Origin of the sequence: Roseomonas chloroacetimidivorans (assembly GCF_049629625.1) — a bacterium.
GTDB lineage: Bacteria > Pseudomonadota > Alphaproteobacteria > Acetobacterales > Acetobacteraceae > Roseomonas > Roseomonas chloroacetimidivorans.
Genome location: NZ_JBNBZS010000012.1, coordinates 55,459 through 112,285, shown reverse-complemented (window position 1 = coordinate 112,285; position 56,827 = coordinate 55,459). Strand labels below are relative to the sequence as shown.

General features: G+C 68.6%; 48 protein-coding genes (1 of these 48 cut by a window edge). 22 read left to right on the top strand and 26 right to left on the bottom strand.

Going from position 1 to position 56,827, the window contains the following annotated elements:
* Positions 1-9: 9 nt before the first annotated feature.
* The 3 genes from ACO1BU_RS11425 to ACO1BU_RS11415 all read right to left on the bottom strand — a co-directional run bounded on the left by ACO1BU_RS11425 (position 10) and on the right by ACO1BU_RS11415 (position 4,409).
* A complete protein-coding gene (locus ACO1BU_RS11425; protein ID WP_424136069.1) occupies positions 10-318 on the bottom strand; it encodes an EAL domain-containing protein in 309 nt (102 codons plus the stop codon).
* A protein-coding gene (locus ACO1BU_RS11420) for an IS630 family transposase (RefSeq protein ID WP_424136068.1) occupies positions 231-1,291 on the bottom strand; the annotation gives its coding sequence in 2 pieces (ribosomal slippage) (positions 231-805 and positions 805-1,291; 1,062 coding nt in all). The genes ACO1BU_RS11425 and ACO1BU_RS11420 overlap by 88 nt, the downstream gene beginning before the upstream one ends.
* Positions 1,292-1,349: 58 nt before the next feature.
* Complete coding sequence (locus ACO1BU_RS11415) at positions 1,350-4,409, bottom strand: PAS domain S-box protein (protein ID WP_424136067.1); 3,060 nt, start codon at positions 4,407-4,409, stop codon at positions 1,350-1,352.
* A gap of 895 nt (positions 4,410-5,304) precedes the next feature.
* Here ACO1BU_RS11415 and ACO1BU_RS11410 point away from each other — a divergent pair.
* Complete coding sequence (locus ACO1BU_RS11410; protein WP_424136066.1) at positions 5,305-5,562, top strand: hypothetical protein; 258 nt, start codon at positions 5,305-5,307, stop codon at positions 5,560-5,562.
* A gap of 77 nt (positions 5,563-5,639) precedes the next feature.
* Here ACO1BU_RS11410 and ACO1BU_RS11405 read toward each other — a convergent pair whose 3' ends face one another.
* A complete protein-coding gene (locus tag ACO1BU_RS11405; RefSeq protein ID WP_424136065.1) occupies positions 5,640-6,443 on the bottom strand; it encodes an EcsC family protein in 804 nt (267 codons plus the stop codon).
* Positions 6,444-6,571: 128 nt separating this feature from the next.
* On the opposite strand from ACO1BU_RS11405, the gene ACO1BU_RS11400 reads away from it, so the two are divergent.
* Together ACO1BU_RS11400 and ACO1BU_RS11395 are read left to right on the top strand one after the other, a co-directional pair.
* The gene (locus ACO1BU_RS11400; RefSeq protein WP_424136064.1) at positions 6,572-6,976 is read left to right on the top strand and encodes a hypothetical protein; all 405 of its coding nucleotides are present in this window, start codon (positions 6,572-6,574) and stop codon (positions 6,974-6,976) included.
* Positions 6,977-7,286: 310 nt separating this feature from the next.
* Positions 7,287-9,887, top strand: a complete 2,601-nt coding sequence (locus tag ACO1BU_RS11395) for a PepSY domain-containing protein (RefSeq protein WP_424136063.1) — start codon at positions 7,287-7,289, stop codon at positions 9,885-9,887.
* Between the two features lie 91 nt (positions 9,888-9,978).
* Here ACO1BU_RS11395 and hemH read toward each other — a convergent pair whose 3' ends face one another.
* Together hemH and hemC are read right to left on the bottom strand one after the other, a co-directional pair.
* Entirely contained in the window at positions 9,979-11,019 is a 1,041-nt protein-coding gene (hemH, locus tag ACO1BU_RS11390; RefSeq protein ID WP_424136062.1) for a ferrochelatase, read from the bottom strand.
* The gene (gene hemC / locus ACO1BU_RS11385) at positions 11,016-11,978 is read right to left on the bottom strand and encodes a hydroxymethylbilane synthase (protein ID WP_424136061.1); all 963 of its coding nucleotides are present in this window, start codon (positions 11,976-11,978) and stop codon (positions 11,016-11,018) included. Before hemC ends, hemH begins: the two co-directional genes overlap by 4 nt.
* A 263-nt stretch (positions 11,979-12,241) precedes the next feature.
* Between hemC and ACO1BU_RS11380 the strand changes: the two genes are divergently transcribed.
* The 6 genes from ACO1BU_RS11380 to ACO1BU_RS11355 all read left to right on the top strand — a co-directional run bounded on the left by ACO1BU_RS11380 (position 12,242) and on the right by ACO1BU_RS11355 (position 20,791).
* Positions 12,242-13,183: a LysR substrate-binding domain-containing protein gene (locus tag ACO1BU_RS11380; RefSeq protein ID WP_424136060.1), complete on the top strand. Its 942-nt coding sequence runs from the start codon at positions 12,242-12,244 to the stop codon at positions 13,181-13,183.
* A gap of 166 nt (positions 13,184-13,349) precedes the next feature.
* A complete protein-coding gene (locus ACO1BU_RS11375; RefSeq protein ID WP_424136059.1) occupies positions 13,350-15,002 on the top strand; it encodes a Na/Pi cotransporter family protein in 1,653 nt (550 codons plus the stop codon).
* A 103-nt stretch (positions 15,003-15,105) separates the two neighbouring features.
* Complete coding sequence (locus ACO1BU_RS11370; protein WP_424136058.1) at positions 15,106-16,305, top strand: hypothetical protein; 1,200 nt, start codon at positions 15,106-15,108, stop codon at positions 16,303-16,305.
* Positions 16,295-17,272, top strand: coding sequence for a DUF6384 family protein (locus ACO1BU_RS11365; RefSeq protein ID WP_424136057.1), 978 nt, complete (start codon positions 16,295-16,297; stop codon positions 17,270-17,272). The genes ACO1BU_RS11370 and ACO1BU_RS11365 overlap by 11 nt, the downstream gene beginning before the upstream one ends.
* Before the next feature lie 13 nt (positions 17,273-17,285).
* Entirely contained in the window at positions 17,286-18,731 is a 1,446-nt protein-coding gene (locus ACO1BU_RS11360; RefSeq protein ID WP_424136056.1) for a hypothetical protein, read from the top strand.
* A 395-nt stretch (positions 18,732-19,126) separates the two neighbouring features.
* A complete protein-coding gene (locus ACO1BU_RS11355) occupies positions 19,127-20,791 on the top strand; it encodes a pectate lyase family protein (protein WP_424136055.1) in 1,665 nt (554 codons plus the stop codon).
* Positions 20,792-20,861: 70 nt separating this feature from the next.
* On the opposite strand, the gene ACO1BU_RS11350 is transcribed toward ACO1BU_RS11355, so the two are convergent.
* Genes ACO1BU_RS11350 through ACO1BU_RS11330 form a run of 5 tightly spaced genes read right to left on the bottom strand, consistent with a single transcriptional unit; the run spans position 20,862 to position 24,757 of the window.
* The gene (locus tag ACO1BU_RS11350; RefSeq protein WP_424136054.1) at positions 20,862-21,581 is read right to left on the bottom strand and encodes a hypothetical protein; all 720 of its coding nucleotides are present in this window, start codon (positions 21,579-21,581) and stop codon (positions 20,862-20,864) included.
* Positions 21,565-21,936, bottom strand: a complete 372-nt coding sequence (locus ACO1BU_RS11345; protein ID WP_424136053.1) for a helix-turn-helix domain-containing protein — start codon at positions 21,934-21,936, stop codon at positions 21,565-21,567. The genes ACO1BU_RS11350 and ACO1BU_RS11345 overlap by 17 nt, the downstream gene beginning before the upstream one ends.
* 52 nt (positions 21,937-21,988) lie before the next feature.
* Positions 21,989-22,528 (bottom strand): Smr/MutS family protein, encoded by a 540-nt coding sequence (locus ACO1BU_RS11340; protein ID WP_424136052.1) that lies wholly within the window; start codon positions 22,526-22,528, stop codon positions 21,989-21,991.
* Position 22,529: 1 nt separating this feature from the next.
* Positions 22,530-23,333 (bottom strand): LutC/YkgG family protein, encoded by an 804-nt coding sequence (locus tag ACO1BU_RS11335; protein ID WP_424136051.1) that lies wholly within the window; start codon positions 23,331-23,333, stop codon positions 22,530-22,532.
* The gene (locus ACO1BU_RS11330; protein ID WP_424136050.1) at positions 23,330-24,757 is read right to left on the bottom strand and encodes a LutB/LldF family L-lactate oxidation iron-sulfur protein; all 1,428 of its coding nucleotides are present in this window, start codon (positions 24,755-24,757) and stop codon (positions 23,330-23,332) included. The genes ACO1BU_RS11335 and ACO1BU_RS11330 overlap by 4 nt, the downstream gene beginning before the upstream one ends.
* 99 nt (positions 24,758-24,856) lie before the next feature.
* Here ACO1BU_RS11330 and ACO1BU_RS11325 point away from each other — a divergent pair, with 99 nt between their 5' ends.
* Both ACO1BU_RS11325 and add read left to right on the top strand, forming a co-directional pair.
* A complete protein-coding gene (locus ACO1BU_RS11325) occupies positions 24,857-26,434 on the top strand; it encodes an ABC transporter substrate-binding protein (protein ID WP_424136049.1) in 1,578 nt (525 codons plus the stop codon).
* Complete coding sequence (gene add, locus ACO1BU_RS11320) at positions 26,434-27,525, top strand: adenosine deaminase (RefSeq protein ID WP_424136048.1); 1,092 nt, start codon at positions 26,434-26,436, stop codon at positions 27,523-27,525. The genes ACO1BU_RS11325 and add overlap by 1 nt, the downstream gene beginning before the upstream one ends.
* A 75-nt stretch (positions 27,526-27,600) precedes the next feature.
* On the opposite strand, the gene ACO1BU_RS11315 is transcribed toward add, so the two are convergent.
* The 3 genes from ACO1BU_RS11315 to sppA all read right to left on the bottom strand — a co-directional run bounded on the left by ACO1BU_RS11315 (position 27,601) and on the right by sppA (position 29,615).
* The gene (locus ACO1BU_RS11315; protein ID WP_424136047.1) at positions 27,601-27,966 is read right to left on the bottom strand and encodes a LapA family protein; all 366 of its coding nucleotides are present in this window, start codon (positions 27,964-27,966) and stop codon (positions 27,601-27,603) included.
* A 120-nt stretch (positions 27,967-28,086) separates the two neighbouring features.
* Positions 28,087-28,410, bottom strand: coding sequence for an integration host factor subunit beta (gene ihfB, locus ACO1BU_RS11310; protein WP_424136046.1), 324 nt, complete (start codon positions 28,408-28,410; stop codon positions 28,087-28,089).
* A 35-nt stretch (positions 28,411-28,445) separates the two neighbouring features.
* Positions 28,446-29,615: a signal peptide peptidase SppA gene (gene sppA, locus ACO1BU_RS11305; protein WP_424136045.1), complete on the bottom strand. Its 1,170-nt coding sequence runs from the start codon at positions 29,613-29,615 to the stop codon at positions 28,446-28,448.
* A gap of 72 nt (positions 29,616-29,687) precedes the next feature.
* On the opposite strand from sppA, the gene ACO1BU_RS11300 reads away from it, so the two are divergent.
* Positions 29,688-30,104, top strand: coding sequence for a hypothetical protein (locus ACO1BU_RS11300; RefSeq protein ID WP_424136044.1), 417 nt, complete (start codon positions 29,688-29,690; stop codon positions 30,102-30,104).
* A gap of 52 nt (positions 30,105-30,156) precedes the next feature.
* Here the strand turns inward: ACO1BU_RS11300 and ACO1BU_RS11295 are convergent, their stop codons facing one another.
* The 3 genes from ACO1BU_RS11295 to ACO1BU_RS11285 form a co-directional block, all read right to left on the bottom strand.
* Complete coding sequence (locus tag ACO1BU_RS11295) at positions 30,157-31,356, bottom strand: M20/M25/M40 family metallo-hydrolase (RefSeq protein ID WP_424136043.1); 1,200 nt, start codon at positions 31,354-31,356, stop codon at positions 30,157-30,159.
* A 165-nt stretch (positions 31,357-31,521) separates the two neighbouring features.
* A complete protein-coding gene (hslU, locus tag ACO1BU_RS11290; protein WP_424136042.1) occupies positions 31,522-32,844 on the bottom strand; it encodes an ATP-dependent protease ATPase subunit HslU in 1,323 nt (440 codons plus the stop codon).
* A gap of 48 nt (positions 32,845-32,892) precedes the next feature.
* Positions 32,893-33,234 carry an ArsR/SmtB family transcription factor gene (locus ACO1BU_RS11285; protein WP_424136041.1) on the bottom strand — a complete coding sequence of 114 codons (342 nt, stop codon included), beginning with the start codon at positions 33,232-33,234 and terminating at the stop codon, positions 32,893-32,895.
* A gap of 130 nt (positions 33,235-33,364) precedes the next feature.
* On the opposite strand from ACO1BU_RS11285, the gene ACO1BU_RS11280 reads away from it, so the two are divergent.
* On the top strand, positions 33,365-34,522 hold the full coding sequence (locus ACO1BU_RS11280) for an MFS transporter (RefSeq protein ID WP_424136040.1): 1,158 nt from the start codon (positions 33,365-33,367) through the stop codon (positions 34,520-34,522).
* A gap of 210 nt (positions 34,523-34,732) precedes the next feature.
* Positions 34,733-36,265: a calcium-binding protein gene (locus ACO1BU_RS11275; RefSeq protein WP_424136039.1), complete on the top strand. Its 1,533-nt coding sequence runs from the start codon at positions 34,733-34,735 to the stop codon at positions 36,263-36,265.
* 118 nt (positions 36,266-36,383) lie between these two features.
* On the opposite strand, the gene mltA is transcribed toward ACO1BU_RS11275, so the two are convergent.
* A complete protein-coding gene (mltA, locus tag ACO1BU_RS11270; protein WP_424136038.1) occupies positions 36,384-37,811 on the bottom strand; it encodes a murein transglycosylase A in 1,428 nt (475 codons plus the stop codon).
* Between the two features lie 65 nt (positions 37,812-37,876).
* Between mltA and ACO1BU_RS11265 the strand changes: the two genes are divergently transcribed.
* Entirely contained in the window at positions 37,877-38,125 is a 249-nt protein-coding gene (locus ACO1BU_RS11265) for a response regulator (RefSeq protein WP_424136037.1), read from the top strand.
* A 302-nt stretch (positions 38,126-38,427) separates the two neighbouring features.
* Entirely contained in the window at positions 38,428-44,448 is a 6,021-nt protein-coding gene (locus ACO1BU_RS11260) for a beta strand repeat-containing protein (RefSeq protein ID WP_424136036.1), read from the top strand.
* A 138-nt stretch (positions 44,449-44,586) separates the two neighbouring features.
* Here the strand turns inward: ACO1BU_RS11260 and hslV are convergent, their stop codons facing one another.
* A complete protein-coding gene (hslV, locus tag ACO1BU_RS11255; RefSeq protein WP_424136035.1) occupies positions 44,587-45,141 on the bottom strand; it encodes an ATP-dependent protease subunit HslV in 555 nt (184 codons plus the stop codon).
* Between the two features lie 399 nt (positions 45,142-45,540).
* Between hslV and ACO1BU_RS11250 the strand changes: the two genes are divergently transcribed.
* Positions 45,541-46,578 carry an energy transducer TonB gene (locus tag ACO1BU_RS11250; protein ID WP_424136034.1) on the top strand — a complete coding sequence of 346 codons (1,038 nt, stop codon included), beginning with the start codon at positions 45,541-45,543 and terminating at the stop codon, positions 46,576-46,578.
* A gap of 228 nt (positions 46,579-46,806) precedes the next feature.
* The gene (locus ACO1BU_RS11245) at positions 46,807-47,919 is read left to right on the top strand and encodes an alkene reductase (protein ID WP_424136033.1); all 1,113 of its coding nucleotides are present in this window, start codon (positions 46,807-46,809) and stop codon (positions 47,917-47,919) included.
* A 93-nt stretch (positions 47,920-48,012) separates the two neighbouring features.
* Here the strand turns inward: ACO1BU_RS11245 and ACO1BU_RS11240 are convergent, their stop codons facing one another.
* From ACO1BU_RS11240 to ACO1BU_RS11230, 3 genes are read right to left on the bottom strand one after another with little or no spacing between them, the layout of a single operon-like run.
* Positions 48,013-48,603 carry a class I SAM-dependent methyltransferase gene (locus tag ACO1BU_RS11240; RefSeq protein WP_424136032.1) on the bottom strand — a complete coding sequence of 197 codons (591 nt, stop codon included), beginning with the start codon at positions 48,601-48,603 and terminating at the stop codon, positions 48,013-48,015.
* Between the two features lie 8 nt (positions 48,604-48,611).
* A complete protein-coding gene (locus tag ACO1BU_RS11235; RefSeq protein WP_424136130.1) occupies positions 48,612-49,664 on the bottom strand; it encodes a glycosyltransferase family 4 protein in 1,053 nt (350 codons plus the stop codon).
* Positions 49,665-49,666: 2 nt separating this feature from the next.
* Entirely contained in the window at positions 49,667-50,536 is an 870-nt protein-coding gene (locus ACO1BU_RS11230; protein WP_424136129.1) for a UDP-2,3-diacylglucosamine diphosphatase, read from the bottom strand.
* Between the two features lie 171 nt (positions 50,537-50,707).
* On the opposite strand from ACO1BU_RS11230, the gene ACO1BU_RS11225 reads away from it, so the two are divergent.
* From ACO1BU_RS11225 to ACO1BU_RS11215, 3 genes are all read left to right on the top strand, one after another.
* A complete protein-coding gene (locus ACO1BU_RS11225; RefSeq protein ID WP_424136031.1) occupies positions 50,708-51,112 on the top strand; it encodes a PRC-barrel domain-containing protein in 405 nt (134 codons plus the stop codon).
* Positions 51,113-51,202: 90 nt separating this feature from the next.
* On the top strand, positions 51,203-51,955 hold the full coding sequence (gene dapB / locus ACO1BU_RS11220; protein WP_424136030.1) for a 4-hydroxy-tetrahydrodipicolinate reductase: 753 nt from the start codon (positions 51,203-51,205) through the stop codon (positions 51,953-51,955).
* A 198-nt stretch (positions 51,956-52,153) separates the two neighbouring features.
* Positions 52,154-52,726: a lipid-binding SYLF domain-containing protein gene (locus ACO1BU_RS11215; protein ID WP_424136029.1), complete on the top strand. Its 573-nt coding sequence runs from the start codon at positions 52,154-52,156 to the stop codon at positions 52,724-52,726.
* Positions 52,727-52,790: 64 nt separating this feature from the next.
* Here the strand turns inward: ACO1BU_RS11215 and ACO1BU_RS11210 are convergent, their stop codons facing one another.
* The gene (locus ACO1BU_RS11210; RefSeq protein ID WP_424136028.1) at positions 52,791-53,630 is read right to left on the bottom strand and encodes a MipA/OmpV family protein; all 840 of its coding nucleotides are present in this window, start codon (positions 53,628-53,630) and stop codon (positions 52,791-52,793) included.
* Positions 53,627-54,307, bottom strand: coding sequence for a methyltransferase domain-containing protein (locus ACO1BU_RS11205; RefSeq protein ID WP_424136027.1), 681 nt, complete (start codon positions 54,305-54,307; stop codon positions 53,627-53,629). Before ACO1BU_RS11205 ends, ACO1BU_RS11210 begins: the two co-directional genes overlap by 4 nt.
* Before the next feature lie 113 nt (positions 54,308-54,420).
* On the opposite strand from ACO1BU_RS11205, the gene ACO1BU_RS11200 reads away from it, so the two are divergent.
* Positions 54,421-55,209 carry an enoyl-CoA hydratase gene (locus tag ACO1BU_RS11200; RefSeq protein ID WP_424136026.1) on the top strand — a complete coding sequence of 263 codons (789 nt, stop codon included), beginning with the start codon at positions 54,421-54,423 and terminating at the stop codon, positions 55,207-55,209.
* Positions 55,210-55,303: 94 nt separating this feature from the next.
* Here ACO1BU_RS11200 and ACO1BU_RS11195 read toward each other — a convergent pair whose 3' ends face one another.
* A complete protein-coding gene (locus ACO1BU_RS11195) occupies positions 55,304-55,966 on the bottom strand; it encodes a tetratricopeptide repeat protein (RefSeq protein ID WP_424136025.1) in 663 nt (220 codons plus the stop codon).
* Between the two features lie 116 nt (positions 55,967-56,082).
* Positions 56,083-56,827, bottom strand: the 3' portion of a protein-coding gene (locus tag ACO1BU_RS11190) for a type II secretion system F family protein (protein WP_424136024.1). Its footprint extends 209 nt past the window's final position; the window shows 745 of its 954 coding nt (coding positions 210-954); its start codon lies beyond the right edge, outside the window; the stop codon is at positions 56,083-56,085.

The window sequence follows — 56,827 nt, the reverse complement described above, 5'->3', positions numbered from 1 at the left end:
CGGGACGGATCAGGTGACGAGGCCGTTCTGGTCTAACCGGCCGACGAGCGCCACGACCTCCGAGGCTGGCACGGGACGGCTGAACAGGTAGCCCTGGGCATCGCTGCAGCCCAGGCGGCGCAAGACATCGCGTTGTTCGGCTGTCTCGACACCCTCGGCGGTGATCGAAATGCCGAGGCTTCGGCTCATGCTGACAACGGCACGGATGACGGCCTTTGATACCAACCGCCTCAGACTTTGACCTGTGCCCAGGAGCGGCTCGTGATGGAGGTGATTTGCTCGGGCGTGCTCATCAACGTGGACCAGGCATGGCAACACGCGTCGACGATGGCGTCGTAGCTGTTCCACACGCGATGGCTGAGCAGGTTCTGGCGCAGGAACTCCCAGATGTTCTCCACCGGGTTCAGTTCTGGCGCGTAGCGGGGCAGCGGCAGCAAGCTGATGTTCTCGGGCAGGCGCAGCCTGGGCGAGGTGTGCCAGCCTGCGCCGTCGAGCACGAGGACGGCGTGCGCCCCCTGGGTCACGCAGCGGCTGATTTCGGCAAGGTGGATGCTCATGGCGTCCACGTTGACCTCGGGCAGCACGACAGCGGCTCCGACGGCACGCTCAGGGCAGACCGCACCGAAGATCCAGGCCCAGTTGTAGCGGTGATCGCGCACGGCACGCGGGCGCGTGCCTCGCTTGGCCCAGATCCGTGTCAGCGTGCCCTGCTGACCCACGCGGGCCTCATCCATGAACCAGATTTCCAGGGGTGTGCCGGGCGCGATCTCGCTGACGGCCTCCTTCACCCGATCAGCGAAGCCCCCCTAAAAGCCGCCTGCGCGGCGGGGTCACTTTGCGGGTGCTGTGGCCGGACCGACAAGCGCCGGAAGCGCAGCCTGGTCAGGAGTTTGCCCACCGTGCGCTCGTGCAGGCTCACCCCGAACCGATGCCGGATCCGCTCCTGCAGGTCGCGGCAGCGCCAGCGCACGACGCCGTCCCGCCCCAGATCCGGTCCCTCCTCCACCCAGCAGGCCACCATGGATTCCTGCTCACTCGAGAGCCGCGGCGCCGGGCCCGGTGCTCGGCGGTTCACCAGTCCGGCCGTCCCTTCTGCATTGTAGCGGTGCACCCAGTCGCGCAGCGTCTGCCGGTCCATGCCACAGGCTTCGGCCGCCTCCTCGCGCGAGTGCCCCTCCAGCACCAGCGCGATCGCCAGCATCCGGCGCGCTGCATTCGCATCACGGCTCCGCGCCGCTGACCTCCGGAGTTCGGCCGCCGAAAGATCCTGCCGCGTGATCGCCAACGCCATCCCAACCTCCCGAACCAACCGTCGGGATGAGCGAATCACACCTGTGGCGCTGGCGGGATCACATCCGAGTCAGCGACCAAGGCGGCTGGTATGACTCCTTCGCGGGCAGGCCCGCGACGAAGGAACGGTCAATCTTGATCTTGTCGAACGGGAAGCGGAGCAGATAGGCGAGGGACGAGAAGCCCGTGCCGAAATCATCCAGGGCGATACGCAGGCCGAGCCGGCCCAGCTCACGCAGGATCGCGAGATTTGTCTGGTCTTCCTGTAGCAGGACGGATTCTGTGATCTCCAGCACCAGGCGCTCGGCTGGCAGCCCGGACTCCGCCAGGGCGCCTGCCACTGCTTGCGGCAGGCCGGGGTTGCGGAACTGAGCCGGGGAAAGGTTAACAGCGACGCTGATGGGAAGAGGCCACCGGGCCGCCTCGTTGCAGGCCGTGCGAAGAGCCCATTCCCCCAGCCGCGTGATCATCCCTGTTTCCTCGGCCACCGGAATGAAATCGGCGGGGGAGATCATGCCCCGGTCCGGATGGTGCCAGCGGAGCAGCGCTTCGAAGCACGTCACCTTCCCCGTCCGGAGCGCGACCAGCGGTTGGAAGTGCAGCTCGAACTCGCCGCGCTCCAGCGCCCGGCGGAGCCCGGCCCTCAGTTCCTGCCTGCGGCGAACTTCCTCGTCCATCGCGCCTTCGAAGAAGCAGAAGGTGCCGCGCCCATCGGCCTTGGCGCGGTAGAGCGCGATATCGGCGTTCCTGACCACCTCCTCCAGAGCGGCAGCCTTGTCGGAGATCAGGGCGATGCCGATGCTCGCTCCCACCACGGCCGGTTGATCGTCGATCCAGTAGTCCTCATCCAGAACCTCGATGATGCGCCGGGCAAGGGCCGCCGCATTCTCCGGCCCGCGCAGGCCGGTCTGGATGATCGCGAACTCGTCGCCTCCTAGCCGGGCCACCATGCTGCCATCGGCAACACAGCTGCGGAGCCGGTCGGCCGCCTGACGCAGCAGAGCGTCGCCAGCGGCATGCCCGAGCGTGTCGTTGACGCCCTTGAAGTGGTCGAGGTCGACGCATTGGAGGGCCAGATACTCACCCGGCCGGAGCTGCGCGAGCGCCTGCTGCAGGTGTTGGTAGAACAGCCGGCGATTGGCCAGATCCGTGAGCGGATCATGATAGGCCATATACGCGATCTGCTGCTCGGCTCTCTGCCGTTCCGTGACATCACGCGAAACTGCAAGCAGCCGCATCACCTCTCCGCCGGCGCCGAGAATGGGGGAAATGGTGACGTCCCACCACTTCGGTACGTCCTTGGCTGTCGGGCAGAAACCGGTGAGACGGCTCGTATGCCCGGCCTTCGCCATGGCGATGGCATGACGTGCCTGGGCGGCCATCTCCTCGGGCATGAGCCAGGGCCAGAGCCGTCCGCGAACGAGGGCGAAGTCCTCGATCTCCATCAGCGCCAACCCGGGCCCATTCATGAAAATCAGATGGCCGTCCGGATCCAGCACCTGCACGCAGTCGACACTGCTTTCCACGACGCTCCGCGCGAACTGCTCGCTTTCGCGGAGAGCCTCGACGGCGAGTTTGTGCTCGTGGATGTCCTCGGCCGTGCCATACCAGCGGCTGATTTGGCCAGCCTCGTCCCGACGGGCTGCCGCGCGGGAACGGAACCAGCGGTAGCTTCCATCTGCATGGCGCAGGCGATAATCCACGTCGAGCGGTTCGCCCGACCTGATCGATTGCGTCCATCTGGCCTTCTTGCGAGGCAAGTCCTCCGGATGGATAGCGGCTGACCACCCGATCCCCAGCGTCGCCTCATGCGTCTGGCCCACAAGTTCCCCCCAGCGCGGGCTGATCTCCGTGATCTGGCCGGCAGCATTGGCGATCCAGGGAATCTGTGGACTCAGCTCGATGGTGTATCGGTAGTTCTCCTCGCTCTCGCGCAGCGCCTCCTCGGTCCGCACCCGGTTGGTGACATCCCAGGCGGTGACCAGCACGGCCGGCCGCCCAGCAAACTCCATCACGTAGGAAATCGCATCGACGAGGCGTTCGCGTCCGGCGGCATCAAGGTGCCGCCACGGCCCGGATACCTTCCGCGTCGCGCGCGGCGCGGCGGCGGAACGACGCACCATCTCGTGGTCCTCGGCCGGGCGGATATCGAGGATCGTCATGCCCAGGAAGGCTTGGCGGGACCAGCCATAGACCTGAACGGCGGCGGCATTCACTTCGAGGAAGCGCAGGGTTTCCAGGTCATAAACCCACATCGGCGCGGGGTTGCTCTGGAAAAGCAGCCGGAAGGCCGCCTCCCTTTCGGCCAGCGCCGCCTCGGCAAGCTTATGATCGTGCACGTCCTCCAGGGTTCCGTACCAGCGCATGATGCTGCCGCCAGCGTCGTAGCGTGGCGTGGCACGCGAGCGAACCCAGCGGTAACTGCCGTCCACCTGGCGGAAACGGAACTCCGCATCATACGGTGCGCCGCTGCGGAGAGCCTCCGACCAGATCCTGGCGACGCCGGGCCAGTCGTCAGGATGGACGATGCTCGACCAGCCTTCGCCGACCACATCCTCCAGGGACACTCCAAACGCGGAACAGGCCCGTGGGCTAACCTCAACGATCTGGCCGTTCGGATCAGCGATCCAGGGAATATGGGGGCTGAGTTCCACCGCCTGCCGGTAGTGGTCCTCGCTCTCGCGAAGCGCCGCTTCGGCCCGTTTGTGCCCGGTGATGTCGAGGGCGGAGCACAGAACGCCGCCGGTCTCTCCATTGTCCTGGTGCAGTGGCTCCAGGGAGACCAAGTAGACACGGTCCCCAGCGGCGGAGCTGATTTCGGTTCCCCGGAATTCGAGATCAGCCACCTCTTCTCCGCACAGTGCGCGCTGCAGATGCGGTTCCAGACGGGCCGCGGCGCCCGGCATGACCTCGGCCAGGCTGCGGCCGATGCTTGCCTCTGCGGAATTTCCGATCATCTCGGCCATTCGACGGTTGATGCTGACGAGGCGCAATTCATGGCTGACCAGGCACAGGCCCAGCGGCACCGCGTCATACACACGGGTCAGGCTCGCCCACGGCCCAAGGAGCGCTCCGGTGGTGCCGTGGTGTGCACCGCCATTCTCGATCCTGCGGCTCATCGCCCGCACGCCAGAAGCATTTCTCTCCGCTGTCTCTTATCTGTTCAGTGTCGGGTATCTGTTCAGTATCGGGCCGTGTTCGCTTTGCAATGTGCCACACAACCGATGATTGTGTCACTGTGGGACCGATGCTCCCTGCGGATGCCAGCAGATGGCATCGGCGTCCTGCTCGCCACCGGCACTGGCGCCGCATTTCCTGAAGCGGATTTCGGCACGCTTCCCGTGACGCCTCACGCGATGCCGAATATCGCCATCGGCCCGCCGGCCGCGCTTCCCGTTCGTCCTCGATACCGATGAACGGGGCGTGGCATCAGGCGCGATGGGAAACCGGCGGCTCAGGATGCAAGGCCGGGAATGCAGCCCTTTCCGAACAGCATCGCGACCGCGGCGCCGCATCTACCGCCCACAACGCCGCCAGCGCCGGGGCGAGACCCGGAAGCAGGCGGCGCCCGCATAGCAGAAAGACGTCCAGGGCCATCGCGGCACCGGTCAGAGGGGCGATGATGGGCCAGGGGTCCGGCGAGATCAGGGCCAGCACGACCCAGGCAGAGAAGGCTGCCTCTCTGACGGCGGAGGCCCAAACGATGAAGGGATGCGCAGGCGGCAGGCGCCAGGCCAGAACCAAGCCGACGCCGCACAGCAGCTGCATGGCAAGGACGGCGGCGAGCGGAGCAGGAAGGCGGCGCTGCCGCCGATCAGCGCGGCGCCGGGGATAGGCGACAGCCTGCCATGCGCGGCCAGGGCCGGAGAATGGGCGAAAGCGAAGCGGTTACATTCACCGGACGAATAGGAGCTATCCATGTCCTCAAGTGGAGTGGAGCCGGTGGGGGGCCTATATCGGGGTCAACAAGACGACGGCGCCTGCCGCCGCCATTCACGAAAAGGATACCACACCATGTCTTCCCTGAACCTTGCCAAGACCCTCCGGACCCTCGGCCTGGCTGCCGCGCTGATGAGCCCCCTGGCTGCGGGCCATGCCTTCGCGGATGGCGAGTACATCTCGGGCCCGACCGCCTATCCCGCCTGGTCGCAGACGCAGCTTGAGAGCCGCACGCCGCTGGCCAGCAACAACGCCAACCAGTCCCAGGGTGATGCCGCGGTGCAGTCCCTGGAGCAGAGCGGTGCCACGGGTGGTGGCGGCCAGCACGCCTGATCGCCCCCCAGGGTTGAAACAGAAAGGGCCACCGGCACTGCCGGTGGCCCTTTCTGCTTGTGCGGCTGCCAGTACGGCTATCCGGTGCTGCCGTCGCGCAGCGCGTCATAGGCGTTGCGGACGCGGTCGGCGCCATAAAGGCGCTCGAACTTCCGGACAGTGAAATGGGCATTCGCCACGCTGCGGAAATGCTCGAGGAAGGCCAGGTTGATCGCGGCGCCGGCGGCGGCGCCGACGATCGGCACGGCCTGGGCCGAAAGCTTCAGCCCGACCGTGCCGGTGAAGCGCGCGGCGATGGCGCCAAGGAAGCCGGGCAGCAGGCCGGAGACGAGATGGCTGGTCGCATTGGGCAGCATCTGGGCCAGGGCGATGCGGGCAGCGAAGTAGCCGGTTTCCGTGACGTCGTCCTCGGCCATGCTGGGGCTGCCAATGGCGAAGACAGAAAGGCATTCGGCCGCCGTCATCGGCACCTTCGGGTCCTCGCCGGCTTCAGCAGCCTCGGCGGCGATCTGGCGGAGGAGGACGGTGGTGGAGAAGGGCAGCTCCGCCAGCGTGCCGAGCAGGCCGAGCGCGCCGCCGGCGGCGCCGCTGGCCATGGCAATGCCGCGATGGAACCAGGCGACATCCATCCCGAAGGGCGTGCGGCGCGGCCCGGTGCCCACAGCGGTGTGCCAGGCCTTCTCCAGGGCGCGGCGCACGGCATGGTCCAGCTGGTCGCGGATGTTTTCGGGCAGGCGGCCCTTCAACGCCTCCACCGGAGTGCCGGCGATGGCGGCGAGGCGGGCGGCGAAAGAGGGGCCCTCGAGCACGGCCACGGCCTTGGCCAGCGCGGCCTGGGCGTCCTCGGGCAGGGTCAGAAGGGCGGGCAGCGTTGTGCTCATGCCCATGAAATGGTGGCGGCCGGGGCGGGTTGCACCAGAGGCGGCATGTTCATACCGGGGGTCGTTGATCCGGCCCTGGGATGGTCCTATCCCGCCCTGGCGTGTCCGGGCAGGGGTGACGGTGGGTGGTGACGCTGGCAGTGCTTGTGGTGATCGCGCTGCTCTGCGCGGCCGGCTGGTGGGTCTGGGCGAAGCGGGACGGGCGGCGCCAGGCGGTCGAGGCGCTGATGCGGGAATGCCCGGGCTTCGATGACCGGCTGGAGGGGCGGAATGTCACCATCCTGTTCAGCGGCGCGGATCAGATGGTTGGCCTCGCCTCTCATCGGCTGACGAAGCTGCTGCCCTTTTCCATCATCCGGAAATGGCGGACGGAGCCGGTCTATAACTCCGCCGACAAGCGGGTGGGATGGAACTTCATCATCGAAACGGGCGATCCGCATGAGCCGATCTGGACCGTTCGCATGCGCTCGGGCCCCGGGACGGCCGTGCCTAATTTCTGGATGGCGAAGTTCAGCGCGCATCTGGACGGGTAGGATCCGGACAGGGCGCTTCCTGCGGAATTGGGTGCGTCGGCGCACCCGATGAAGGACCGAGCAGAAGATGTGGCCGGGACCCGTCGGATGCGGGCTTCCGGCCTCTTTCGTTTTTATCCGCCAACAGATCACGCCGTTGTTGATAGTGAATGCAATTCGCATTAGCAGGCAAGGCAGGGAGGATTGTTCTTCCTCCAGGCAGCCAGGAACGATCATCCGTGGTCACGAGCGCAGCGCGCTATCACCTTCTCTCTTCACCTCGGCCCGGGCCATCCCGGTGCGCCGCCCTGCCGCAAGGGGCGCCGTGACCATGCCGCAGCCCGCGATCCGGCTTCCGGCCTGGAAATCCGTTTGGTTTCAGATCCATTGGTTCCTCGGCATTACCGCCGGGCTGGTGCTGATGGTGGTCGGCTTCACCGGCGGCCTGCTGTCGTTCCAGGACGAGATCATGCGCGCCCTGAATCCCGGCGTGCTCACCGTCACGCCAAGCGCGGAGGCGCCGCTCAGTCCGGCGGAGCTGATTCGCCGGATTGAGGCAGGCACAGGCGCGCGGGTGAATGCTCTTACCCTCGCCGCGGAGCCCGACAGCTCGGTCCGGGCGTTGCTGGTTTCGCGTGACGCCGCGCCGCAAGCCGCCGGGGGCCGCCCGCGCGGCGAAACGCGCTACGCCGATCCTTACACCGGCGAACTGCTCGGCGCGCCCGTCGGAACGGGCTTCTTCCGCACCACCCGGGAACTGCACCGCTGGCTGCTGGCGGGCGCCGAGGGGCGGATCGTGGTCGGAGTTTCGACCATCGCGCTCATCATCTTGTCGCTCACCGGGCTCTACCTGCGCTGGCCCCGGCGGGTGGCGCAGTGGCGGAGCTGGTTCCACCTCGATTTCCGGTTGCGCGGGCGCAGCCTGTTCTGGCGGCTGCATTCGGTGATCGGCACCTGGGTGTTGCCGCTCTATCTGCTGGCCAGCCTGACCGGTCTGTTCTGGTCCTTCGAATGGTATCGCTCGGCGCTCTTCGCCATCTCCGGCGCGCCCCGCCCGGCGCAGATGGGGCCGCCGCAGGGTGGCGCGCGGCCGGGCGGCGAGGCTGCGCCGCGCGGCGAGGGCGCATCACAGACCCGCGGCGGCGCGCGCCCGGCACCGCTGGACCTGGACCGCGCCTGGAGCACCTTCGTGCAGACGCGCCCGGATTGGGGTACGGCCACGCTGCGCATCCCCGGACCGGGGCAGCCGCTACGCATCACCTATGTCGATGCCCGGCCGGAGCATGAGGACGCGCGCAACAACATCGCCGTCAATGCGGCGGGCGAGGTGGTGGAGCACCGGCGCTATGCCGAGTTGCCCCTCGGGCAGCAGCTGATGGGCAGCATGCTGGCGCTGCACAGCGGCCGCTATTTCGGCACCACGGTCACAGTGCTGATGATGCTGGCCAGCCTGCTCATGCCGCTTTTCGGCATCACCGGCATCCTGCTCTACATCGCGCGCCGGAAGGAGCGCGCGGCGGCGCGCAAGCTGGCGCGCAGCATCGTGCCTGCGGAAGGCGGGGAGGCGCTGCTGATCGCCTATGCCAGCCAGGGCGGCACGGCCGAGCGCCTGGCCTGGCAGAGCGCGGAGGCCCTGCGGGCGGCGCAGCCCGTGCGCGTGGCGCCACTGGCCAGCCTGGATGCTGCCGGGGTGCGCGCGGCACGGCGGGCGCTTTTCGTCGTCAGCACCTTCGGGGAAGGCGAGCCGCCGGATCAGGCGCGGCGCTTCGCCAAGCAAGTCATGGGGAACACGGCCGCGCTGGACGGGCTGGAATACGGGCTGCTCTCCCTCGGCGACCGCCATTACCCGCATTATTGCGGCTTCGGGCGGGAACTGGATGAATGGCTACGCCGCCAGGGCGCGACGCCGCTCTTCGATGTGGTGGAGGCGGATCGGACGGATGAGGCGGCGCTGGACGCGTGGCGCCGCGGGCTGGAAGCGCTGGGCGGCAAGGCGGGGGCTGCGCTGCAGGGGCCAGCCTTCACGCCATGGCGCCTGGCCCTGCGCGTGCTGCTGAACCCCGGCAGCCCTGGCGGGCCGGTGTTCCACGTGGAACTGGATCCGCCTGGGGCGGTCCACTGGCAGGCTGGCGACATCGCCGAGGTGCGGCCGCGCCATGCAGCGCCAACCGTGCGGTCCTGGCTCGCGGATGCCGGGCTGGAACGGGCGGACAGCCTGCCCGGCCTCGGCGGCGAAACGCTCTTCGAAACCCTGGCCGGCAGCGAATTGCCGCCACCGGAGCTGGTGCGGTCCAAGGGACTCGACACGGTGCTGCGAAGCCTGCGGCCGCTGCCGCACCGCGACTATTCCATCGCCTCCATCGCGGCGGATGGGCGCGTCCACCTGCTCGTGCGGCAGGTCTGCACGAAAGAGGGAGTGCTGGGCCTCGGATCGGGCTGGCTGACGGCCCATGCGCCGGAGGGCGGCATAATTGCCATGCGCATCCGGTCCAATACCGCTTTCCACCCGCCCTCGGATGACCGGCCGATGATCCTGGTGGGCAACGGCACCGGGATGGCTGGCCTGCGAGCCCATTTGCGGCACCGGGCGGCGCTGGGCCAGGGGCGGAACTGGCTGGTCTTCGGCGAGCGCCGCCGGCATTCCGATTTCCACTACGCGCCCGAGATCGCGGTGTGGCAGGCCTCCGGAATGCTGGAGCGGCTGGACCTCGCCTTCTCCCGCGACCAGGCGGAGCGGATCTATGTGCAGGACCGCTTGCGCGAGGCTGCGGATAGCCTGCGGGACTGGGTGGCGGGCGGCGCGGCCATCTATGTCTGCGGCAGCCAGGAAGGCATGGCACCGGGCGTGGAAGCCGTGCTCACCGAGGTGCTCGGCACCACAGCGCTGGAGGTGCTGCGGGCCGAGGGGCGGTATCGGCGGGACGTTTACTGAGCGACAGGTAGCCTCCGGGGAAGAAGGAATTCTCCCCCGGGCCCCCTCATCTTTTTCTCAAGGGCTGCCGCGGAATGCTGGCGTGGCTGTCTCAATTCCAGCCTGACAGTTCCTGCGCCACGATGTCCTGCAAGAGGCCGATCGCGTCGGGGCCGCTGTTCAGGCAGGGGATCAAAGTGAGTTCCTCGCCCCCGGCGGCCTCGAACTCCTCGCGCAGCTCGTTGCCGATCTCGTCCAGCGTCTCGATGCAGTCCGAGATGAAGCCGGGACAGATCACGGCGACGCGCTTCATGCCGCGCCGGGCCAGTTCCACGGCCGTTTCGTCAGTCGCGGGCCGCAGCCATTCCTCGCGCCCAAAGCGGGACTGAAAGGTCATGGGCATCTCCGCCTCCGTCAGGCCGAGCGCCCCGCGCAAGGCGATGGTGCTGCGCGCGCATTCCTGGGGATAAGGATCACCGGCCCGGGCGTAACGCAGCGGCAGCCCGTGATAGGAGCAGAGGATCACCTCGGGGGGCTGATCGCGGCCGGCGATATGCGCGCGCACGGAAGCGGCGAGCGCGGCGATGTAGCGCGGGTGATCCGGGAAGGATGGGGCGATCCGCAGGGCCGGCTGGCGCCGGGTGCGCAGCAAGGCCTGGAACACGGCGTCATTCACCGTCGCCGTCGTCGTCGCGCTGTATTGCGGGTAGAGCGGAACCACCAGGATGCGATCGCAGCCCGCATCCTGGAGGGCAGCAAGACGCTCGGCGATGGAAGGTTGGCCATAGCGCATGGCCCAATCCACGAGCGGGCCATCGGGCATCGCCTGTTGCAGGAGGGTGGCCTGCTGGCGCGTGTGAAAGCGCAGCGGGCTCTCATTCGTCTCGCGCCGCCAGATGCGTGCATAGGCGGCGCCGCTCCTGAAGGGGCGCGTGGTCAGGATCACGCCTTGCAGCAGCGGCTGCCACCAGAGCGGGTTGTTCTCGATCACGCGCCGGTCGGAGAGGAATTCCGACAGGTAGCGGCGGACATCCCGGTATCCCGTGGAGTCCGGCGTGCCGAGATTGACCAACAGGACGCCGATCTGCCCGGCGGAGGAGGAGTGGCCGGGCTGCGCGGGGAGGAGAGTGGAGCGCGGAGGAAGATGGGTCATGCGAACAGATCCGAAGGGCTGTCGGCGCGCAGCGCCTGACCGAGCGCAGTACCGAGACCCGCCGCTTCCGCAGGGGCGCCTTGCAGGCTGCGGCGCAGCAGGAAGGAGCCGTCCTCGCGGGCGACGAGGCCGGTGAGATGAAGCCGGCCATCCGGCAGCAGCCGGGCATGGGCGCCGACCGGGCTTCGGCAGGAGGCGTCCAGCGCCGCTATCAGCGCCCGCTCTGCCACAGCGGCGACACGGCTTTCGGCATCGTCGATGCGGGCCAGGAGCTCGCGCGTGGCATGGTCCTCCGCGCGCGCGGTCACGGCGATGACGCCCTGGCCGGCGGCCGGCAACATGTCCTCGGTATCCAGGATCAGGGCCGCGCGGCCCTCCATTCCCAGGCGGTTCAGCCCGGCCATGGCCAGCACCGTGGCCGCAAAGTCGCCGGATTCCAGCTTGCGCAGGCGGGTCTGCACATTTCCCCGCATCAGGCCGAAGCGCAGGTCGGGGCGCAGATGGCGCAGCTGCGCCAGCCGGCGTGCCGATGCCGTGCCGATCCGCGCACCCGCGGGCACGCCGCATAAGGGGCCGCGCCGCTCATCGGGCGGGCAATCCGGTGCCAGGACAAGGGCATCGCGTACATCCTCGCGCGGCAGCATGGCGGCGATGACCAGGCCCGGCGGTAGCTCGGATTCCAGGTCCTTCAGGCTGTGCACGGCGAAATCGACGCGCCCGTCCAGCAGGGCTTCGTGGATTTCCTTGGCGAAGAGGCCCTTGCCGCCGAGATCGGCGAGGCGGTGGCACTGCTCCGCATCGCCCGTGGTGGTCAGGGGCAGGGCGTCGACCGATACGGAATCCGTCGCCTGCCGGAGCGCCTTCAGCACCAGCCGGGTCTGCACCAGCGCGAGCGGGGAGGCGCGGGTGCCGGCGCGTAAGACGGCTTCCTGAATGACCGGCTTCAAGGCGGCGGACATGGCAACTCACTCACAGTGACAGGGAACGGGGCGGCTGGACGGGGAAGGGCGGAGCCCCCTCCATGCGCGCTTACCCCGCTGACCCTTCGGAAACGGCAGGGGTGGTCTCAACCAGGGCCCGAACAGGGTGCGGGGTGATGCGAGGCATGGTGCGATTCCCTTTCCGGGTTTGTAGCTGCGGGTACCCCGGGATATTGGGCGGAGTGACACAACAGGTGAAATCGATATTTCTTTAGGTATTATTCGGTGTTACCGATTTAAATATGCAGCCGCAGTCACTCGCCGGCCTCTCGCTCCGGGATCTCCAATATGCGGTGACGGTCGCCGAACTCGGCCATTTCGGCCGTGCCGCGGAACGGTGCGGCGTAAGCCAAGCTGGCCTGTCCGAGCAGCTTCGCAAACTGGAGAGTCTGCTCGGCGTCGCGCTGTTCGAGCGGACCACGCGCCGTGTCTCCGTCACGCCGGAGGGTGAGGTGCTGCTGCGCCAGGCCAGGGAGGTTCTCGGCAGTGCCCGCATCCTGCTGGAAATGGCCCGCAGCCGGTCTGACCCGCTGGCCGGCCCGCTTCGGCTCGGCGTGATCGCGACCCTCGGGCCCTATTACCTGCCGGACCAGCTTGGTGAGCTTCGGTCGCGCTATCCCGGGCTGCAATTGCGGTTGCAGGAGGGGCATACCTCCGCCTTGGTCACCGCACTGCTGAGCGGCGAACTCGATGCGTTGCTCGTGGCCCTGCCGGTGCGGGCTGAAGGACTGGCCCAGGAGCCGATCTTCTTCGAGCCCTTTCGGGCGGTGCTGCCGGCGCAGCATCCCCTCGCGGAGCGTGCCGCGCTTTGCCTCGACGACCTGGCCGGCGACGCCATGCTCCTGCTGGAAGAGGGGCATTGCCTGCGCGACCAAGCCCTTTCGCTCTGCTCCATGGCGCCGCCCGGCCGCGACGCCCGCTTCGCGAGCAGCCTGGAAATGCTCAGGCACATGATTGCGGCCGGAGAGGGACTCTCGCTTCTGCCGCTCCTGGCAACACGGGAAGGGGCGAAGCTGAACCGGCTGGTGCATGTGTGTGAGCTGACGGATGCGGAGGCCGGCCGGACCATCGGCCTCGCATGGCGTCGTGCCGATATGCGGGCACCGGCCTTTCGCGAACTGGCGGCATTCCTGCGCAGCACCAGCCCGCCGGGAACCCGGCGCCTGGATGCCGCCGGGCTTTGATCCTGCCGCGCAGCCTGGCTGCGATGCCGGCGGAGGAACCCCCTTCCCCGTCTTTTTCCCGTCCAGCGAAGTTTGAACCTGCCAAGGGAGAATGACCGCCCTTCCACATCGAGCGTGCAATTCCCCATCTGTGACGCTTAGATGACATGAAGAGGCGGAGGACACGTTGGACGCATTGCGGTTGCTGATCGAGTTGGCGGGAGAGGCGGCGCTTCTTCTCTTCGGGCTGCACCTTGTGCAGCGGGGGGTGGAGCGGGCCTTCGGCGCCAATCTCCGGCGCGTTGTCGGCGTCGCCCTCGGCTCCCGCCTACGGGCCTTCCTGGCCGGGCTCGGCGTCACCGCCGCCCTGCAGAGCAGCACCGCAGCCGCGCTGATGGTGGGTGGGCTGGCGGCCCAGGGCGCGCTGGGGCTGGAACCGGCGCTGGCGGCCATGCTCGGCGCCAATGTCGGCACAGCCCTTATTGTCCAGCTTCTCTCCTTTGATGTCCGCGCCGTCTTCCCGGCGCTGATGCTGATCGGCTGGGCCGCCTATCGCCGCCCCGCCACCCGCCAGAGGGAGACCGGGCGCGCGGTGATGGGGCTTGGGCTCATGCTCGCGGCCCTGCATCTGATGCTGGAGAGCATGGCCCCGCTCCAGACCTCTCCGGCCTTCCGGGAGGTGCTGCATCTGCTGGAGGGCTCGCCGCTGCTGAACCTGGTGGCCGCCGCCGTGCTCGCCTGGGCCATGCACTCCTCCGTCGCCGCCGTGCTTCTGGTCGGGTCCCTGGCCGGGGCCGGGGTACTCGGCCCGCAGGCGGCGGTCGCGATGGTGCTGGGCGCCAATCTCGGCAGCGCCATTACCCCGGTGCTCGCCACGCGCGGCGAGGTGCGGGACCTGTCGCGCCAGCGCATGCCGATCGGCAATCTGGTGAACCGCCTCGCCGGGGCCATCCTCGCCCTCGCCCTGCTCGGCCCGGCGACCGAGGCGCTGCGCGCCCTTGATCCCCATCCGGCGCGGCTGGTCGCCAATGCGCATCTCGGCTTCAACCTGATCCTCGCGCTCGTGACCCTGCCCCTTCTCGGCCCGCTCGGCCGCCTTCTCACGCGGCTCCTGCCCGCGCCGCCGGCCGCGGCGGACGCCTCCGCCCCGCGCTATCTGGATCCTGAGGCCGTCGCGATCCCGGCGGTGGCGCTGGCCAATGCCTCGCGCGAGGTGCTGCGCATCGCGGATGAGGTGGAGGCCATGCTGCGGGACGCCGCCGCCGCGCTGCGCCGGGCCGATATCGACCGCGCCAAGGCCACCGCCCGCCGCGATGACGTGGTGGATGGGCTGCACCGCGCCGTCCACGCCTATATCGCCACCCTGCCGCGCGAATCCCTGACCCAGGCCGAGGCGACACGGCTGGAGGAGATCCGCGACGTTGCCATCGCGCTGGAACACATCGGCGACATGGTGGAGCGCGGGCTGGCCCGCCATGCCACCCGTGCCGCCCGCCGCGGCACCCTGCTGCCCCAGGCCCTGGCTGACGAGCTGGCTGCGCTGCATGAGCGCGTCATCGCCCAGCTCCGCCTCGCCGTGGCCGTCTTCATGGGCGGCGATGCCGCGGCGGCGCGGCAACTGGTGATTGAGAAGGAGGCCTGGCGCCAGGCCGAGCGCATCGCGGCCGACCGGCTGGGCCGCAGCGCCGATGACGCGACGGCCGCCACGGCCCGGCTTGCCCTGGATGTGACGCGGGATCTGAAGGGAATCGCCGGCCACCTGGCCGGCATCGCCCACCCGCTGCTGGAGCGGGAGGGGCTGCTCCGCGTCAGCCGCCTGCGCGCCGCCCCGGCGGCATAGGCCCGGCGGGGCGCCCGGCCATGGAACTGGGTGACCGGGTGGGAGTTAATGGCCTCGCACCTCCTGCGCGGCCACCCCGGGAGGCGCCGAGGAGATTGATGCCATGCAGCAGGTGACCGGCACCGCCGTCGCTCAACCCATGCGCTACCTGGACAAGGCCATGACCGCCCTGCGCGACATGGGCCTGCCGCTGCCGCCGCCCGGCTCGGCGGAGGAGAACCCGATCACGGGCCTGCTGCAGAAGGTCAGCGACCTGGACCCGGACCGGGTCGCCCTGATCGCCCGCGTGCTGGTCCAGGCCACGACCTTCAACGAAATGGTGCGCGAGCAGATCCGAGCCGTGGAGATCGGCCAGCGCTACGAGGAGATCACCGCCGCCTTCAACTCCATTCGCGATGATGCGCGCAGCATGGTCAGCCAGGTCGAAGATGGCCGCATCAGCACGATGGAGCGGCTTTCCAACATCTGGCAGAAGGCCACCCGCGGCGACATTGCCGACCGCTTCGACCGCATCCGCCGCGTCTATGTCGAGGTCTCCCGCGACACGAAGGATCAGGTGGAGCGCGAGCACGCGATCCTGGAGGCCTATCGCGACTTCCGCGGTGCGCTGAAGGAGGCCGAGGTGATGGCCTATGAGGTGCTGCAGAAGGCACAGGCGCGGCTGGAAGCGGCGCGCATCCGCATGGACGAGGCCTCCAAGACCGTGGAGGCCGCCAGCGCCGCCGCCCCGCCCGAGCGCGCCCGGTTGGAACTGGCGCGGGACGAGGCACTGCGCGCCCTGCAGACGGAGGAGGGCATCTACCAGGTTGCCAAGGACCTCTCGGACAACCTCACCGTCTCCTATAACACCTCCGAGGTCATCATGGCCCGGCTGGTGCAGACCACGAGCGCCAAGGAGCGGGTCTGGCAGCAATCGGTCGCCTTTTTCTCCACGAATGAATCCGTGCTGACCGCGCTGACCGCCACCTTCACCGGCATGCACGGGCTGAATGAAAGCACGCGCACGCTGGAGAACATGAAGGCGGGCGTGAACCAGAGCCTGGAGGTGCTGGCGGATATCGGCGGCAAGGTGCAGGAGGACGCGATCCGCGCCGGCTATGGCCCGACCATCCGGGCGGAGGCGGTGAAGCGCCTGGTGGATTCCGTGGTCTCCTATCAGGAGCGCTCGCGCGAGATCATCGAGGAGATGCGCCGCGAGGCCACGGCGAACAGCCAGGAGATCAGCCGCGCGGTCGAGGAGGCGAAGCGCCGCCTCGCGCGGCTGGCGCGGGAAGGCACGGCGCTGCCCGCGAATGCCATCTGAGGCCGCCGCCTCGGTCCCGGCCGCCGGGAAGCCGCTCAATCCCGCACCCACGCCAGCCCCGCTCGACGAGACGATGCTGGCGATGGATGTGGTGGACACGCTCCGCCATGCCGAGCGCCTGGTGGAGCGCGAGTTGCAGGGCGACGCGCGCCGGGAGCAGCTGAAGCGGCGCCTGCGCGAGATCTACGCCACCCAGGGGATCGAGGTTCCCGACCGCATCCTGGAGGAGGGCGTGGCGGCGCTGGAAGAGCAGCGCTTCGTCTACCGCCCGACGCCGCCCTCCTTCTCGCGCAGCCTCGCCACGCTCTGGGTCACGCGCGCACGCTGGGGGCGCACCCTGCTCTTCACACTGGGCGCGGTGCTGCTGCTTGGTGGCGGTTGGTGGTTCGGCGTGCAGCTGCCGGCGGAGCGCGCGCGTGTTGCCCAGCAGGAAGAGCTGAGCACCGGCATTCCCACCGCGCTGCGCGCCGAGCGCGGGCGTGTTGCCGCGACGACGCAGGCGCCGGAGATCCTCGGCCAGGCGGACCGCCTGGTTTCAGAGGGCGAGGCTGCGGCCCGGGCCGGTGCGCTGGATGATGCGCGAGACCGGCTCGCGCGGCTGCGGGGGATGCGGCAGCAACTGGCGCAGGAATATACGGTTCGCATCGTCTCCCGCCCCGGCGAGCCATCTGGCATCTGGCGTGTGCCGCGGGGCAATCCGCGAGGGCGCAACTTCTACCTGATCGTGGAAGCGGTGGACCCGGATGGCCGTCCCGTGGAGGTGCCGGTCACCTCCGAGGAGGATGGACGGACCGCCACGGTGTCGCGCTGGGGGCTGCATGTCACGCCAGAGGCGTATGAGCGCGTGCGCCAGGACAAGATGGCGGACGGAGTGATCCAGGATCCGGTGGTGGGCCGGAAGCGCGCCGGCGCGCTGGGGCCGGAATGGACCATCCGCAGCACCGGCGGGGCCATCCTGCAATGGTAGGAGAGGCGCCGCCGTGCTGAACGGATCGGAACTGCTGCAGAGCTTCGATGAGCGCCTCGCGCGCGCGGAGCGGGAGGCTGCCGCCGCGCAGGCGGAGGTGGACCGGCTCGCAGCGCAAATCGAGGCGCGGCGCAGCGCGGAGGCGCGGGCCCTGCGCGAGCTCGCCCGGCTGCGCCTCGACATGCTCGGCAAGGACGGTGGCGCGGTGGTGCGGCAACTGGATGCGGCCACCGCCAAGGCACATGCGCTGCTGGAGGAGCGCTCCCGCGCCGCGGCCGAGGCGGAGGCCGAACTCGCCGAGCGGCGCCGCGTGCTGCAGGAGGCGACCGAGACACGTGACCGGGAAGCCCGCCGGCTTCAGGAAGCCGAGGCGGCGGCGGCCCAGGCCAGGGCGGCGGCGCAGGAGAAGCTGAAGGCCGATCCGGAATGGACCCGCCTGCGCGACCAGGCCGCCGAGGCGGCGCGCGTCGCCCAGCATGCCACCCAGAAGGCCGAGTTCGCGCGCCGCGACCGCGAGACGAAGGGGCGGCCCTATCTGGACGATCCGCTCTTCGCCTATTTGTGGAACCGCAGCTACGGCACCGCGGGCTATCGCGCCGGGCCGCTCACGCGGCTGCTCGACGGCTTCGTCGCCCGCGTCGTGCGTTACGAGCCGGCCCGCCGGTCCTTCGCCTCCCTGACCGAATTGCCGGACCGGCTGGAGGGCCATGCCAAGCGGATGCGCGAACAGGCTGCCGAGCGTGCGACGGCGCTGGCCGCCTATGAGCGGCGGGTCGTCACGGCGGCGCCGGACGGCGATCTCGCGGCGGTGCGTGCGGCGCTCGAAGGCGCGGAGGATGCGCTTCATGCCGCCCATGCCGCGCTGGACGAAACCGAACGCCGCCGCGCCGCCCTGGCGGATGAGAGCGCTGGTGCCCTTGAGGCGACGGCGATGCTGGAAGCGGCGCTTTCACAGGAAAGTATTCGCAGCCTGCGCGAATCCGCCGCACGCACCCCGATGGTGCAGGACGATGCCATCGTCGCCCGCATGGCGCATGCGGGCACCGAGCGCGCCGAGTTGGAACGGCAGATCGCCCAGCGCCGCGCAGAAGCGCAGACAGCCCGAGACCGGGTGCAGCAATTGCTGACCCTGCGCCAGGAGATGCGCGAGCGGGGCTATGGGGGCAGCCACTGGAACTTCGCCGATGGCGCCCTGCTCGGGATGCTGCTCGGCCAGGTTCTGGGCGGCGGGCTCAGCCGTGGCGGCTTCTGGGACCGGTTGGAGCAGCACCGGCTCCCCGGCGGCCCCTGGGGCGGCGGGCCTTGGGGAGACCCGTCCGGCGGCAGCTGGAATGGCGGGGGCTGGGATGGTGGCTGGAGCGGCGGGACCGGCGGAAGCTTCGGCGGGGGCGGCTTCGAGACCGGCGGCAGCTTTGGCGGCGGAGGCGGAGACGGCTTTCGGACCGGTGGATCCTTCTGACACGGACCATGGCTCGCGACAGGGCTGCGGGCAAGGCTGTCGCTGGACAGGAGTGACGCCTTCTTGGGGCAGACCTTCGGGCCGCTGTCCTGGCGATGGAGGGCGACCTCGGGAAAAGGCCTGACGCAGCCCGGCATTCCGCTGTTTGGTCCGCGCTTTTAAGGGTCCCAACCTGTTGCAGGGATACTGCAACACCGTCGCTTATTTGTAAGGCGGAACAGAATCGAGGATTATTTTCTTCTGAACCTGGTGCTGCGCTATGCTGCACCTGCGAAGTGCACCGAAACTGCCGGGTAAGTACGTCTCAATCTTGCTGGAGTTTCATCTCGGCCGATAACACCACCGCGACCGATGCGTCTCCGGTCAGCCAAAGTAATCTTCAGGAAAAGTTATTTATGGCCGATAATGTAGCACACGGCTTTGCTTCAATGAATGGCGGCACCACTGGTGGCGCTGGCGGGACCACTGTGACGGTCTCAACGGGCAAAGAACTGATCGACGCGATCGCGAATGCCGGCTCTCAGCCGCTGACCGTCCTCGTTGACGGCGAAATCACGACTTCCAACACCGGTGCTGACGCCATCTCCCTGGACAATGTCCATAACGTCTCGATCATCGGCGCCGGTGGCGGCGCGGAGTTCGACGGGATTGGCTTCCAGGTGAAGGGCGGCTCGTCCAACCTGATCTTCCAGAACCTGTCGATTCACGATGTGAACAGCGGGCCCAAGGATGCGATCGGGATGGAGGGCGGCGCCCACAATATCTGGATCGACCACAACGAGTTCTACAGCTCGATGTCCGTCGGCAAGGATTACTATGACGGGGCGGTCGATACCAAGCGTGGGGTGGAATACGTTACCATCTCGAACAATAACTTCCACGACCACCACAAGGTCTCGCTGAACGGCTACACCGACGGCGACGAGGGTGGCCGTTACGTTACCTACGACCACAACATCTTCAATAACATCGGCTCGCGCGCGCCGCTGGTCCGCGACGGCGAGGTCCACGTCTACGACAACTACTACAAGGACGTGTCGGAATCCGCGGTGAACATCCGCATGGGCGCCGAGGCACTCGTCGAGAACAACGTGTTCGAGAACGTGAAGAACCCGATTGTCAGCATCGACAGCGACAAGGTCGGCTACTGGAACCTCAGCGGCAACGAGTTCACCAATGTCAGCTGGGGTGACGTGGGCAGTGGCGAGGCCAGCGCCCAGGACGGCCAGTCCACCTCCAGCTTCACCGCGCCCTATGACTACAAGCTGGACGACACCTCCTCGGTGAAGTCCTATGTCCTGGCCCATGCGGGCGTAGGCAAGCTCGACGTGCCGGAGAGCACCACCGGCACCGTTGTCACGGCCACGGAAGACAATTCGTCGGAGGGCACCTCCTCGGCCGGCACGGACACCACCTCGGGCGACGAGCAGGCCTCGTCCGGCAGCGATGTCATCTCGTCCGATGGCGAGTCCTCGTCCGGCACGGACACCGTGGCGGGTGGCCTTGAGGCATTGACCATCGCGGCGACTTCGCGTGCGGATGATCTGGTCGGCACCTCCGACGCGGACACCATCGATGGCCTCGGCGGCAAGGACACGATCTCCGGCGGCGCTGGCGATGACAATCTGTCCGGCGGCACGAACACCGACACCCTGTCCGGCGAGGAAGGCAAGGATACGCTGGCCGGAGGCACGGGCAACGACGTGCTGACGGGCGGGCTGGACGCCGACACCCTTACCGGCGGGGACGGGCATGACCGCTTCGTCTTCACCAGCATTGAGGACAGCGCACCGGACAACTCCCACGACGTGATCACCGATTTCGGTTCGCGGGACAGCATCGATCTCGGCGCGATCGATGCTCAGTCGAACGAGAGCGGCGATCAGGGCTTCACCTTCATCGGCGGCGAGGACTTCGGTGGCCATGCGGGCGAGCTGCATGTCGTTGCCGAGGGCGAACACTCCCTCGTCGAGGGCGATGTGGACGGCGATGGCTCGGCGGACTTCCAGATCGCCCTGACGGGCCGTCCGGAGCTTGCGGCGAGCGACTTCGCCCTCTGAGCACAATGGAGGGGCGCGGAGCTTCCGCGCCCCTCCATCCTTCATCCCGGCCAAAAAGGCCCCGGCCGCCCTAACGCAGCCGCTCGGTCCTCTCCCGCATCGCCCGTTCCGCCAGCACGCCTTCCACCAGTGCGAAGAAATGGCGCTTGTTGTTGATCAGGTAGCGATGCGACGCCTCAGGGTGCTGCTGCAGGTTCAGCGTCATCCCCGGCATGTCCAGCCACATCACCATGAAGCGCTGCAGCGCATCCACATCCATCGCATGCCGCCCGTGCAGCCAGGCGATGGAGCAGGACCGTTCTCCATGCGCCATCTCGTCCAGGTTCACACGGATGGGGATACGCAGGATGTTCGCCCGCAGCTCCGGCCAGCCCAGCCGCGCTGCCGCGTCCAGGTTGACCTGCGGGTTGTTGACCACTGCGTTGGCATCCCGCTGAAGCGCCCAGCGCAGGGCCGCGTAGCCAGCCATTGACGATCCGAAGAACACGATATCGGCTGGCGCATAATCGGCGCAGACCGCATCCACCACCGCGTCATAGGCCGCGCCGGCATCCTGCTGCAGGTAGTAGCTGTTCTGTGGATCGCGCAGCGCCAGCACGTCGCCCGTCCAGTTATGCACCACCGTCTCCAGCGCCGCATAGCGCTCGCCACTCTTATGCGTCGCCATGGTCACCAGCAGACGCCGCGGCGCCTGCGCGTCCTCCCGCACGAGATGGACATAGGGCACATTGCCCAGCATTCGCTCATGCCGTTCCAGGATCGCCTGATAGGTCTTATCCTCCTCGGCCACGCATCCCCCTTTCAAGCACTGCACGCAGCTCCTGCACCACCTCCGGCGGCAGCGTGCGGATCGAATCCGCCAGCCGGTTGGCCAGCTCTGTCACCTCAGGCGAAAGTCCCGCCGTGTCCAGCACCACCCGTGGGCGCGAGAGCTGGGCGAGCCGCGTCAGCTCATCCGCATCGTCCCAGATCAGCCCAAGATACTCGCAGACCTGATGCACCAGCCCTACCGACGGCGCCCCCCGTCGCCCGTGCTCCAGCGCTGACAGATAAGCGGCGGAAACCTGCATCGCCGCCGCCATCTCAGCCAGCGTCACACCCCGCTCCGCCCGCCACTGCCGCAGCCGCGCGCCGAAGGGGGTCATGGGGTTGCCCCGATGGCCCCGCTGCCTTCCCGCGGCAGCAGACGCCGCACCATCATCCCTTCCGCCGCCGCAGAAGCAGATGAACGGCGCCGGTGTTGGCGCGGTGCGGATGTGCGGCGCCGAGGATCAGCGAGCGCACGGCAGGCAGGTTCAGCCAGTGGGGCAGCTCGCGGCGGAGAATGCCGCCCTCGCCGCTACCCTTGCCGGTGACGATGGCGACGCAGCGCACGCCATCCGCATGGGCGTTGCGGAGGAAGGCGATGGTGGCGCTATGGGCTTCGTCGGCGCGGCGGCCGTGGAGGTCCAGCGTGCGTTCGGGGCGTGTCTTGCCGCGCCGCAGGTCACGCCAGCGGCGTTCGTCGAGACCGGCACCGGGCTGACCCACGGCCACGGGCTGGATGGGCGCCGGTATCTTGGGGCGCGGCGTGGTCGGGGCCGCGGCGGGGGCCGGCACGGGATCCGGCGCCGGGCTGGGCGGAGGCGGCGGGGGCGGCGTGTCGCGCCCCGGCAGTGCCTGCACCGCGTTCAGCGAGAGATAGGCGTGCCACAGGGCCCGCTCGGAGGCCGAGACGAGGCGGGGCCTGCGCGCCATGTCAGTCCGCCGGGTTGGCGATCTCGCCTGGCCGGGCCACGGGCTCGCGCGCTGCCTCCGGCCGCGGATCAGCGATCTCGGAGAGGGTCGTGCTTGCGGCGGGATCATCCTCCACCAGCACCACATGCAGGCGGCGCGGGCCGTGCGCACCCAGTTCCAGCGTCTGCTCGATATCGGCCGAGCGCGAGGGACCCGTCACGAACATGATGTTGCGCGGCATGAAGCCGCCAGAGGGTTCCGCCCCGGCGCGCTCCGCCCGCAGCCGGTCCCAGGCTTCCTCATAGGCGCCCACAATTGCGGAGGCGCGGATGACGGCGATCTCCGTCTCCGGCAGCAGGTTCAGCGTGGTCGGACGGGTGGGGTCAGACGGGAAAAGCAGCGTTCCCGTCTCGGCCACGGCCGCCCAGACATGCTGCACGGAAACCGCATCATCCTCCCGCGCGCGCCGCGTCTCGAATTGCAACATTGGCCGATCGGACCAGGGTAGTTCCGTCAGCTCGGGATGCGGCGCCATGACGAAGCGCGGCTCCAGGTTCTGCGCGGCCAGGTAATCCGCCACGGCGGCGGGCACGGAGGCGGCATCCGGCACACGTTCGATGGTGCCGAACTCCTTCTCCACGTTCTTTACGAACAGCGCAATCTGCTCCGGGCGCGACACGCGGGAGCGCGCGGGGATGAGCTGCCGGGGATGCGTGGCCAGCCGGCCATCGAGCATCGCGCGCTGGTCCGCCGGCAAGGGGCCGCGCTTCAGGCCACGCCGGATGGCGCCGAGGATGGCGTCCTTGCTGCTTCCGGGGCTGCTCATCGCCGCCTCTGCGTCGCGGTGTACCGCGCCATGAAGGTTCCCCCGGCTTCCGGCGCCGGCAGGTCGCGCCCTGTGGTCCAGCCGCCTGCCAGGGGCAGGCTGCGGAACCGTCCCTTGCCGCGCCCGAGCAGCGCCAGCGCGCCCATCCCGATGCGCGACGCCGCGCGATACCAGCCCGGCCGCTTGGCGAACCAGGCCCAGACGCCCAGCCCGGTGCGGAAGGTGGAGGGCGTCAGATGGCGCTCGAACTCCCTTTCCCGCCAGTGCCGCATCATCTTCGGCAGCGGGATCTTCACGGGGCACACGCTCTCGCAGCGCCCGCAGAAGGTGGAGGCGTTGGGCAGGTGCCCCGACTTGTCCAGGCCGACGAGGGAGGGCGTCAGCACCGATCCCATCGGCCCCGGATAGACCCAGCCATAGGCGTGCCCGCCCGTGACGCCATAGACCGGGCAGTGGTTCATGCAGGCCGCGCAGCGGATGCAACGCAGCATCTCGTGGAAATCCGTGCCGATCATGTTGGAGCGGCCGTTGTCGATCAGGACAACATGGTACTCTTCCGGCCCGTCCAGGTCGTTCGCCCGCCGCACGCCGGTCGAGAAGGTCGTGTAGACCGACAGGTCCTGGCCCGTGGCGCTGCGCGCCAGCAGGCGCAGCAGGCTGGTGCAGTCCTCCAGCGTGGGCACCACCTTCTCGATGCTGGCCAGCGCGATATGCACGCGCGGCAGCGTCTGCGTCAGGTCGCCATTGCCCTCATTCGTCACGATGACGGAGGAGCCCGTCTCCGCGATCAGGAAGTTGGCGCCGGTGATGCCGACATCGGCGGCCAGGAAGCGCTGCCGCAGCTTCTGCCGCGCCTCCACCATGATGTCCCGCCGCTCATGGAACACCCGGTCCTTCGGCAGGTCGGTATGGGCGGCGCGGAAGCGCTGCTCCCAATCCTCCCGGTTCAGGTGGAAGGCCGGCGCGATGATATGGGAAGGCGGCTCATGCACGAGCTGGAGGATGTATTCGCCCAGGTCGGTCTCGACCGGGGTGATGCCATTGGCCTCCAGATGCTCGTTCAGCCCGATCTCCTCGGAGATCATGGACTTGCCCTTGGTGACCGTGCGGGCATCCGCATCGCGGCAGATCTTCAGCACCACGGCCCGCGCCTCGGCGGCATCGCGGCACCAGTGGACCTGGCCGCCATTCGCCCGGACATTCGCCTCAAACACTTCGAGGTAATGATCCAGGTTCGCCAGGGCGTGATTCTTGATGTCGCGCCCGATCTCCCGCAGGCGCTCGAATTCCGGCAGCGCCGCAACCGCCTGGGCGCGCTTGGAGTGGAAGCCGGAGCCGCCCTTTTTCAGGGCTCGCTGCAGGTTCGGATCGGCCAGCGCGCGGGCGGCACGCCGCTTGAAGTCGGGGGAGGTGAGCGCGACCATGCCCCTTATCTAGCGCGCCGGACCGCCCCACGGAATGGCCGGGCTATGCGGCGTGAAATTTGCTTGTTAACGCCACCACCCCTGGTTCCCGAGACCCGCATGCATCGCCGTTCGCTGCTCGCCGCCACCGCCCTTCTTGCGGCCCCTGCCCTTCTGCCCTGCCTGGCCCGTGCCCAGACGGCCTCCCGCGCCGCCACGCTCCGCGTCGTGCCGGAGACCCTGACCACCATCCTGGATCCGCATTTCACCACCAGCTTCACGACGCGGGACTTCTCCTACCTCGTCTACGACACGCTGCTGGCGGTGAACGACAAGTGGGAGCCCCGGCCCCAGATGGCCGAGCGCTGGGAGGCCAGCCCGGATGGAATGGAGTGGCGCTTCTTCCTGCGGGACGGGCTGACCTTCCATGACGGCACCCCGGTGACGGCCGAGGACTGCGCCGCAAGCCTGCGCCGCTGGGGCCAGCGGGACGCCCTGGGCAGCGTCATGCTGCGCGCCACCGAGGTGCTGGACGCCCCGGATGCGCGCACCGTCCGCATCAAGCTGAAGCAGCCCTTCGGCCTTGTCCTCCAGGCCCTGGCCAAGCCCGGCGCCATGGTGCCGATGATCATGCCGAAGCGCCTGGCCGAGACGCCGCCGAACCGGCCAGTGACCGAGCCCATCGGCTCCGGCCCCTATAAGTTCGCCGCCGCCGAGTACCGGCCGGGCGACCGGATCGTGCTGGTGCGGCATGAGGGCTACAGGCCGCGCCCCGAGCCCGCCGTCTGGGCCTCGGGGGGTAAGCGCCCGACCTTCGAGCGCGTCGAGCTGATCGCCATGCCCGATGTTTCCAGCCAGGTCAGCGCCCTTTCCACGGGGGAGGTGGACTATCTGGAGCGCCTGCCCGCCGATGTGCTGCCGATCCTGCAGCGCAACCGCGATGTGAAGGTGCAGGTCGTCTCGCCCTTCGGCTACCAGGGCATCCTGCGCTTCAATCACCTGCTGCCGCCCTTCAACAACCTCCAGGCCCGCCGGGCCGTGATGATGGCGGTGGACCAGGCCGACTATCTGCCGGGCGTGGCCGGCCTGCCGGAATATGGGCGGGAATGCCGCTCCATGCTCGGCTGCGGCACGCCATACGAGACCACCGCCGGCATGCCCCTGAAGCCGGACCTGGAGGGGGCGCGGCGCCTGCTGCGGGAGAGCGGCGTGGACCTTTCCCAGCCTGTGGTCATCATCCACCCCGCCGATGCCCCGGGCATCGCGGTGCTGGGCCTCGTCACCCAGGACCTGCTGACGAAGCTCGGCTTCAAGGTCGATCTGCAGAGCATGGACCTGAACACCTTCTTTGGCCGCCGCGCCCGGCCGGAGGGCTGGAACGTCTTCCACACCACCGCCACCGTGCCGGATATGCAGACCCCGCTGCAGAACTCCTACATGGAAGCCGCGGGCGCCCCGGGCGGCTTCGCCGGCTGGCCGAAGGATGAACAGGTACAGGCGGACCGCGCCGCCTTCGCCGCTGCCTCCACCGAGGCCGAGCGCAAGCGGCTGGCGGAGAAGATCCATGCCCGTGCGGCGGAGCAGGCCTTCTACATGCCGCTCGGCCAGTTCGTTGCCGCTTCCGCCTGGCGTTCGGAACTCGCGGATGTTCCCATGGGTCCCGCCATGTTCCTCTGGAACATCCGCCGGGGCCGCTGATGCTGAACTTCTCCGATTGGCTCGACCTTGTCCCCAAGGTCGAGTTGCACTGCCACATCGCCGGCGCGATGCGCGCCACCACGCTGCACGAGATCGCGGCCGCCAATGGCGTGCGCCTGCCGCGCCCGGCCGAGACCCTTTACCAATGGCCTGATTTCTATGGCTTCCTCGAAGTCCTCCGCCTCGGCGCCCTGGCCGTGAAGCGGCGGGAGGATTTCGAGCGCGTGGCCTATGAGTGCATCGAGGACATGCACCGCCACGGCAATGCCCGGCATGTCGAGATCTTCTTCAACCCGCATTACTACACGCCGAACGGCGCCACCTATCCGCTGATCGTGGACGGGCTGGCGGCGGGGCTGGAGCGGGCGGAGCGGGATTTTGGCGTTTCCTCCCTGATGATCGCCTGCATCGACCGCAGCGTCTGCCTGCCCAGCGAATCCCTGCAGATGCTGGACTGGATGCAGGCCCATCCGCATCCGCGCGTGGTCGGCATCGGGCTGGACGGGGCGGAGCGCGCCGGGCCGCCGCTGGTCTGGGTAGAGGCCTGGCGCCGCGCGGGCCGCATGGGCCTGCGCCGCACCGCCCATGTCTGCGAAGACAACCAGACCCTGTTCGAAGGCCCGCCGGCCCATATCACCCATTGCCGCGATGCACTGGGCTGCGACCGGCTGGACCACGGCTACAACATGCTGGCCAATCCCGCGATCGTGGAGCGCATGGCGCGTGAGGGCACGCCCTTCACCATGGCCTGCTGGTCTTCCATCCTGCCGAACCGCATCCCGCGGATCGAGCGCATCCGGCGGATGTACGAGGCCGGGCTGAACATCGTGCTGGGCACCGATGACCCGACCATGTTCGGTACCACCATAGGCCATTCCTGGCGGCAGGTGTTCAACCAGACAGGATGGGGCCTTGCCGATGCGCGCAGGCTCAGCCTGGCCGGGCTGGAGGCGAGCTGGCTGCCGGAGCACCGGAAATCAGCTCTGCGCGCGGAATTCGAGGCGGCGCTGGACCGGCTGGAGCCGGCCCTGGACCCCTTCGACCGCATGCTGGATCTGGCAATCGAAAGACCACGTCCGGCCTGGGGCTGACGAAGCGCCACGGGGCCTGCGGGCCCCGGGGTCCTCATGATCGGTTCACGCGTCCTGGCGCCTGGCTTTGGGCAATCAGCTCTGGGCGATGACCCGCACGGCCCGGCTTCCCGTGCCCGAGTACATGGCCTGATCCCGCGCGATCGTCTCGGCCTCGACGCGCTTGGCCTCCTGCGCGCGCAGCCGGTTCAGTTCGGCTTGCGCGGCTTCACCGGCCCGGATGCGAGCCCGGGCCCGGCGCCGCGCCGGCGCACCGGCAGCCCAGGACACGAAGGCGCCCAGCAGGAAGGCGAGGGCCGAAATCAGCAGGACGGCAAGCGCCAGGGGCGTCTGCCAGGTAAGGTCGAAGGGCCAGAATGCCACCGAGACCGGCTGCATGTTCGACACCGCGAACAGGATCAGCACGAGCAGCAGGGGCCCGATCAGCAACCAGCGCCACATGGGCGAAACTCCTAGAACGCGATCGCGCGGGGTGGAACCCCCGAAGGCGTGAGGCGCGCGACCAAACAGGAAGCCGAGGCATGGCCGGCGAAGGCCTGTTCGCCGGCCATGCCGCGGATGTCAGCTCTCCGCCGCCGCGGTGGACCGGCGCGATTGCTGCAGCGGGCCGCCATTCACCCGCTCCCGCAGCTCCTTGCCGGGCTTGAAATAGGGGACGGCCTTGCCGGACACCGCAACGGACTCGCCGGTACGCGGGTTGCGCCCGGTGCGGGCATCGCGCTTCTTGGCGGAGAAAGCGCCGAAGCCGCGCAACTCCACCCGGTCCCCGCGCGCGAGCGCCGCCGTGATCTCCTCGAAGATCGTGGCCACGATCAGTTCCACGTCGGGCTGGCGCAGATGCGGGTTGGCCGCCGCGAGGGCCGCGATGAGTTCCGACTTCGTCATCCGGCGCGCGCGTCTCCTGGGCCCAACTCAATTGCTTAAGGCTGCCAAAGCGCCCAGGCGCCGTCAACGCCAAGCCCTTCTGAAATCAGGCTTTTCACCGTTTCGCCGAAGATCGCCGCGATGCCGGACCCGATCGACTCACCCAGGACCGCCCCGAAAGTCCGCTCCCGCAGGTCGCGCGCGCTCAGGTCCCGGATCGGCATGTCGGCGTCGATTCCATGGGTGGCGGCCAGATGGGCGCGTGCCTCGGGCTCGCCACCGATGGCATCCACCAGCCCGGCGGCCATAGCCTGGCGCCCCGTCATGACACGGCCATCGGCCAGAGCGCGGACCCGATCCTCCGGCATGTGCCGGCCTTCGGCGACCATGCGTACGAACTGGGCGTACAGGTCGTCGACCACCGCCTGCAGCGCGGCCCGGCCTTCCTCGGTCAACGGGCGGAAGGGGCTGGGCTGGTCCTTTAGCGGGCCGGAGGTGATGGCTTCAGCCCGGACGCCCAGGCTGCGCATGGCCTCCTGCGCCTCGAAGGATTGCAGGATCACGCCGATGGAACCGGTGACACTGCCCTCCCGCGCGAAGATGCGTTCGGCGGGTGTGGCAATCATGTAGCCGGCAGAGGCGGCGGTGCCCCCGAACACGGCGACCAGCGGCTTGGCGGCACGAAAGCGCGCCAGCGCGGCATGCAGGGATTCGCCGCCTGCCATGGTGCCGCCTGGGCTGTCCACCGACAGGACCATGCCGCGGACCGAGGTGGATTTTGCCGCGCGGTCGATTGCCTCGACCAGCTTCCGGCTGTCGGTGATGGTGCCGGAGACGGTGAGCCGTAACAGATGCGGGCCGCGCAGGCCCCACAGTCCTGGCCCGTCGCCACCGGTCCGGCCGAAGCTCAGCGCCAGCCCACCTAACACCAACAGGACAGCAAGCGCCCGCCAGAGCCCCCGGCTGCGCTTCAGCCGGCGACGATCCAGCAGCAGATCCGCCTCCAGCCCGCCCAGTGTGGGCGGAGCGCCGGCTGCGGCCGGGCTGCCCGGCGGGGCGGTCGGCGGAGGCGACGGCGGAGGCCAGGGCGAGGAGCTAGACATGCCCTGTCTATGCGCGCCCATGCCCGCGTCGCCAAGCGGCTTCTCGATCTTCCAGCGGGAGCCGGCCGGGGAGGCATGGTCAGGTGACAGGTCGGAAGAGCCAGTCGTAGAATAAACTTCCACCCACTCGGATCCTGGCCCGCCCGCTCGGCCCGATGCTGGCCGTGCCCCAGCCTACCCTCGGGAACCTGCCCCATGCGCCTCGTCCTGCTGGCCCTTCCGGCTCTCCTCCTGGCCAGCCCCGCCTTCGCGCAGGTTCAAACCCGCTCACAGCCTGTCACCAATGGGCTCACGCCCAGCACCACCGGCGACGCCACCTGCGACGACGCGGTTGCCGCCTGGCGGGCCTGCATCGCCGCCTCGCCCAAATTGCCGGCCGACAAGGCCCAGGCGAACACGGAGGTGGACAAGTTCATGCGCGACGTCGTCAATGCCCGCGGCCCGCACCGCGACGACCTGGTCCGCGCCTGCAGCCGCGCCGCCCCGGGCTATCGCCAGATGATCGAGAACGGCACCTGTGCGGCGAACATCACGGGCGCGCGGGACGACCAGGCGACCCGGGCGGGGGCGCGGCCGGGCGCGGTTGCGGAGCAACGGCGGGGACCGCGATAGGTAGCCCGGGGAAAGCTCCGCCTCCCCGGATCCCGCGATCCGTAAGGGTCGCTCAGGCCTCCATTCCCGCCGTCTGCAGCAGTGTCACGAAGGCCAGCTGCATGTCATGCAGCGTCTGCTTCGGCTCCACATCCACCCATTCGTCCAGCGTATGCGCCCCGGCGCCCGCGCCGGCGCTGACAGCGATGCCCGGAATGCCCAGGGAGATGGGGATGCTGGCATCGGTGGAGCTGGCGACCGTCTTCGGCGTGAAGCCCAGGGCCTTCGCGGCGGCGGTGGCATTGGCCACCAGCTCGCTCTTGCGGTCGATCGCGCCGGCGGGGCGGTCGCCGATCTTCTTCCATTCCACCGTGACCGCGCCCTTGGCGGTGCTGCGCGCGGCGTTCTCGGCCTCGACCGCGCGCTGCACGATGTTCTTGAACGCGTGGTCGATGCGGGCGAGTTCCTGGGCGGAATCGGAGCGCAGGTCCACCTCCAGCCAGACCTCGTTCGGGATGGAGTTCACCGAGGTGCCGCCGCCGATCACGCTGGCGCTGAAGGTGGTGCGGGGCTCCTTCGGCACCTCGAGGCGGGAGAGGCCGGCCATCACCTCGGCCAGGGCGAAGGAGGGGCTGACAATGCCGAAATTCATGAAGCTGTGCCCGCCGGGGCCGCGGAAGGTCAGGCGGTAGCGTAGGGAGCCAGTGGCGCCGGAGACGATGGTGCCCATGCCCATCGGGCCTTCGACGGAGATGAAGGCGGCGATGCGGCCGGCATAGCGGCCCTTGGTAAAGAGGAAGCGGATGCCGCGCAGGTCGCCCAGCCCCTCCTCCCCGACATTGCCGACGAAGAGGATGTCGTGCTTCGTCTTGATGCCCGCCGCATCCATGGCGCGCAGGAAGGCGAGGTTCATGGCCAGGCTGCGCGTGTCGTCCCCGATGCCCGGGGCGTAGAGGCGGGTGCCCTCCCGCCGGACCTTGAGGTCGGTGCCCGGGGGAAAGACGGTGTCCAGATGGGCGGCGAGAACAATGAGCTGGCCGTTGCCGAGCCCGCGGCGGAGGCCCATGACATTGCCTTCCGCGTCCATCTCGCATTCCTCGAGGCCAGCCTCGCGCAGCATCTCGAGATAGGCCTTTCCGCGCTCCTCCTCCTGGAAGAAGGGGGCGGGGATCTCAGTGAGGCGGATCGTCTCCTCAACGAAGCGCTCATGGCTGGCGGCCAGGTGCCGCAGCGCCTCCTGATAGGCTGCGCTCTTCATCACCTGCTCGACCATGGCTGCCCCCTTTTGACGGGCTCTGCCATGCGACGGTCCCGCCGCGATGTCCAGATGCGGGAACCCCGGAAAAAGCCGGGGCGCGCGAGCTGGACTGGCGCGCCCCAAACCCGAGGAAAAAGATGAAGGGGCCCGGGGGAGAATTCTTTCTCCGCCGGCCTTTCGTCAGAGGATGAACCGCGACAGATCCGTGCTGGAGGCCAGCGGCGCCACCTTCTCCCGCACATAGGACGCGTCCACCCGCACTGTCTCGCCGCGGCGGTCGGAGGCGCTGAAGGACACCTCCTCCAGCAACCGCTCCAGCACGGTGGCCAGGCGGCGGGCACCGATATTCTCTACGCGGTCATTGATGTCGGCGGCCAGCTCGGCCACCGCGTCGATCGCGTCCGGCGTGAAGTCGAGGTTGACGCCCTCCGTGCCCATCAGCGCGGTGTACTGCGCGGTCAGGGCATGCTCCGGCTCCGTCAGGATGCGGCGGAAATCCTCGCGGGTCAGGCCCTTCAGCTCCACGCGGATCGGCAGGCGGCCCTGCAGCTCCGGCAGGAGGTCGGAGGGCTTGGCGAGGTGGAAGGCGCCGGAGGCGATGAAGAGGATATGGTCCGTCTTCACCGGGCCGTGCTTCGTGTTCACCGTCGTGCCCTCGATCAGCGGCAGCAGGTCGCGCTGCACGCCCTCACGGGAGACATCGCCGCCGCGGAAGCCGCCTTCGGTGGTACGGGCGCAGACCTTGTCGATCTCGTCGATGAAGACGATGCCGTTCTGCTCTGCGTGATGGACGGCGTCGCGCGTCAGCTTCTCCTGGTCGAGCAGCTTGTCCGCTTCCTCCCGCAGGAGGGCGGTGCGGGCCTCGGCCACCGTCATCTTGCGGGCGCGGCTCCGCTGGCCGAACATCTTGCCCATCATCTCCTGGATGTTCTGGGCGCCGGGCGGCATGCCCGGGATGTCCATGACGGCGATAGGCGTGGCTTGCTCGGCCACCTGCACCTCGACTTCCTTGCTGTCGAGGCTGCCTTCGCGCAGCATCTTGCGGAACTTCATGCGCGTCTCGCCATTCGCACCCTCGCCCACCAGGGCGGTGATCAGGCGCTCCTCAGCATTCAGCTCGGCCTTGGCCTGCACCTCGGCGCGGGCGGCTTCGCGCAACTGGACGATGCTGGCCTCCACCAGGTCGCGCACGATGCTTTCCACATCGCGGCCAACATAACCGACCTCGGTGAACTTCGTGGCTTCCACCTTCAGGAAGGGGGCATTGGCCAAGCGCGCCAGACGGCGGGCGATCTCGGTCTTGCCGCAGCCGGTGGGGCCGATCATCAGGATGTTCTTCGGCACCACCTCCTCACGCATGCCCTCGGGCAGCTGCTGGCGGCGCCAGCGGTTGCGGAGCGCGATGGCGACGGCGCGCTTTGCATCGTGCTGGCCGACGATATAGCGATCGAGCTCCGAGACGATCTCACGCGGAGAGAGGTTCACGGCTTCCTGGGTGTTCATTCTTGCGTGTCATCCGGGCGCGGGCCGCGCCCTGTTCGGGGTGTTCTGTCAGGCAGGTTCGACGAGCCGGGCGAGGGGCGGATCCTGGCGGGCGCCATTCAGCACGGCATCCAGCAGGCCGGGGAAACGGGAATCCAGCTCCGCGCGGCGCAGCGAAACAATGCGCGCGGGTCCCTCGATCCGCACCCGCACCACCCCGGCCTCCCGCAGGCGGGTGACATGGTAGGTGAGGTTCGTCTTGGTCGTGCAGTGGAGGAAAGAGGAGCAGCGCTTCTCGCCATGCTCCGCAACCATGAGCACGATCGCGCGGCGGATCGGGTCGCGCAGCGCATCCAGCACCGCGGAGAGATCGATCGCCTCCGGTTCGGGGTGATGGAGCGCCTTCGACATGCCCACGAGATAGGCAATCCGGCGCGCTGGTGAAAGGGGCTGTCCAAGGCGTCTTGAACCGCCTTGACGGGCAGCCGGCTGTGACTTAGGTGGCGGTTAGTTCAAATGTTATTGGACTGTTGGAGGACCCATGCCGCGCTCCCTCCTGTGGTTGGCGCTGGGCAGCTTCGCGGTTGGCACCGGCACCTTCAGCATCGCCGGGCTTCTTCCGGTGATCGCGGCGGATCTGGCCGTCAGCGTGCCCGCTGCCGGGCATCTCTCCATGGCCTTCGCCCTCGCCTATGCATTGGCCTCCCCCGTCCTCGCGGCCGCGGCGGCGGGGATGGAACGAAGGCAGGCGCTGGTGCTCGCCATGGGAACCTATGTGCTGGCCTCGGCCGGCTGTGGCCTTGCGCCCGGCTATGCGGCACTGCTCGGGCTGCGGGTCGCGGCGGCGCTGGCCGCGGCGCTCTTCGTGCCCACGGCTGGTGCCTGCGCCATTGCCCTGGTGGAGCCGCATCACCGCGGCCGGGCCATGGCGACGGTGATCGGCGGCATGACGCTCTCCACCGTGCTGGGTGCCCCGCTCGGTACGCTGATCGGCGAGCATCTGGGCTGGCGCGCCGCCTTCCTGGCCGTGGCGGGCCTGGGTCTGGTCTCCGCGCTCGGCTGCCTGGCCTTCCTGCCCCGCCTGCCCGGCGCACGGGCGGCGGGGGTGGCGGAGCGGCTGGCCATCGCGGGGCGGCCGGAGGTGGCGAAGCTGCTGGCGCAGACCGTTGCCATCTTCACAGGGGCCTTTTCCCTCTTCTCCTATCTGGCGCCCTTCCTGCAGGAGACGCTTGGCTTCGGGGGAGAGGGAACGGCGCTGGCGCTGCTGCTGTCGGGCCTGGGCGGACTGCTCGGTGTTTCGATCGGCGGCTGGGCGGCGGACCGGCACGAGCCCCGGCGCTTCCTGATCATGGCCAATGCCACCCTGGCCGTTATCCTCGCCTGCATCTCCCTGGCGGTGGAGACCCTGCCAGTGGCGGCGGCGATGCCGGCGGTGCTGATGCTGCTGGTGGCCTGGGGCGCTTCGAACTGGTGCTTCCCGGCGGTGCAGCAGGTGCGGCTGGTGGCCCTTTCACCGGCCATGGCGCCAGTGCTGCTCTCGCTTAATGCCTCAGCCACCTATCTCGGCGTGTCGCTGGGCGCACTGCTTGGCGGGCTGGTGATCCGGGCGGAGGCGCTGCGGGAGCTCGGGCTGATGGCTGGGGGGTTCGTGGCGCTTTCGGCGCTGATGATCTGGGGCATGCGCGCCACGGCACGTTGAGCGCTGCGTGCTCGCTACGGTAGCAGCCATCGCCGGAAATACAACATTGAGGAGAAACGGCTTCCGGATTGCACCAGATCGGATGCCGGTTCGGACCTGTCTTTCGTTGAGAAATGGAACGGAGAGCGCTCCCCTTCAGTTTGTCGCGCGTTTGTAGAAGGCGGCCCGTTACATGGGGCCGGCGAGACGCGCCGACAGGGGGAAGCCGCCGTGGCCATCATCAAGGGTACCGCACGCGCCGATAAACTCGCGAGCGGGTTGGTCAGCGACCACATGGTGGGAGGCGACGGCGCGGACACGCTTTACGGCGATGCCAATGGTGATTTCTACGGCTTTGCCAGCGCGGATTCGCTGTATGGCGGCGGCGGCAACGACCGGCTGTATGGCGACGCGGGCGGTTCGCTGCTCTGGCATGCCGGGTCCGATACGGTAGGGGGCGACGACCTGCTCGACGGCGGCTCGGGGAAGGATGCGCTCTACGGCGATGCCGGCCGCGACATGATCGCCCCGGCCGATGACGGTACGGGCGACACCCCCCCGGCGGTGCTGGGCGGCGCCGACACGCTGAAGGGCGGCGCGGATGACGACCGGCTCTATGGCGACGCCGGCGGCAAGATGTCCGCCGACTACGACAGCAGCGTGACCGGCGGGAATGACCGGCTCGACGGCGGCAGCGGCAACGACGCGCTCTATGGCGACAGCGGAAGCGGCTTCTACGCGCTGGATTCCGGCGCCAGGGTCCTGGGCGGGAATGACGAGCTGCTCGGCGGCAGCGGCAATGACAAGATGTACGGCGACACGGGCGGGAAGTTCCACGCCAACGCCGAGGGCGATGTGCTGGGCGGCGACGACCTGCTGGATGGCGGCGACGGCAAGGACGTCCTCTATGGCGATGCCGGTGGCCTCTTCTTCGCCGGCTCCTCGGACGGCGCCGTCTATGGTGGCCATGACACGCTGCTCGGCGGCTTGGGCGACGACCGGCTCTATGGCGATGCCGGCGGGATGATGGAATCTGACGAAGCCGTCGTGGTCGGCGGCGACGACATCCTCGATGGCGGTGTGGGCAAGGACACGCTTTACGGCGATGCCGGTGGCACGCTCTATGCCCATTCCGACGGCTATATCCGGACGGGCGGCGATACCCTGATCGGCAGCGACGGCAGTGACACGCTGGTGGGCGATGCCGGGGGCGACATCTGGGCCGAGGGAGGCACCGAGCTTCGCGCCGGCGACGATACCCTTGATGGTGGCGAGAACAACGACACCCTCTACGGCGATGCGAAGGGCGACGTCATCGCCGACGACAGTCACATTATTCTCGGGAACGATTCCCTCTCCGGCGGGGACGGGAACGACAAGCTCTACGGCGATGTCGGGGGTACGATCAGCACCGTCGATGGTGGCACGGTGACCGGCGGGAACGACGTGCTCGACAGCGGTGCGGGAAATGACCTTCTGTGGGGCGGATGGGGTGCCGACACGCTGACCGGCGGCGCGGGCAAGGACCGCTTCGTCTTCGCCGCGGGCGAGGGCGGCGATCTGATCCTCGATTTCCAGTATGGCGCGGACAAGATCGGCCTCGCGGATGGCCTGACCTTCGCGGGTCTGGTGCTGGATTCCAGCGCGAACCTTATGGGTGGCACCACCTATGACACGGTGGTGCGGGTCGCGGCGACGCAGGAGGTGCTGTTCACCGTGCAGGATATCGCCTCGCTGGGCGCGAGCGACTTCATCCTGGCATAACGCGGGACCGGTCTGAACTGCTGGGGGCTGGCCCAGGAAGGCTCTGCCTCCCGGCCCCTCCGCCGGGGCTGCCCCAGGGGCCCCGCCTCCGGTTTTCAGGCTCTCCCGGCGGAACAGCTCACTGTGGCGGCTCGATGGTGACCATCACGCGGCCGGAAGGCAGGCGCTGCGGCCGGCTCGCCGCGACCTCTTCCAGCGGACGGGCCGGTGGTCGCGCTATCATGCCCTGGGCGAGCTTCTGGGTGCTGGCCCGCCGATCCGTTTGGCCGGCGACCATCATGTCCTCGGGCTCAGCCGGGCGGGGCACCAGCACGAACATCGTGACGGGGTGGTTGATGCCCATGGCCCGCGCCTCGGCCTCCGGGCCCCAGCCCGTGAACAGGTCGCCACGGCCGGGGCCGCGGATCACGCCCCCGGTGTCCTGTGCCACGACCAGGCGTGGGGCGGCGCGGGCCGGTGCTCCTGCGGCGGGTGTGAGAAAGACCGGCGCGCCCAGGGGCACCTGCGCGGGATCCACGGCCAGGGAGCGTTCCGATGTCAGCGGCACGCCCAGGGCGCCAATCGGACCCTGGTCGTTCCGCAATCCCTCCACGCGGCGCAGGAACACATAGGACGGGTTCTCGTGCAGCACCTCGGGCCCGGCGGCGGCGATCAGTTCGCGCAGGGTGCGGGGGCCGTTGGGGCCCATCACACCGCGCCGCGTCATGATTTGCTCCACCGAGCGGAAGGGAAGGCCGTTCTGGCCGGCATAGCCCAGCCGCAGCACCGCCCCGTTCGGAAGTTGCACGCGGCCGGAGCCCTGAATCTGGAGGATGAAGGCATCGAGCGGATCCGTGACCCAGGCCAGTTCCAGCCCTCGTCCGGCCATGGCACCGGCCGTAATGGCCGCGCGGTCCGGCATGGGCTCCAGGCGGCCCTCCTGCATCACGCCCCAGCTGCGGCGGCCGCGGCCGGTCGATGCCTCCACCAGTTCCGGCGGGCGGGCATAGAGCGGGACAGTGTAAGGCTCGCCCGGAGTGAGGGCGCCGCGCAGGATGGGTTCGAAATAGCCAGTCAGCAGGCCAGTGCCGGCGGGCTGGGCGATGAACAGGGTTTCCAGCGCGTCGCGTAGCGCCAGATTGCGCCGGGCCTGGGCTTCCGCCTGCGCGCGGGGCGCGGCCGAGCGGGTGGAAGGCGACCGGCGCGAGGATCTGGGCAGCGGCGGCAGGGTGCGGGAGACGCGCTGCAGGGCGGCGCAGGCGGCGCGCCACTGGACGGGCGTGCCGCCCAGGGCCTGGATGTTGCCGTCACCCCCCAGCGAATAGCCAGCCGGCATGGCAGCCCAGCGGGCACAGCTCGCCAGAAGTGGGGGCAGGACGGCGGTCGTGGTGCCTTCCTCCCAACCCGGGATTTCGGAAAAGGGAATGCTGCCCGGGGGCTCGGCCGGATCCGCCAAGGCCGGTCCGGTCACCAGGGCCGCGGCCATGAGGACAATGGCCAGGCGCGCACCGCGCCGGCGCGGGTTTCCGCCAAGGCCCGCCGCCGCCTGTCCCGTTTGATCTTCCATGCTTACGCCACCTCGCATCCTTGAGCCGCGAGGCGGCCGCGGGCGTCCTACAGCCGGAATGTTCCGTGGCCCAAGCAGAACAGGCCGAAAGCAGCCACCGCGCGCGAAGTTGTGACGGCGGCGAGCGAGGCCGATGCGCTGTGCATGTAAGGCGGGCGGGGGCACGGTTCGACCTTCTGCTGACCGACGACGCGATCCCCGGCATGAATGGCGTGGATCTGGTGGACGCGATCCGAGCGGTGCAGCCCGGCTTGGTCCTGCTCTTCACCACTGGCTACTCCGCCAGCCCTGTCCTCCATTCCGAACGGGAATAGGAGGGATGGTGGAGAAACCGTTCTGCATCGGCGATCTCGCCGCTGCGGTTCAGAATGAGCTGAACCGTGCGCATCAGGAGCGGCCCTGAGGCAGAAGGTGCCAGCCGCTTCCCTGGGATCCTGGGCCGGGGAGTCAGGCCCGGGGAATGTTACGCCAGCTTGCATACCAATCTGGGTAAGATTGCGACACGGCTCGCGTGAACTCGAAATGCGTTACGGGTTTTGAGACGGTAAGTACGTAGACCTGAGACCATCCCGCCTTGCCGTCGGCAAAGCGGGGAGCGTCATGGCGGGAATAAACAATGGCGACCTATTACGTTTCGGCGGTGGCCGCGAATGGCATCCCTGCCGGAAACGATCAGACCGGTGACGGCTCCAAGGAGCGTCCCTTCGCCAGTATCGAGGCTGCGAATGCAGCCGCGAAGGATGGCGATACCGTCATGCTCAATGACGGGGTCTACACCCCTGCCAAGACCCTCGACATCTCCAATGCGGTGAGCTGGCAGAGCGTCACCGATTATGGTGCGACCATCCGAGCGGCGGCCGGGCAGTCCCGCATCATCAGCATTTCCGAGGAGGCGGCCGGTACCGTCAGCTTCGGCAAGATCGTCCTCGACGGCGGCAACACCTCCACAGCACTGATTACGCTGAACGATCAGGTCTCGACCTATACGCTGGAGCTGAACGGCACGCGGCTGGTCAACCCGACCAGCTACGGCATCCAGGGCACCAGCGCGGGCACCCATGCCAATGTCGTCCTGAACGATGTGGATTTTAGCGCATCCAGCGCGCTGTCCATGGTCAATATCTCCGCGCTGAAGGCGGGTTCCGTCAGCATCCAGGGCGGCACGGTCAATATCGCGAGCATCTGGCGCGCGGGCTTCGGCGGGATCGCCAATGTCAACGCGGATGCGGAGGGCATTCCCGTCACCGTCTCCGGCGTGACCGCGAATCTGAACGCGACCGGGACGGACGCGACCTATGGCAAGGGTATCTACTACGGCGTCCGCCTGACCGACGTGAAGGCGCTGATCGAGAACAACGACATCACCCAGTCCGGCACGGGCAGCAGCCTGACCGGCTACACCATCTCCGTCACCTACGACAAGACGACCAACCCGATCGATATCTCGGGCGGCATCATCCGCAACAACACGCTGAAGAACTTCCTCGACGGCACGGCCGGCAAGATCATCCTGGTCGGCTGGGATTCCGATCCGGGCGAGGCGCTGCGGAACTACGCGAACGACTTCCAGGTCTATGGCAATACCGGCATCGGCGATGATGGCGCCGAGGCAGCGAAGCTGCATGGCATCCTCATCGGATGGCAGGACGGCGCCCAGGTCTATGCCAACAGCCTGGACTATACGAGCCTGGCCTATGTTCTGAAGGGCATGTCCGGCGAGACGCTGGTCTTCGACAACACCGACACGCATACCAGCTCCAAGAGCCTGTATCAGAAGGGCGGCACGGGCGTTCAGTTCCTCTACAACGTCAGCTACCAGGACAGTAACTTCAACCCGGACGCCATCAATATCGGCGACGCCGGCGGTGGGCAGTATGCGGCCAAAGATGCCGTCGTGATCGGGAACACGGTGGTCTATACCGGGTCGCCCGACAGCTTCCTGACGGTGTGGGACGGCTCAACCGCCGCCACGATCTCCAACAACACCTATTATTCTGCCACGGGTAATTCCAGCTCGGCCTGGATTTATAACGGCGCGGCCTATTCAACCATTGATGGCTGGAAGGCCGCGGTGGAGGGCGACGCGAATTACAGTGGCGACGTCACGCTGGGTCAGGGCGCCATACTCGGGGCCTATGGGCTGACGGGGCAGCGGCTCGAGCTGGTCGGCATGGTCAATGGCGTGCTGACCTACCGGATCACCTTCATCAACGGCGTTGCCTCGGACACCAACTTCGCCATTTCCAACTGGGGAGCCGCCGGGGCCGCCACCATCTCCGGCCTGATCGACGCCGATATGAGCGGCACGGGCAGCAGCAGCCTGAGCGGCACGGCGACACAGGATGGCAGCTATGCCGGACTGGACAGCGGGGAGAGCCTCGTCTTCAGCATCTCCTATGACGGGCTGAGCGCCGTCGGCGGCGAGGTGCTGCATATCTACGGCAACTACACAAACACGAAGCCGATCGACATCGTCTTCCAGAGCATCGAGCTGCCGCGTCCGACCATCGACGGCGCCAGCACGGTCAGCGGCACTGATGCGCAGGTTCTGTCGCCCTTCGCGTCGATGACCATCACCGATGCCGATACCTCCTCTGCCTCGCATACTGTCCGCGTGAAGCTGAACGACGCCGGGACGGGCAGCTTCACCACGCTTGCCGGTTTCGTCCGGAACAGTGACGGGACCTACAGCTTCACTGGCACGGTAGCCGAGGTGAATGCGGCGCTGCAGGCGCTGCGCTTCACGCCCACCGCCAACCAGGTTGCCATCGGCGACACGGTCACAACCCATTTCACCGTGACCTACAGCAATGATGTCTACACGGTCAGCAGCACGGCCGCGCAGACGGTCGTAACCTCGGTCAACGACATACCGGCCCTGGCGGGCCTGCTCTCCACCCAGACGGTCAGCGACGGCACCACGATCCAGCCCTTCGCAGGCGTCTCCTTCCTCGACGGGGATCCGGGCCAGACCCAGACCTTCCGGATCGCGCTGGACAAGGTGACGCGCGGCAGCTTCAGCAATCTGGGCGGCTTCGTCGATAACGGCGATGGCAGCTACAGCTTCACGGGCAGCGCGGCGGATCTCCAGACGGCGCTGCAGGGCCTGGTCTTCGCCCCCGCCCCGGATCAGTCCGAGCCGGGCACCGCAACCACGGCCAAGCTGACCATCACCTATTCGGACGGCATGGCCGCGACCCAGACCAGCATCGCCTACCTGTCCATCCTGTCGGAGAACACGGCGCCCACCCTGGCTGGCTCTACTACCAGCACGATCAATGACAAGCAGGCCATCAAGCCTTTCGCGACCATGACGGTCACCGATCCCGACAAGGGAGCGATCGAGACGGTCACGGTGCGGATCGATGATCCGGCCAAGGGCAGCTTCACCAGCCTGGGCAGCTTCGTCGATAATGGCGACGGCTCCTACAGCTACACTGGCAGCCCTGCGGCTGTGCAGACTGCCCTACGCGCGCTGGTTTTCGACCCGACGGATGGCCGCGTGCCGGCCGGCCAGACCGAGACGGTGCAATTCACCGTCACCGTTTCCGACGGCTCGCTGACCACCACCGACACGGGCACGGTCGTGACGGTAACCGCCACGAACACGGCGCCCACGCTGTCCGGGCTGCCCGACAGCCAGACGGTCAGTGACAACGCCACGATCCAGCCCTTCGTCGCTGCCTCCTTCGCGGACCCGGATTCGGGACAGGTCGAAACGATCACCATCGCGCTGGACAAGGCGACGCGCGGCAGCTTCAGCAATCTGGGCGGCTTCGTCGACAATGGCGATGGCAGCTACAGCTTCACCGGCAGCGCGGCGGATCTCCAGACGGCGCTGCAGGGCCTGGTCTTCACCCCCGCCCCTGACCAGTCCGAGCCGGGCACCACCACCACGGCCAAGCTGACCATCACCTATTCGGATGGGGTGGCCGCGACCCAGACCAGCATCGCCTACCTGTCCATCCTGTCGGAGAACACGGCACCCACCCTGGCCGGGGCAAGCGCCAGCAGCGTCACGGATGTCCAGACCGTCAAGCCCTTCGCGACCATGACCATCGCGGACCCGGACAAGAATGCGTCCGAAACAGTGACCGTGCGGCTGGACGATCCGGCCAAGGGAAGCTTCACGACTCTGGCAGGCTTCGTCGACAACGGCGACGGCAGCTACAGCTTCACCGGCAGTCCGGCGGCCGCACAGACCGCCTTGCGCGGGCTGGTCTTCAACCCGACGGATTGGCGGGTTCCCGGTGGCGCGACCGAGACAGTCCAGTTCACCGTCACCGTCTCCGACGGGGCGGCGACCACGACGGATAGCAACACCACGGTGACGGTAACCTCCACCGCACCGGGCAACACGGCACCAACCTTGTCCGGCCTCAGCACAAGCCAGACGGTGAGCGAGCGGAGTTCCTTCCAGCCTTTCGTGAGCGCGTCCTATGCGGACCCGGATGCCGGCCAGACCGAAACCATCCGGATCGCGCTGGATAACCCGACCCTCGGCAGCTTCACGACACTGGCCGGCTTCGTGGATGGCGGCGATGGCGTCTATACCTTCACCGGCACCGCATCGGCGGCACAGGATGCCTTGCGTGGCCTGGTCTTCACCCCCGCGCAGCACCAGGTCGAGCCGGGGCAGAGCGCCACGGCCAATCTGACCGTCACCTATTCGGATGGCTACGCCTCGCCCCAGACCAGCACGGCCAGCCTGTCGATCACAGCCGAGGACACGGCCCCGACCCTGGCCGGCGCCACCACCGGCAGCAGCGTGACAGAGACGCAGACGGTCAATCCCTTCGCCGGCATGACGATCACCGATCCCGACAAGAACGCGACGGAAACGGTGACCGTGATGCTGGACGACCCGGCCAAGGGGAGGTTCACCACGCTGGCCGGCTTCGTCGACAGTGGGGACGGCAGCTATACCTTCACGGGCAGCCCGGCGGATGCGCAGGCCGCGCTTCGCGCCCTGGTCTTCGATCCGACGGATGGGCGGCTCTCGGCTGGCCAGAGCGACACGGCCCGGTTCACCGTCACCGTCTCCGACGGCAGGTTGAGCAGCACGGATTCCACAACCGCTGTCACCATTACCTCCAGCACGGCCAACACGGCACCGACCCTGTCCGGCCTCTCCGCCAATCAGACAGTGAGCGAGCGTGCGACGCTGCAGCCCTTCGCGAACGTGTCCCTTGCGGATCCGGATGCGGGCCAGACCACAACGGTCCAGATCGCGCTGAGCAAGGCAACGATGGGCAGCTTCACGACGCTGGCCGGCTTCGTGGATGGCGGCAACGGCGTCTATACCTTCACCGGCACGGCGGCCGAGGCGCAGGCGGCGCTGCGCAGCCTCGTCTTTGCGCCCGCTGACTATCTGGCGGCGCCGGGCAGCTCAAGCTCGCTGAAGCTGACAATCACCTACACGGATGGCGTGGCCGCAGCGAAGAGTACCTCGGCCTATGTCGCGATCCAGGCCGAGAACACCACTCCAACCCTGTCCGGCACGATCACCAGCACCGTCGTCGACACCAAGACGGTGAAGCCTTTCGCGATGATGACGATCACCGACCCGGACAGGAGCGCCACCGAGACGGTGACGGTGAAGATCGACGATCCGGCCAAGGGCGTGTTCAGCACGCTCGCCGGCTTCGTGGATCAGGGCAACGGCATCTACACTTACACCGGCAGCCTGTCCTCGGCGCAGAGCGCGCTGCGCTCCCTGGTCTTCAACCCAACGGATGGGCGTGTCGCCGCAGGGGTGAGCGACACGGCCGGCTTCACGGTCACCGTTTCCGACGGCACCGCAAGCAGCACGAACACGGCCACTACCGTCACGATCACCGCCTCCGCCCCCGCCAATGCCACGCCGACCCTGTCCGGCCTTGTTTCCGGCCAGACGGTCAGTGAGCTGTCGACGATCCAGCCTTTCGCGAACGTCACCTATTCGGACGCGGATACCGGTCAAATAGAGACGGTGCAGGTCACGGTCGCCCAGAAATATGGCAGCCTGAGCAACCTCGGCGGCTTCGTGGATGGCGGCAACGGCGTCTACAGCTTCAGCGGCACGGCGGCGGAGGCACAGGCGGCACTGCGCGGCCTGGTCTTCACGCCGGCCGACCATCTGGCAGTACCGGGGAGCAGCACCGCGGCCTCGCTGAAGGTCAGCTACACGGATGGCGTGGCGGCCGCGAAGTCCAGCACCATCTCCGTGGCGATCCAGGCCGAGGACACGGCGCCAACCCTTTCCGGCGCTATCACCAGCTCGGTCACAGACATCAAGACGGTGAAGCCCTTCGCGATGATGACAATCGCGGACCCGGACAAGGGCGCGGCGGAGACGGTGACAGTGAAGCTGGACGACCCGGCCAAGGGAACCTTCAGCTCGCTGGCCGGCTTCACCAGCCAGGGCGAAGGCGTCTACACCTATACTGGCAGTCCATCCTCCGCGCAGAGCGCGTTGCGCAGCCTGGTCTTCGACCCGACGGATGGGCGCATCGTACAGGGGCAGACGGAGCTGGCCCAGTTCACCGTGTCCGTGTCGGACGGCATGGCCGCGGTGTTCGATGAGAAGACGAAGGTGCTGGTTTCCGGGACCGCGCAGCCCGGCCAGACTCTCTACGCTTCCAGCATGGCGGCCTGACCAGCTGGTTTTGACTGTCGGGGCGGCTCCGGTGAAGAATTCCTTCTCCCCCGGAGCCCCCTGATCTGCTTTTTCAGGGCTGCCGCAGGTTACGGCCCGGTCCGGCCGCAGAACCGAAGAAGCCGGACTACGCCGGCATTACATCGTCTCAATGACGAAGCGGCCGTTGGTATAGACGCAGATATCACCCGCGATAGTCATGGAGCGGCGGGCGATTTCCTCGGCGGAGAGTCCGTCCACCGTCATCAGCGCGCGCGCCGCGGCCAGCGCATAGTTGCCGCCGGAGCCGATGCCGATGATGCCGTCCTCGGGCTCCATCACGTCGCCCTGACCGGTGATGAGAAGGGAACGGTCCTTGTCCGCCACGGCCAGCAGCGCCTCCAGGCGGCGCAGGTAGCGGTCGGTGCGCCAGTCCTTCGCCAGCTCCACCGCGGCGCGCTCAAGCTGGTCGGGGAAGCGCTCCAGCTTCGCCTCCAGGCGCTCCAGCAGGGTGAAGGCATCGGCAGTGGCGCCGGCGAAGCCGGTCAGCACCTTGCCGCCGGCAATGCGGCGGACCTTGCGGGCATTGTTCTTGACGACGGTCTGGCCCATGGAGACCTGGCCGTCGCCGGCCATGGCCACCTGGCCATTCTTGCGGACGCAGAGGATGGTGGTGCCGTGCCAGCCGAGGGGATCGTGTGGTGTGGTATTCATGATGGGTGCCATATGAGGCGCCCCATGTGGCGATCCAGCCCCGCCGTTACAATCGGGGCGTTCCGCCGGGGCGGAGGACGCCCCATCTGCGGGGCGTGATGGGTTCGGATCAGCATGGGCGCCGTGCCTCAGGGCCGCAGATGAGCGCGCCGCCAGGGGGCGCATGAGCGCCTCCGTCGAGCCGCGACTGGGGTCGCGCATGGACGTTTCCGCCGCCAGGCTGGCATCGCCGGGCGGTGCCAGGCAGCCGCGCCCGCCCTCCCTCGGGCCCGTTGGACAGAAGCGCCGGCCGGGCCGGCGCCGGCCGGGTTGGCGCGGCCCGGCCCCCCGCCCCCCCCCCCCGGCGGCCCGGTGGCCCCCACGCGCGGCCGGGCCCCCCCCCGGCCGGGTTGGCGCGGCTTGGCCCTGGCCTTGTCGTTGCTGCTGCATCTGGTGCTGGGCTGGTGGCTGCTTTTCGGCTTCGAGCGGCGGCCGGTGCAGGAGCCGGCGGCTCCCTCCGCCATGGATGTGGTGTTCGAGGGCGGGTCGCCAGAGGAGATGCCCGCTCCGCCGGAGAGCACGCCCTCGCCCCTGGAGCCGCCCGAAGCGGCAGCCCTGCCAAGCTCCCCCAGTATCCCACCACCCGTGGAGGCCCCGCCGCTGGCCGAGGCACCGCCCGCGCCGCCGGCCCCGCCTCCCCCGGTCGCACCTCCTCCAGTCGCACCGCCCTCGGCGCCGCCGCTCGCGCAGCCGGTTCCGCCCCCCCTGGCGCAGACGGCGCCAGTTCCGCTGCCTGCCCTGCCTGCCCCCTCCGAGTTGTCGCTGCCCCCGCCACCACCACCGGCCGAAACAGCGGAGCGGACGGAGACAGCAGCGCTGCCCTTGCCGCCTCCACCCGCGCCCGTACCGCCCCCCGCCCCGCCGGAAACAGTGCTGGCGCGCCCGGCGCCGCCGCAGCCGGCCCAAAGGCCTCGGCCTGCCTCGCCCTTTGCGGGGGCACTTGATCTCAGCCAGGGGCCGCCGATCTCGCTGGGCCGGCCGGTAGCCCCCCCGCGGTCCTCGGCTCCCGGGTCGTCGAGCGCTCGGCGGGACAGGCAGGCGGCGGAGGCCATGACCTCCGGGCAGGCGGATGCGCCGAACGCGCAGCTTCGTATCCGCGGCGCGCAGCTCGGGGCGGATTGGCGGTCGGCTTTCATGGCTTGGCTGCGGCAGCACGGCTACTACCCGCGCCAGGCGGTTGAGGCGGGAGAGGATGGCACGGCGATCGTGCGCTTCACCGTGGACCGCAGCGGGCGGGTCAGCGGGTTGCAGCTGATCGGACGGTCCGGGTCCATCTGGCTGGATGCCGGGGCGCAGGCGCTGCTGCGGAATCAGATCGTACCGCCCTTTCCGCCAGATACGCGGGAGGACAGCGCGGAAATTGACCTGACGATCAACTATATCCTGCGGCGGCGCTGAGGGCGTGGCGCCGCCGCCCGGTACATCCTCTCGGGAAGGTCACCAGTCTCCGCGAGGAACAACGCCTGTGGCGCCCCGCTTCCGCAACCCGTGTTGTGAATGGCCCGGTCAGGCCAGGGTTGCCACCCCGTGGCATGGCAGCCATGCCGCCCGGCCCCCCGGTGCATCCGCCGCCTGATACCCCAAATAGGGCCGGACTGCCGGCCCGGAGGCCGGCGCGAAGACCGCATGAAGGATTACGCTTTGTCCACCGACAACTCGGCCAGCCCGCTGTTCCAGCCCATTACTATCGGCGCGCTCGACCTGCGGAACCGCATCGCCATGGCTCCGCTCACCCGCAGCCGCGCCGGGGCTGGCGATGTGCCCCGCGCCATGGCGGCCACCTATTACGCGCAGCGTGCCTCGGCCGGCCTCATCATCACCGAGGCTACCCAGGTCAGCGACACCGCCAAGGGCTATGCCTGGACGCCGGGCTGCTACACCGACGCCCAGGTCGAGGGCTGGCGCCGCGTGACCGATGCCGTGCATGCGAAGGGCGGGCGCATCGTCGTGCAGCTCTGGCATGTCGGCCGCATCTCCCATCCCTCGCTGCAGCCGAACAACGCCCTGCCGGTCGCGCCTTCAGCCGTGACGCCCAAGGGCCAGGCCTTCACTGAAACCGGCTTCCAGCCCCATCCCCAGCCGCGCGCGCTGGAGGTGCTCGAGATCGAGCGGATCATCTGCGACTTCGCCAACGCCGCCGGGGCTGCGCGCCGCGCGGGCTTCGACGGCGTGGAGATCCATGGCGCCAATGGCTACCTGATCGACCAGTTCCTGCGCGACGGCAGCAACAAGCGCACAGACCGCTATGGCGGCAGCATCGAGAACCGCACCCGCTTCCTGCTGGAGGTGGTGGAGGCCGTGACGCAGACCATCGGCGGGGAGCGCACGGGCCTGCGCCTCTCTCCCGTCACCCCCGCCAATGATGCGAGCGACAGCAACCCCTTCCCGCTTTTCCTGCATGCGGTGGAGCAGCTGAACCGCTTCAACCTTGCCTATCTGCACATGGTGGAGGGCGCGACCGGCGGGCCGCGCGACATCGTGCCGGATTTCGACTTCGGCGCGCTCCGGCGCGCGTTCCGCGGCCCCTACATGGCCAATAATGGCTATGACTTCGCCATGGCGGATGCCGCGCTCCGCGAGGGCCGTGCCGATCTCATTGCCTTCGGCCGCCCCTTCATCGCCAATCCGGATCTGGTGGAACGCATGAAGACTGGCGCCCCGCTGGCGGAGGGCGACAAGGGCACCTTCTACGGCGGCGACGAGCACGGCTATATCGATTATCCCGCGCTCGCCGCGTAAAGCGGCGATGTGCCGCCTCGCGCTCTGAAGCTTGCGATATCCGGGGGAGAAGATTCTCCCCCGGATATCAGACAACTCACCCTTCGCTGCGCCTCACGGCTGGACATTCCGCACCCGGTACCGCCACACGCTCGCCGGCGGCAGGTTCCACGGCGTCCAGGCCTCCCGCTTTGCGCTCAGCCCCAGCCGCTTCCAGGGCAGCGGCGAGGTCACGCAATAAGTGTAGAGCAGGAAGCCCAGCCCCGGCGCCACCGCTTCCACCGCGGCCACAAAAGCCCGTTGCCGTTCCAGAGGCAGCAGCACCAGCGGAATCCCGCAGATCACCGTTCCTACCTTCATGCCCGCCGGCAGCAGCCGCGGCAGGGCGAAGGCATCGCCGGTGATCACCCGCACCCCCGGCAGGCTTTCCCGCAGATGCTCCGCCATCTCCGGTACGATTTCCACCACGACCAGCCGTTCCGGCGGCAGCCCGGCACGCAGCAATTCACGCGAGACCGCTCCGGTTCCCGCGCCCAGTTCCACCACGCAGGCGCCGTTATCCCAGCGCGACAGCCGCGCGATCCGCTGCCCCAGCGCGGGGGAGGATGGCACCACGCTGCCCATCTGCAGCGGATTGCGTGCCCAGCGTTTGAGAAACAGCCCGAACCCGCCACCCTGCCGCACCGGCGCCGGCCGCCGTGTCATTCCATCCATTACAAGACCCCGTCCGGAACAGGCGCCACGCCAGGCACCGAAGGAAGCGGCACCAACGCCTCGCGGAAGCGCGCGGTGCAGGCCGCCCAGGAAAACCGCTCCGCATGGGCGCGGCAGGCGGTGCGATCCGCGCCCAGGGCCCGCAGGCAGGCCGCATACAGGTCCTCGTCGAGGGCGCCCACGGGCGCTTCCCCGATCACATCCACCGGCCCGCTGACCGGATAGGCCGCCACCGGCGTGCCGCTCGCCAGCGCCTCCAGCAGCACCAGGCCGAAGGTGTCGGTGCGCGAGGGAAAGACGAATACATCCGCTGCGGCGTAGCTGGCCGCCAGCACGCCGTTGTCGCGGTATCCGGTGAAGACAGCCTCTGGGAACTGCCGCTGCAGCGCCGCGCGCTGCGGCCCGTCGCCCACCACCAGCTTCGTCCCGGGCAGGTTGAGGGCGAGAAAGGCGGCGATGTTCTTCTCCACCGCCACGCGCCCCGCATAGAGGAAGATGGGGCGCGCGAGCCCGGCGAAGAGGTCCTCGTGGCCCGATACGGCGTCCGGCCGGAATCGCTCCAGATCCACCCCGCGGGACCAGCGGCGCATCCGGCGAAAGCCGCGCGCCGCCAGCTCCCGCTCCAGCGATCCCGTGGCCACCAGCACGGCATCCGCCGCCGCGTGGAAACGCCGCATGGTCCCCCAGCTCCAGGAAGGCGGCACCCCGATGCGGGCGTGCAGATATTCCGGGAAGCGCGTGTGGAAGGAGGAGGTGAAGGCCCAGCCGCGCTGGCGGCAAAGCCGCCGCATCGCCCAGCCCAGCGGTCCCTCGGTCGCGATATGCACGGCCTCTGGCGCGAAGCCGTCCACCAGGGACCGCAGGCGCCGGCCGGGCAGCACCGCCAAACGGATTTCGGCATAGCCGGGAGCGGGGAGGGAGCGGAACGCGGCCGGCCCGATCACCTCCACCACATCGCCGCCGGCGCGCAGATGGCGGATGACCGTTTCCATCGTGCGCACCACACCGTTCACCTGTGGGTGCCAGGCGTCCGAGACTATAAGAATACGCAGCGTCAGGACCCTGCTGCGCGCTTGCCGTCCGCGGCGATCGCCGCGCGCACCTGCTCGGTCACCTCCGCAGGCGTGGCGGTCGCGGCCGCCGCACGTCGCGGCCGGAAGAAGGACAGGCGCCGCTCCGCCGCCCAGTCCACCAGCGCGAAACGTCCGTCCGGATGCTCCACCAGCGCCGTGCAGCTTTCCACCCAGTCGCCGTCATTCATGTATTCGACGCCGCCGATCCGCCGCATCTCGGCGTGGTGGATGTGGCCGCACACCACGCCATCGAAGCCGCGCCGCCGCGCCTCCAGCGCCAGGGCTTCCTCGAACCGGTCGATCGCCTTCACCGCGCCCTTCACCTGGCGCTTCAGCCATTGCGAGAGCGACCAGTAGGGATAGCCAAAGCGCCGCCGCACCAAGTTGAACAACCGGTTCAGCTCCAGCGCCGTGTCATAGGCCCAGTCGCCCAGCAGAGCGATGAACTTGGCATAGCGCACCACGCTGTCGAAGGCGTCGCCATGCATCACCAGCAGGCGCCGGCCATCGGCGGTGACGTGCTCCGCCTCGCCGGCCAGCTTCACCCCGGCGATTTCCAGCCCCAACCAGTCCCGGAACATCTCGTCATGGTTGCCGGGGATGTAGGTCACCTCCGTCCCATGCCGGGCCATGCGCAGCACCAGGCGGATGACCTCGTCATGATGCGGGTCCCAGTACCAGGATTTGCGCAGCCGCCAGCCATCGACGATGTCGCCGACGAGGTAGAGCCGCTCGCATTCCAGATCGCGCAGGAAATCCGCCAGGAAATCCGCCCGGCATCCCCGTGTTCCCAGATGCACATCCGAGAGGAAGACACTGCGGTAGCGTCGCGTCGTCTCGGCGTGGTGCATCCCAACCCCGTGGATCCGTGCAGCCGCGCAATAGACCCGCCGCAGGGACACCACTGTGAACAGGAGGTGACCATCGCGCGACATGGTTGCGCCAACCGGCCCGCAGCCCTAGCGCCCAAACCCCGGCCTGCGCCGGACGTTCCCTCGTCACACGCATGGGAGAACCCTGCCATGAGCGACATCGCCCCCACCGGTATGGACGACGCCGCCCGTCCCGAGAGCGGCCGCCGCCTCATCTCCGCCGACAAGGTCGAGGGCACCGCCGTCTATGACCGCGTCGGCAACCGCCTGGGCACGGTCGAGGACCTGATGATCGACAAGATCTCCGGCCGCGTCGCCTTTGCCGTCATGTCCTTCGGCGGCTTTCTCGGCATCGGCGAGCAGCACCACCCGCTTCCCTGGTCTGTCCTGACCTATGACACCACCAAAGGCGGCTATGTGGTGGACCTGACGCGCGAGGAGCTCGAGGGCGCGCCGGCCTATGCCTCGACCGACAATGTCGACCTGAGCGACACCCATGGCCGCCGGGTCTATGACTACTACAAGGCCCAGCCTTTCTGGCTGGATGTGTCGTAGGATCACGGGCGCGCAGCGCCCTGACAACCCACTTCCCCCCGCCCGCGATCCGGCCCAAAACGGCCCGAGCGCAGGCGGGGGCAGCACAGCATGACCAGCATCGGCATCCTCGGAATCACCGGCCGCATGGGCCGTCTCCTGACGGAGGAAGTGGCCGCGGCCGGCGCCAAGCTGGCCGGCGGCACCGCCCGCCGCGGCGATGATTGGCCCAGCGACCCCGCCGCCCTGGCCCAGGTCTCGGACGTGCTGATCGACTTCACCAATGCCGAGTCCGCCATCGCCCATGCGGACGCCGCGGCCCGTGCGCGGAAGCCGCTTATCCTCGGCACCTCCGGCCTCAGCGCCGCGCAGGAACAGGCGGTGACCGATGCCGCGGCGCATATCCCCATCGTCTATGCAGCCAATTTCGCGCCCGGCGTGAACCTGGCCATCGCCATCGCCGAGCGCCTGGCCGCTGCCCTGCCGGCCGAGACCTATGACGCCGAGATCGTCGAGACCCATCACCGCCAGAAGGTGGACGCCCCCTCCGGCACCGCCATTGCCCTGGGCCGCGCGGTGGCTGCCGGCCGTGGCATGACGCTGGAGGAGGCCGGGATCGAGTCCGGCCGCGACGGACACACCGGCCCACGCAAGACGGGCACCATCGGCTTCGCGGCGCTGCGCGCCGGTCAGGTAGTCGGGGAACATACTCTTCTCTTTGCTTCGGGCGCCGAGCACATCGCCCTCACTCACCGTTCCTTCGACCGCCGCGTCTATGCCACGGGTGCGGTGCGGGCAGCCCTCTGGGCGGTCAACCAGCCTCCGGGCCTCTACGGGATGAAGCACGTCCTCGGCATGGGCTGATGGAATTCGCTCGGCGCCAGCAGCTTCGACGCCTCTCGCCTGGGGCGAACTTCCCGCCGGAATTCCCCGCGGTATCGTTGCCTGAAACGCCTTCCTGTAACCAATCGAGACGTCAGCAAACCCATCACCGCGCAGCGCGTTCCGCCGCATAAAGCCCCCAGGTGGAAATCCCGGGGGGCAGGAACGCAGGAACGCAACATGCAGCCCACATCCCGTCGCAACCTCGCCCGGCTTCTTCCGGCCGGCGCCGCCCTCCTTGCCGCACCCGCCCTTCTCCGCCCGCGCCCGGCTCAGGCTGCCACCGCGGCCGAGATCGGTGCCGAGGTCAACGCCGCCCTTGTCCGGCTGCGGGGGATGGAGAACATCCGCCCGCTCTTCAGCCAGGCCCGCGCGGTTCTCGTCTTCCCCCGCATCATTCAGGGCGGCTTCGTCGTCGGCGGCCAGTATGGGGAAGGCGCTCTTCTCCGCGGCAACGCCATCTCCGGCTACTACAACATCGCCGGGGCTTCCTTCGGCCTTCTCATCGGTGCCCAGGCGGCCGGCCTCGCCATGTTCTTCATGACTGACGAGTCCCTGAACGCGCTCATGCGGGCGGATGGCTGGGAGATCGGCACCGGCCCGACCGTGGTGGCGCTGGATCGCGGCCTGCAGGCCAACATCACCGCCACCACCCTGCGCGAGCCGGTCTACGCCGTCACCTTCAACCAGCAGGGCCTGATGGCGGCCATTGCCCTCAATGGCACCAAGATCACCCGCATCAACCCGTCCTGATCAGCACCCAAAACCCGGAAAAGGGGGCTAGGGGCCGGGGGAGAGCTTTCTCCCCCGGCCCTTTTCAGTCGAACGGATCGGCGGAGGACAGCACCGTCGCCTCTGACCGCCAGAAGGACCAGGCGAACCCCAGCGCCACGGTGGCATTCCAGTTCTGCCGGTGCAGCGGGCTCTCCTCATTCGCCGCGCTCGCGAAATTCTCCACCCGGCCGCCGCCGACAAAGGAGATCTGCTCCGTGATCGGCACGCGGTAGGAGAACTGGAGGCGGGAGCCGAGATAGCCGCCCTTGGCGCGATAGGCGGGGCGGTCCGGCAGCGCGTATTGCGGAGCTACCTCGTAGAAGTAGCGGTGCAGCCGCTCCGTCGCGAAGATCGGGCCGACACCCACGCGCAGGCGGGCGCCGGGAAGACCGGTATTGCGGTCCTCGAAGGCCAGCTCAGGCGAGAAGACGAAGCCACGGTAGTGCACGGAGGTCAGGTCGCTGGAGAAGACGGCGCGGACCGGCAATTCCAGGTTGATCCGCCGGGGGTGGGTGGGATCGCGCCAGAAGGTCAGGCGCAGCGCCGGGCCGACCTCGCCCTGCCAGTCCAGATCCGGCATGCCGCGGCGCGCGCGGTTGTCATCGGAGGAGGAGGGGAAGGCACCGGAGAAGGAAAGGTCCAACCCTATCCTTTCCCCGCGCAGCACGCGGCCGCGCACACCCTGGTCGTCGGCGCGTAGCACCTCGCCCCGGTAGATCAGATAGGGCACAGCGATGCCGCGGAAATGGTTCTGGTCGGCGGCGGGGTAGTCGGGCAGCCAGCCGCCGCCGCCGGCCACGCCGGCCTCAAAAACCGGCAAGCGCACCTCCTGCGCCACCGCCGGGGCGGAAAGCAGCAGCATGGCGAGAAGGAGGCGCCTCATGCCATGCGCTCCGCCAGAAGCAGCACATTGGGGAAGGGGGTTCCGGCCCAGCATGGCGCCACTGTGCAACGAAACCCTCTTTCCTCGAAGCGGGCGACCACGGCATCGACCGGCATGGGCTTCACCGCCGCGCCGTCCCGCCGCAGCGCGCGGCCCGCATGTTCCATCGCCATGCCAAAGGCGCTGCGCCAGCCGCGATCCGGATCGAACAGCCGCATCACGATTCGCCGCCGCGCGGCGCGCGCCATTCCCTCGAGCACCGGCACCTGCGCGCCATCGGGAAGCTGGTAGAGCACATCCGCCATCAGCGCCGTGTCGCCCGCCGGCACCTCTGCCCGGGACAGGTCGGCGGCGACGAAAGTGGCGGGAAGGCCTCGCGCGGCTGCGTTGGCCTCCGCCACCTTTCGCCTGTCCAGGTCCAGCCCGGTCACGCGGCTGGCTCCGCCCGAAAGCAGCAGCGCCAGGCCGAGCTGCCCACGGCCGCAGCCCAGATCCACCACATGCCCCAGGCCTCCGGCGCGGGCGGCATAGGACAGGATGGCGGCGGTGGCGGGATCGCGGCGGAGCTTCGACGGCACGAAGTTCCGGGTAAAGCGGGATGCGCCGTCATAGCGCCGCGTCACCGCGGGTATCAGCGCGTCGAGGTCAGGAGGGGAAAGCGGCAATCCGTCCGGCATTCCCCCAGAATGCCCGGCACATGAAGATACGGCAACGTAACCGAGCCCCACCTCTTCCCCCGCCCGGCCCGCGGGGGCACCCTTCTGGCCGGAAACGGAGAGGAGGCGCCGCCATGGCCGAGGACGAGTTGATCCATGAGGTGAAGGAAGGCGGGATCCTCCTCACCACCCTCAACCGCCCGAAGGCGATGAACGCCTTCACCTTCGCCATGTATGAAGGCCTGGCAGCCAAGGCTGCCGAGATCGGAACGGACCCGGCCATCAAGGCCTGGATCATCACCGGCGGGGGCGAGAAGGCCTTCGCCGCCGGCACCGATATCAGCCAGTTCACCAGTTTCACCACGGCCCAGCACGCGCTGGACTACGAGGAGCGGATCGGGCGCGTCCTCTCTGCCATCGAGGACTGCCCGAAGCCCACCATTGCCGCCATCAACGGCGCCTGCACGGGTGGCGGCGCGGGGGTGGCGGGCGTTTGCGACATCCGCATCGGCTCGGCCAGCCTGCGCTTCGGCGTACCGATCGCCCGGACGCTGGGGAACACGCTGTCCCTGGGCAACTATGCCCGCTTCTCCGCCCTGCTCGGCCCGGCCCGGCTGCTGGAGCTGATCTTCACCGCCCGGCTGGTGGAGGCGGAGGAGGCCAAGGCGCTTGGCCTGATTACCGAGGTGCTGCCCGACCAGGCCACGCTGCTGGAACGCGCGGAAGCCCTGGCCCGCACCATCGCCGGCCATGCGCCACTGACGCTGCGGGCCGCCAAGACCACCCTCAAGCGCCTGCGCGAGAACGCCATCAAGGGCGCCAATGCCGATGACATGGTGGCCCTGACCTTCACCAGCGCCGATTTCAAGGAAGGCGTCGCGGCCTTCCTGGAACGGCGTAAGCCGGTCTGGACGGGGAAGTAGCGAGGGAAGGTGGGGCCTCCTGACGGCCGGCCGTTAAGGTTTTGGAATGTGGCGCCGGGCGGCCCGAGCGGCCGCCCGGCGCGGTTCCGCCAGCTTATTCCCGGGTCTGGCCTCTCGCGCTTGCGCCCAGTTCGCGCAGCAGGGTGTCCAGGTCGGCCCGGGTGGCATTCTCCCCAACCAGGCTCCGCATGGCCTGCTCGTCTCCCAGCGCCGCACGGGCGATGGCCAGGTTGGTCGCTACCCGGGGCGGCGCGCCGGGCCGCCGGGCGAGCGGCTCGAGAACGTCCCGCGCCTCGGCGAAACGCCCGGCCAGCAGAAGGGAGATGCCAAGATTGTTCGCGGCCCCGATCGCGCCCGGCGAGGCGGCCAGCGCCGCGCGATAGCTTGCCTGCGCCTCCTCATGCCGGCCGAGCAGATCCAGCGCCATTCCGCGCCCATCGAGCGCCGCGGGGTCGTTCGGCTTGGCCGTCAACAGCCGGCCGAAGGTGCCGAGCGCCGCTTCAGCTGTGCCGGCACGCAATTGGATCCGGCCAAGCTGGTTGATCAACGCGGGATCATCGGGGTTCCGCTGGAGGGCCCGCTCCAGCACCGTCTGGGCCTCGGTGATATTGCCTGCCCGCGACAGGGCCCCGGCGAAACGCCCGAGCACCACGGGGTTCCGCGGATCGGCCTCGGCGGCGGCACCATAGAGGGAGAGCGCCAGATCCGGCTGGCCGGAGGCCTCGGCCGCTGCCGCGACCCGGAGCCTGGACGGCACATCCGGATCACGCGGCCCGCGGCTGGGATCACCGGCTCCACCCGCACAGGACGAGAGAAGGAAGGACGCGAAGGCGGCAATCCCGAACCTGGCCCGAGCGGCAGAAAGGGACGATGTCAATTGCCCGAGCCGAAAGTTCTTCCCATTTCGATAATGCTAGGGCCGATCAGGGCGATGAACAAGGCAGGCAGGATGAAGAGGATCAGTGGCCCGACCAGCAGTGCAGGCAGGCGGATCGCCTTCTCCTCGATCCGCAGCATGCGCTCTTGCCTCATCTCGGCCGCGAGCACGCGCAGCGCCTGGGAGAGCGGCGTCCCGTAGCGCAGCGTCTGGGAAAGGGTGGAACCCAGTCGCTTGAACCCCTCCAGATCCGTCCGGTCGCCGAGCCGCTCCAGTGCCTCCCGCCGGTCGGGCAGCATCCGCATCTCCTGGACAAGCACGGTCAGCTCGATCGCGATCGCATTATTGGTTCCCGCCATCTCACGGGCCACGCGCTCGATCGCTGTCTCAAGGCCCAGCCCGGCCTCGGCGGCAACCACCATCAGGTCGAGCGCGTCGGGAAGGCCACGGCGCAGCTTTTCCTGAAACGGCTTCCGCAGCCAGTTCATCACGGCGTTCGGCACGTAGATGGCCACCACCAGACCGGCCAACACGAAGAGGACCATCCGCATCGTGTCGAGCTTGAGCAGAAGGGCGAACATGAAGCCAGCCGCCGGCGCCAGGATAAAGAGAAGCGCCTTGACGCCGAGGAAGACCGGCACGGCCTGCCCCGCATCGAGCCCGGCGGCGGTAAGGGCGCGCTGAAATTCCTTCAGCTCTTTTTCCGAGAGCAGGGCGCTGTCACGAAGCTTCTCGCCCACC

Bases quoted from the DNA above. Each gene is read 5' to 3' on its own strand.
- ACO1BU_RS11415 (WP_424136067.1), bottom strand. From the start codon at position 4,409: ATGAGCCGCAGGATCGAGAATGGCGGTGCACACCACGGCACCACCGGA.
- ACO1BU_RS11410 (WP_424136066.1), top strand. From the start codon at position 5,305: ATGTCTTCCCTGAACCTTGCCAAGACCCTCCGGACCCTCGGCCTGGCT.
- ACO1BU_RS11405 (WP_424136065.1), bottom strand. From the start codon at position 6,443: ATGAGCACAACGCTGCCCGCCCTTCTGACCCTGCCCGAGGACGCCCAG.
- ACO1BU_RS11395 (WP_424136063.1), top strand. From the start codon at position 7,287: ATGCCGCAGCCCGCGATCCGGCTTCCGGCCTGGAAATCCGTTTGGTTT.
- hemH (WP_424136062.1), bottom strand. From the start codon at position 11,019: ATGACCCATCTTCCTCCGCGCTCCACTCTCCTCCCCGCGCAGCCCGGC.
- hemC (WP_424136061.1), bottom strand. From the start codon at position 11,978: ATGTCCGCCGCCTTGAAGCCGGTCATTCAGGAAGCCGTCTTACGCGCC.
- ACO1BU_RS11380 (WP_424136060.1), top strand. From the start codon at position 12,242: ATGCAGCCGCAGTCACTCGCCGGCCTCTCGCTCCGGGATCTCCAATAT.
- ACO1BU_RS11370 (WP_424136058.1), top strand. From the start codon at position 15,106: ATGCAGCAGGTGACCGGCACCGCCGTCGCTCAACCCATGCGCTACCTG.
- ACO1BU_RS11365 (WP_424136057.1), top strand. From the start codon at position 16,295: ATGCCATCTGAGGCCGCCGCCTCGGTCCCGGCCGCCGGGAAGCCGCTC.
- ACO1BU_RS11355 (WP_424136055.1), top strand. From the start codon at position 19,127: ATGGCCGATAATGTAGCACACGGCTTTGCTTCAATGAATGGCGGCACC.
- ACO1BU_RS11345 (WP_424136053.1), bottom strand. From the start codon at position 21,936: ATGACCCCCTTCGGCGCGCGGCTGCGGCAGTGGCGGGCGGAGCGGGGT.
- ACO1BU_RS11340 (WP_424136052.1), bottom strand. From the start codon at position 22,528: ATGGCGCGCAGGCCCCGCCTCGTCTCGGCCTCCGAGCGGGCCCTGTGG.
- ACO1BU_RS11335 (WP_424136051.1), bottom strand. From the start codon at position 23,333: ATGAGCAGCCCCGGAAGCAGCAAGGACGCCATCCTCGGCGCCATCCGG.
- ACO1BU_RS11330 (WP_424136050.1), bottom strand. From the start codon at position 24,757: ATGGTCGCGCTCACCTCCCCCGACTTCAAGCGGCGTGCCGCCCGCGCG.
- ACO1BU_RS11325 (WP_424136049.1), top strand. From the start codon at position 24,857: ATGCATCGCCGTTCGCTGCTCGCCGCCACCGCCCTTCTTGCGGCCCCT.
- add (WP_424136048.1), top strand. From the start codon at position 26,434: ATGCTGAACTTCTCCGATTGGCTCGACCTTGTCCCCAAGGTCGAGTTG.
- ACO1BU_RS11315 (WP_424136047.1), bottom strand. From the start codon at position 27,966: ATGTGGCGCTGGTTGCTGATCGGGCCCCTGCTGCTCGTGCTGATCCTG.
- ihfB (WP_424136046.1), bottom strand. From the start codon at position 28,410: ATGACGAAGTCGGAACTCATCGCGGCCCTCGCGGCGGCCAACCCGCAT.
- ACO1BU_RS11300 (WP_424136044.1), top strand. From the start codon at position 29,688: ATGCGCCTCGTCCTGCTGGCCCTTCCGGCTCTCCTCCTGGCCAGCCCC.
- ACO1BU_RS11295 (WP_424136043.1), bottom strand. From the start codon at position 31,356: ATGGTCGAGCAGGTGATGAAGAGCGCAGCCTATCAGGAGGCGCTGCGG.
- hslU (WP_424136042.1), bottom strand. From the start codon at position 32,844: ATGAACACCCAGGAAGCCGTGAACCTCTCTCCGCGTGAGATCGTCTCG.
- ACO1BU_RS11285 (WP_424136041.1), bottom strand. From the start codon at position 33,234: ATGTCGAAGGCGCTCCATCACCCCGAACCGGAGGCGATCGATCTCTCC.
- ACO1BU_RS11280 (WP_424136040.1), top strand. From the start codon at position 33,365: ATGCCGCGCTCCCTCCTGTGGTTGGCGCTGGGCAGCTTCGCGGTTGGC.
- mltA (WP_424136038.1), bottom strand. From the start codon at position 37,811: ATGGAAGATCAAACGGGACAGGCGGCGGCGGGCCTTGGCGGAAACCCG.
- ACO1BU_RS11260 (WP_424136036.1), top strand. From the start codon at position 38,428: ATGGCGACCTATTACGTTTCGGCGGTGGCCGCGAATGGCATCCCTGCC.
- hslV (WP_424136035.1), bottom strand. From the start codon at position 45,141: ATGAATACCACACCACACGATCCCCTCGGCTGGCACGGCACCACCATC.
- ACO1BU_RS11245 (WP_424136033.1), top strand. From the start codon at position 46,807: ATGAAGGATTACGCTTTGTCCACCGACAACTCGGCCAGCCCGCTGTTC.
- ACO1BU_RS11240 (WP_424136032.1), bottom strand. From the start codon at position 48,603: ATGACACGGCGGCCGGCGCCGGTGCGGCAGGGTGGCGGGTTCGGGCTG.
- ACO1BU_RS11230 (WP_424136129.1), bottom strand. From the start codon at position 50,536: ATGCACCACGCCGAGACGACGCGACGCTACCGCAGTGTCTTCCTCTCG.
- ACO1BU_RS11225 (WP_424136031.1), top strand. From the start codon at position 50,708: ATGAGCGACATCGCCCCCACCGGTATGGACGACGCCGCCCGTCCCGAG.
- dapB (WP_424136030.1), top strand. From the start codon at position 51,203: ATGACCAGCATCGGCATCCTCGGAATCACCGGCCGCATGGGCCGTCTC.
- ACO1BU_RS11215 (WP_424136029.1), top strand. From the start codon at position 52,154: ATGCAGCCCACATCCCGTCGCAACCTCGCCCGGCTTCTTCCGGCCGGC.
- ACO1BU_RS11210 (WP_424136028.1), bottom strand. From the start codon at position 53,630: ATGAGGCGCCTCCTTCTCGCCATGCTGCTGCTTTCCGCCCCGGCGGTG.
- ACO1BU_RS11205 (WP_424136027.1), bottom strand. From the start codon at position 54,307: ATGCCGGACGGATTGCCGCTTTCCCCTCCTGACCTCGACGCGCTGATA.
- ACO1BU_RS11200 (WP_424136026.1), top strand. From the start codon at position 54,421: ATGGCCGAGGACGAGTTGATCCATGAGGTGAAGGAAGGCGGGATCCTC.